Source organism: Bacillus timonensis (assembly GCF_004799755.1).
GTDB classification, from domain to species: domain Bacteria; phylum Bacillota; class Bacilli; order Bacillales; family Bacillaceae_L; genus Ferdinandcohnia; species Ferdinandcohnia timonensis_A.
In genome coordinates this window covers 57,672-112,140 of the sequence record NZ_SLUB01000010.1, presented here as the reverse complement: position 1 = coordinate 112,140, position 54,469 = coordinate 57,672, and the positions used below count along the sequence as shown (strand labels likewise).

Below are 54,469 nucleotides of genomic sequence, written 5' to 3'. Positions count from 1 at the left end.
AGATGTGTATAAGAGACAGATATATAATAAATAAGATTTTACTTTTACATCATGTTAGGGGAGGAAAGAAAATGAAAAAGTTTTTAGCACTACTAATGGCAATCGGAATGGTTTTTGTTATTGCAGCATGTGGCTCCGATGATAAAGACAAGACGAGCGATGACAATGCAAAAGGTAAAGACGAAGGAAAGACTGAAGAAGTGACTGAATTAACAATGGGATTCATTCCTTCTCAAGAAGCTGACACAATTGCAGACAATGTTAAACCACTAGAAGAGTACTTAACTGAACAGCTTGGAGTACCTGTTAAGGCAGAAGTTATGATTGACTTCGTTGGTCTTGTTGAAGGTATGAGAACAGGTAAAGTTGACATTGGTTTCACAAATCCATTTGGTTATGTACAAGCGAAGGAACGTGCGAATGTTGACGTGTTAGTAAAGGCAATTCGTCATGGATCAGATACATACAAAGCACAATATGTGGCTGCAACAGATTCTAAGTTAAACTCTGTTGATGATATTGTTGCTACAGAAGGCTTAACTTGGGCATATGGTGACCCACTTTCAACTTCTGGATTCCTTTTCCCAGCTTCTCAATTAATGGAAATGGGTGTTGAAAACCTTGATACATTCTTTAACCAAACAGCAGTACAGAGTCATGATAATGCTGCACTTGCTGTATTAGATGGATCAGCTGATTTCGCGACAACTTTTACAGATGTTCGTGACAACTTAGAAAAAGATATTCCAGATGTAAAAGAAAAACTAAAAGTAATTGGTTACACAGATGCTATTCCTAATGACGGTGTTTCTGTTCGTAGCGATCTTCCAGAAGACATGAAAGCAAAAATTAAAGAAGCATTTATGGCAATCAATGATAAGCCTGAAGTGTTAAAGGTTATGAATGAAGTTTACACTTGGGACGGAATTGCGGAAGCTTCTGACGAAGAATTTGATGTTGTTCGTGAAGTTTACGAGAAATTTAAAGACCAATTAGGAGAGTAATACAAACATTTATTCTAATGACCTAATAAAAAGTATAAAGAGAGAGGAGACATCTTCTCTCTTTTTTTAAGAAGATTTTTCTTGAAGTTTTGTTGAACAAGTTAATTGAACATCATACAAGTGTGCAAGTAGACTTTTAATGAACGTAAAGGAGCAAGACAATGATTGAATTTAAAAATGTTTCTTTAACTTATCCAAATGGGCATCAGGGGTTAAAAAATATTAATGTAACCATTAATCCTGGTGAATTTGTGGTTGTAGTTGGTTTATCTGGCGCCGGAAAATCCACTTTTATCAGAAGTATTAACCAATTGGTTAAGCCTACTGAGGGAGAGTTAATTATAGATGGTAAGAACACCTTGAAATTTAAGGAAAGAGAACTTAAAAAACTACGTACAAATATCGGGATGATCTTCCAAAACTATAATCTTGTAAATCGTATGTCTGTTCTTCGGAATGTATTGACAGGCAGACTTGGTCATATTGGAACTTTTAAAAGTCTATTAGGTCTTTTCTCTCAAGATGATAAAGAGTTGGCATTAACTAACTTGAAACGTGTAGGTATTGAAGAAAAAGCATACACACGTGCTGATCAACTGAGTGGGGGACAACAACAACGTGTAAGTATTGCACGAGCTCTGACGCAGAAACCAAAAGTTATCCTAGCTGACGAGCCCGTAGCAAGTCTTGACCCTCCCACATCACATGTCGTGATGAGAGACTTAAAAAGAATCAATCAAGAACTAGGGATTACAACTATTGTTAACCTTCACTTTATTGATATGGCAATGGAATATGCTGATCGCATTATCGGGATGAGGGCTGGTGAAATTGTGTTTGATGGTCCTGCATCTACCGTGAATGAAAGAACATTTGAGCAAATATATGGGCGTCCAATTAAGGATGGAGATATGCGCGGGAGTGTTGAAGATGAGTAAACAAGTAGACTCCTTGAATAAAAAAATTCCTGTTGTGACAACGCGCGCAAAAGCAACAATTGGAAGCATTTTAACGGTAATCATCGCTGTATATATTGTTTCAGCTATCTTTACAGAGGCCTATCCAAATGAAATTATTAAAGGGATGCCAATCGTTATTGATTTTATTGTAAAGGATTTATTTCCGCCTAATCTAGGTTACGCAGATACTGTGCTTACAAGTTTAATTGAAACATGGAATATGGCCTTTTTAAGTACAACTTTATCAGCCTTTGTAGCATTGCCAATTAGCTTTTTCGCTGCAGCAAACATTAACAAAAATAAAGTTTTTTATAAAGCTTTTCGTTTCTTTTTAAATATCTTACGAACGATTCCTGAGTTGATTTTGGCAGTTATTTTAGTAGCAGTAGTGGGTATTGGAGCATTAGCGGGTGTCTTAGCTCTGTTTATCTTTTCAGTTGGTATTCTTGCGAAATTGATCAGTGAAACCATTGAAGCGATTGATCCGAATCCCTTAGAGGCGATTCGGGCAACGGGTGGTAATATTGTTCAAGTCATCTGGTACGGTGTATTACCGCAAATTATGCCACATTTTACATCATATTCATTATATGTATTAGAAATTAATGTTCGTGCCTCTGTGGTTCTAGGATTTGTAGGTGCTGGTGGTATTGGTTTAATCCTTAAAAAACAATTAGCGATGTTTAATTTTGACAATGTATCTACAATTGTCATCATGACTTTTATAGCGGTTACGATTATTGACTTTATTAGTAACCGAGTAAGGGAGCGTTTGATGTAATGCAAAAAGGAGCACAATTTTTAAAACCACCAGCAAAAAAAGGACGATGGAAGATTGTCGTTATTTCACTAGTCTTACTCTATTTATATTATATTGCATTTACCATGACAGATTTATCTTATCGTGGGTCCGTTTTAAGCCCGATGACCATATTTAAGAGACTATTCTGGGATCCATTCTTTATGCCAGAAATTCATGCGAAAATTCCTGAATATGCCTATTACATGTTGGAATCTATTCTAATTGCATATGCAGGTACACTTATTGCAGCTGTATTAGCTATTCCATTCGGATTTTTAGCTGCGAGAAATATTTCAAAGGTCTCAACCATTGGAAAATGGATTTTAAATGGAATTCGTGCATTCCCAGAAATTATGCTTGCGATTATTTTCGTTGCAGCTGTTGGCATTGGCCCTTATGCAGGTGTTTTAGCAGTTGGAATCCATTCCATTGGGATGCTTGGGAAGCTGTATTCGGAAGTAGTCGAATCCATTGATATGAAAGTACTTGAAGCATTGAAAGCAAATGGTGCAAACCGAATTCAGGTGATTTGGTTTGGAGTTATTCCGCAAATCATTCCACAGTTTTCTAACTATGCAATGTATCGTTTTGAAGTCGATGTACGTGCCTCAACGATCCTAGGTATAGTAGGTGCAGGAGGAATTGGTGCCCCATTACTAATTGCATCCATGCAACGTAACTGGGAGCAGGTTGGGATGATGTTAATCATCATTATTATTGTAGTAACAATCATTGACGCAATCAGTGGAAAAATTCGTAGTAAAATCGTCTAAATGTGAAGCAACAGCACTTCTTGTATTGAGAAGTGCTGTTTTATATAAAAGTGTATGTTTTTCGTTCACGCTTAATTGGTAAATTTGTGTATACTAAAGATGGATCCTATACAAACGAGGTAACAAAGATGAAATCTATAACAATTACAATTCTTGAAACGAGTGATGTTCACGGCAATATTTTTCCGATTAATTATGGAAGTAATGAAGCTGCTGGGCTGGGGCTTGCGAAAATCGCTACTGTTATTAAACAAGAGCGAAGTCGAAATAAGAACACAATCGTTATCGATAATGGAGATTTAATTCAAGGAACCCCTTTAACCTATCATTATGTACGATCAAATAGTCATAAAGAAAATCCAATGATTACATTATTAAATGATTTAAAGTATGATGCAGCGGTCATTGGAAATCATGAATTCAATTATGGAATGAAGGTATTAAAGCAGGCGATAAAGGAATCTGCTTTTCCATGGCTTTCTGCAAATATCTTAAATGAAAAAGGGGAGCCTTTTATTGGCAAACCCTATATCATGGTTGAACTTGAGGATGGAGTAAAGGCTGCGCTTCTAGGTGTGACTACTCACTATATCCCAAATTGGGAAAACCCTGAACATATCAAAGGATTAACATTTGAAGATGCGTTTGATTCTACGAAAAAATGGGTGGAGTACATTCGTAATGAAGAAAATCCAGACCTCATGATTGTTTCCTATCATGGGGGATTTGAAGCGGATCTTGATTCAGGTGAACCAACTGAAAAGCAGACAGGCGAAAACCAAGGGTATCGAATTTGTCAAGAAATTGAGGGGATTGACCTTTTATTAACGGGTCACCAACACCGTTCACTTGCCGGTAAAGTAAATGGTGTTCCAGTCCTGCAGCCTAGCTTTAATGGTCAAGCAATTGGGAAAGTCACTCTATCATTTACAAAAAATGATGACAGGTGGACGATTTCCGATTCAAAGCCTGAACTCATTTTAGTAGAAGAAATCGAAGCGGACGAAAGGTCTCTTCAGATCGTAAAAGAATATGAAGCTGAAACACAGGAATGGTTGGATCAACCAATTGGCCAGGTAATTGGCAATATGACAATTGATGATCCATTAAAAGCACGCCTAAAAGACAATGCTCTCGTTGAATTTATTAATCACGTACAGATGGATGTCGCCAAGGTGTCAATTTCAAATACCGCTCTTTTTAATAATGTGACAAAAGGATTTCCATCCAATATAACAATGAGAGACGTTGTTTCCAATTATATCTATCCAAACACGTTAACGGTCGTCCGAATCAGCGGTAAGGACATTAAGGAAGCATTGGAAAGAAGTGCGAGCTATTTTATGCTTGAAAACGGTGAAATCGCCGTAAATCCTTCATTCACAACACCAAAACCACAGCATTACAATTATGATATGTGGGAAGGGATTAGCTATATTTTTGATATTTCCAAGCCGATTGGAGAGCGTGTCGTCAAGTTAACCTTTAAAGATGAACCCATTGAGCTAGATGGAGAGTATGATGTTGTTATGAACAACTACCGTGCAGGTGGTGGAGGGGATTATGCAATGTTCAAGGATAAGCCAATTATTAAGGACATCCCACTCGATATGTCAGAGTTGATTGCTAATTACATTCTTGAAAGAGGTAAAATTGAAGCCACTGTAGATGACAATTGGAAAGTCATTTGGTAATAAAATGCCCACGGGATCAAACATTTCCGTGGGCATTCCTATTTCCGCCTTTTGGCGCGACTATTTTGGTTGTTCGACGTTTGGCTGAATCAGTACTTCAACGCGTCGATTCAGTTTTCGTCCTTCTGCTGTTTCGTTGGTTGCAACAGGCTCGTATTCACCGAGACCACGAGCACTAAAAAGTCGCGGGTCAAGCTTATTATTTTCTAATAAGAGACTCATAAAATTAACCGCACGCATCACACTTAAATGCCAGTTGCTTTTAAATTCATGATTATTCATTGGAACCGTATCAGTATGCCCACTCACAATGATATTGCGCGGTGGGTTCATTACCAACAGTTCCGAAATTTCACGAGCCAGCTTAACATCATCAAGTCTCACGTCGGCGCTTCCAGGGTCGAAGAATGCACCATCCTGAATCGTAACGAGTAAACCTTCATCAGCTAAACGGGTTTTGAGACTTAAATCTAACCCATTCTCCGTAATGTAGGTATTGATCTTTTTTTGTAATTCTTTTAGTTCTTCTTGTTCCTGTTTTTCTTTTTCTTTTTCATTATCAATCGCTGCATGATCAATTTCCACAGGTACGGGACTCTCATATTCTAAAAAAGAGGTACCTCCCCTAAATACATTGTTAAAGGAGCTTGCAAGTTTTTGGAATTTCTGAACATCTACATTACTTGCAGCAAATAGAACAATGAACAGCGCGAGCAATAATGTCAAAATGTCCGCATAAGGCACCAACCATGATTCATCCATATGCTCATCGTGTTTTGATTTTCGCCTTCTTCTAGCCATCTATCATTTCACCTTCAGTCAAAACATTCCCTCGGTCTTTATTTGAAAGATACATTGAAAGCTTTTGTTCGATTGCACGTGGTGATTGGCCTTCAAGAACGGATAAGACGCCTTCAATCATGACTTCTTTAATTTTAATTTCTTGTTTTGATTTTTGTTTTAATTTATTTGCGAACGGGTGCCATAGCACATAACCTGTGAAAATCCCCAGCATTGTCGCTACGAACGCGGCTGCAATCGCTTCTCCAAGTGCATCTGTATCGTCCATATGTCCCAATGCAGCAATTAGACCTATAACAGCTCCCAATACCCCAAGTGTTGGTGCATATGTTCCAGCTTGTGAGAAAATCGATGCGCCTGAAGCATGTCGTTCTTCGATTGCTTCTATTTCCTCTGTCATGACATCGCGGATAAATTCAGCACTTTGTCCATCAACTGCCATACTTAATCCGTTTTTCAAAAAGGGATCTTCTACTTCTGCGACTTTCACCTCAAGCGCTAAAAGTCCTTCCTTACGAGCAACAGTAGCCCAATTAGAGAACATTGGAATCAGTTCTTCAACACTTAACATCTTTTTTTCTTTGAAAAGGACTCCGAATAACTGTGGTACCCTTTTTAATTCACTGGTTGGGAATGCGATAGTTACGGCGGCAATGGTTCCTAAAATAATGATCAAAAAGGCAGCAGGATTAATTAATGCTGAGAGTGGCACGCCTTTTAATACCATACCTACAAATATTGCGATTAAACCAAGAATGACTCCTATTAATGACGATTTATCCAAATTGTATCACCTATGCTTTCATCCGTTATTACAAGAGTAGTATTCAAGTATACATCGAATCTAAAATTCTACTATTCTTTATATCGACAATCAACGTAAAAATTTTAGCGAAACTTATCAATTTCTCCCGAAGGTTTTGTAGTGGAAAAATTATGTAAGAGTGGTTTACAATGAAAGAGTATACATATTTTCTAATCTCTTATTGAAAAGGGGAACGTTCTATGAATTTTACTGATTTTAAGTATGTCCGTCCTAAAATGGACGAAGTGGAACAATCATTTAATGTCGCGCTCGAAAAATTTAAAAATGCGGCAACACCTGCTGCACAAGATGAAGCAATGAAGGAAATCATTTCAATCCAACGAACTGTAGATACAGCTTTTAACCTTTGCTATATCAGACATACAGTTGATACGAATGATGAATTTTATAAAGAAGAACAAGATTATCTTGATGAGATTCAACCACTGGTACAAGGCTTAACCACTAAGTACTACGATGCTCTTGTTAATTCTAAATTTCGTTCTGATTTAGAAAACAAATGGGGCAAGCAGCTTTTTGATTTTGCAGAAACACAATTAAAGACGTTCTCACCAGAAGTGGTTGAAGATCTCCAATTGGAAAATAAGCTTTCTTCTGAATATACAAAGCTTGTTGCTTCAGCCAAAATTATGTTCGAAGGCGAAGAGCGCACACTAGCACAATTACAACCGTTTACGGAATCAATAGATCGCGATATGCGTAAAAAAGCAAATGAGGTGCGTTTCGCATTTTTCAAGGAACACCAAGAGAAATTTGATGATATTTATGATCAGCTCGTAAAAGTTCGTACTCGTATTGCTCATAAGCTTGGATATCAAAACTTCGTTGAACTTGCCTATGTAAGACTATCAAGAACTGATTATAATGCAGAAATGGTTGCAAACTTCAGAAACCAAGTGAAGGAACATATCGTTCCATTAGCGGTGAAACTTCGTGAACGCCAAGCAGAACGTATTGGTGTAGACAGCTTAAAATACTATGATGAATCATTCAGCTTTAAATCTGGTAATGCTGTGCCAAAAGGTGACCCAGAATGGATCATCGAAAATGGGAAGAAAATGTACGAAGAACTATCTGAAGAAACAAAAGAATTCTTCAATTACATGATCGACACGAATTTAATGGATCTAGTTGCGAAAAAAGGGAAAGCTGGCGGCGGCTATTGCACATACATCAGCGATTACCAAGCACCATTTATCTTCTCTAACTTTAATGGAACTTCTGGGGATATCGATGTGCTAACCCATGAAGCAGGGCATGCATTCCAGGTTTACTCAAGCAGACATTACGAAGTGCCTGAATACAATTGGCCAACCTACGAGGCTGCTGAAATTCATTCGATGAGCATGGAATTCTTCACATGGCCATGGATGGAATTATTCTTTAAAGAAGATACAGATAAATATAAGTTTTCTCATTTAAGTGAAGCCTTATTATTCTTACCATATGGTGTTGCAGTAGATGAATTCCAGCATTTTGTTTATGAGAATCCAGAGGCAACTCCTGCTGAGCGAAACAAAGCATGGAGAGAGATTGAGAAAAAATATCTGCCGTTCCGTGATTATGATGGTAATGAGTATTTAGAAGCAGGTGGATTCTGGCAGCGTCAAAGCCATATTTACACGACTGCATTCTACTATATTGACTATACATTGGCGCAAATTTGTGCATTCCAATTCTGGAAAAAATCAAGAGAAAACCATGAGAAAGCATGGGCGGACTATATTCATCTTTGCAAACAAGGTGGAAGCAAGCCTTTCACAGAACTTGTGAAGGTTGCAAATCTTCTTTCTCCTTTTGAAGAGGGAGCCGTACAATCTGTCGTAGGTGAAATTGAAGCATGGCTAAATAGTGTCGACGACAAGCAACTGTAAAACATGAGGACTGTGGGGCGTTGTTCCACAGTCCTTTTTGTGGAAATTTTGCAAATAAACGATAGTTTATGCAAAAATGTTTGATAAAGGATATAATAAAAACATCAAACTGAAATTGAGGGTGTTTTCATGATTCATTTAAAGACAAAACGAGAAATTGAATTAATGCGCGAAGCGGGACAAATTTTAGCTGCTTGCCATAAGGAAATTCGCAAACTGATTCAACCTGGAATTACAAGTCTTGAGATTGACAGTTTTGCTGAGGATTTTATTAAAAAAAATGGTGCTACGCCTGAACAAAAGGGCTATAAGGGCTATAAATATGCAACATGTGCGTCTATTAACGATGAAATTTGTCATGGCTTTCCAAGAAAAACTCCTTTGAAAAGTGGAGATATCGTGACTATCGATATGGTGGTGAACCTCGGTGGCGCACTTGCTGACTCTGCTTGGTCATATGGTGTTGGAGAAATTTCACCAAAAGCCCAAAAGCTACTCGATGTTACAAAAACAGCTATGTATAAGGGGATTGAACAAGCGGTAATAGGAAATCGCCTCGGAGACATCGGTCACGCGATCCAATCTTATACAGAAGGCGAAGGATTCTCAGTTGTTCGTGATTTTATCGGACATGGAATTGGACCAACCATGCATGAGGAACCACAGGTATTACACTATGGCCTTCCGAACAAAGGATTACGTTTAAAAGAAGGAATGGTTTTCACAATTGAACCAATGGTGAATGTCGGTAGATACCAGACCACTATGGACAAAAACGGCTGGACAGCGCGAACTATTGATGGAAGTCTTTCCGCACAATATGAACACACATTGGCGATCACTCAGGATGGCCCATACATCTTAACGGATCAAGATGCATAACAAATAAAAAAGTGTCACATCTGCTGTGGCACTTTTTTATTTAGAGGAATGTTTCAATTAGAATGGGGAAAATGGAATCCGAAACCCAATGAAAATAAAGTGGAAAAAGAGTGACAAGCCAGTTTCCATATAAGCAGTACCTACAATAAAACCTCTTCGTTGTACCAGGCTCCTCCGCAATCGATGCAAAGACAACTCCTACTAAACTCGAGAAAATGAAAACGCCATACCCAAATAAAGAGTCAAACCTCAAATCGAACAAGATAAACCCCAATGACGAACCATTAAAAAATAAAATCAAAAAAGACATCAATAAAAAAAATCTTGGTACTATGGACATGTTTTCCACCTCAATAATGTATATGAAGCGGAAGTAGGGTAGATGACAGGAGAATTTTTGTGCTTAGCATAAAAACTTCCAAAATTTACTTGTAGGCATTCTTAAAATATGATTAAATAAATCGACTAAATGACTTCTATAAGAAGAGGGGATGAACACATGATTACAATAAAAAGACTATCTGAATGTACACTTGAAGATGCTGTGGTGGCTTGGAATAAAGGATTTGAAGGTTACTATTTTAATATGACAACAACAGTTGATCTTTTTACAAGACGGATGATTTTGGAAGGGCTTTCTCCAGCGCTCTCTGTCGTTGCCTATGAAGGGGAGCGACCAGTAGGTCTCATTCTTAACGGAATTCGCTCTATTAACGGTAAAAAAGTTTCTTGGAATGGTGGAACAGGTGTTGATCCTGAATACCGTGGGAAGGGTGTTGGCAAGAAGCTGATGGAAGCTACACTAGCAATCTATGAAACTGAGGGCGTAGAAGTGGCTACACTTGAAGCGGTTAAGGCAAATGAAAAGGCCATCGCCTTATATGAAAAGGTCGGCTATCACATTGTCGATGAATTACTTCATTTACAGCATACAGGTGAATTATCAAGCGATGCATTTCTAGCCGAAAACACCCAATTTACCTTTACAAAAGGAATTCCAATTGATGCTTCACAAGTCCCATTTTATAAGGCGATGGTTCCGTGGCAAACGCAATGGAATAATGCACGTGATGGAGAATCACTGCTAGCAATGGACGAGAATGAAACAGTTGTTGGATATGCCATTTATAAAAGGCTATTTAATGAGGTGGGGGAGCTTCAATCGATTATTCTCATGCAATGTGAGGCTGAACCATTACATGATAAAAAGGAAGACATTGTAAGGGAGCTTTTACGAATGGTATTTGGTCAAACGGACCTTAAAATTGCACGGACTGCAGCGAATTTGTCAGTATCGAATAAAATTTTGCGTGATTTATTAGAAAAAGAAGGATTTACTGTAAAAGCAGAGCAAGTCTTTATGATAAAATAAATTATTAGAATATTCCTGCCAATCGTGGTCCAACTAACTGTAAAATGGGGGGAGGTACATGAAAAAAATCATTTTACGCGATGTCACGATGGATAATTTAATCGATGTCATTCGGTTGAAATCTGAAGATAAAGAGTTTGCTTTATTTGAAAAATGGGTTGCTTCGAATGTTTTTTCATTAGCTCAAGCAAAAGTCCAGCCAGATTGGGTAACGAAAGCAATATATGATGGAACTCAGTTAATTGGATTTACCATGTTTGGTCTTGAAAATGAACGAAATCGCTTTGAACTTTGCAGGATTATGATTGATTATAAATATCAAGGAAAAGGGTATGGAACCGCCGCGGTGAAGGAAATAATTTCTGAAATGATTCAAACATTGCCCTATTGCGATGAGATTTACTTATCTGTTATTCCTTCAAACTTAGCAGCTATCCATGTGTATACGAAAGCAGGATTTACAAAAACGGGAGAAATCATCAAAGGCTTTGTGGATGAAGATGTTTATTGTTTTAAAGTCTAGAGGGGAGTAAGGATTTTGAAAGCTATTCTAATTGGAATCATCTCATCGCTATTTTTTGCGGTAACGTTTATTCTAAACCGATCAATGGAGCTTTCAGGGGGAAGCTGGATGTGGAGTTCTTCGTTACGATATTTTTTTATGCTTCCCTTTTTAATTGGAATCGTTCTTCTTAGAGGAAACCTCAAGCAACTTCTGTATGAGTTAAAAATGAATCCGCTAAAATGGATTCTTTGGAGTACTGTCGGATTTGGGCTGTTTTATGCACCGCTTACTTTCGCGGCTGCTTCTGGTCCAGGTTGGTTGGTTGCAGGAACATGGCAATTTGTTATTATCGCGGGCCTCCTTGTTGTTCCTTTTTTCTATAAAACAGTTGAAACGGAATATGGTGTGCAAAAAGTGCGTGAACAAATCCCGGTTAAAGGTTTTCTTTTTTCTAGTTTTATTTTTATTGGGATTGTTTTGATTCAACTTCAGGAAGCAAATGGGGGCATTGGAATGAAGATGTTCCTAATTGGAATTCTTCCTGTAGTTGTGGCTGCTTTTGCCTATCCATTAGGTAATCGAAAAATGATGGAGCACTGCAAAAATGATTTTGATACTTTTCAACGTGTCCTTGGCATGACCCTTGCCTCGACTCCGTTTTGGTTCATTATTGCTGGTTTCGGTGCTGCGACTGCTGGGCTGCCAAGTAAAGATCAGGTGTTTCAATCGTTCATCGTCGGGATTTCCTCTGGGGTTATCGCCACCGTGCTCTTCTTTTTTGCAACAGAGCTTGTTAAGCATGACCAAAGTATGCTTGCTGCGGTTGAAGCCACCCAGTCAACCCAGATTATTTTTGTGATCTTTGGTGAAGTTCTTTTATTAAGTGCACCTCTGCCATCTATGTATTCTTTTGTGGGGCTATTGATGATTGCAAGTGGAATGGTGCTGCACAGCCTGTTCTCAAATCGTAAGACATCAATAAAAGTGAATGAATTGGAGACAAAATCATTATAAAAAAATGCAGAGCTTAATGTGGCTCTGCATTTTTAATGGGTATTATTATTTGACTACAATTTTATTTTCTTCGACCGTTACATTCAAGCTTGTTTGGTTTTCATTTTCTAAAAGAACATCCGTGATTTGGTCCTCAAGCTGTTCTTGGATGACACGGCGTAATGGACGTGCACCAAATGCTGGGTGGTAGCCTAGCTCAGCTAATTTTTGTTTTGCGGCATCATCAACAGTGATGGTTACATCTTGTTCTTTAAGCGTTGCTTCAAGCTCATGTAACATAAGGTCAACAATTTGGACCAAGTGTTCTTTTTCAAGCTGTTTGAATTCAATGATGGCATCAAATCTGTTCAAGAATTCTGGCTTGAAGAAGGAACCAAGTGAATCCAGAATAGATGTTTCTTTATATACATCGGTATCAGCTTTTTCAAAGCCAACCGTGATTTTCTTAGGTCCGCCACTACCTGCGTTACTTGTCATGATAATCACAGTATCTTTGAAGCTTACTGTACGTCCTTGACTGTCTGTTAAACGGCCATCCTCTAAAATTTGAAGGAACATATGCTGAACATCAGGGTGCGCCTTTTCGATTTCGTCTAAAAGGATGATGCTATAAGGGTTGCGACGAACTTTTTCAGTAAGCTGTCCTGCTTCCTCATGACCAACATATCCAGGAGGTGAACCGATGATTTTAGAGACAGAGTGTTTCTCCATGTACTCACTCATGTCAAGTCTAATCATGGCATCCTTCGAACCGAATAGTTCTTCAGCGAGTGTCTTCGTTAATTCTGTTTTACCGACACCAGTAGGTCCGACAAAGAGGAATGAACCAATTGGTCGATTTTTAGCTTTCAAGCCAGCGCGACTTCGACGAACGGCTTTTGCAACCTTTGTAACGGCTTCTTCTTGACCAATTACTTTTTTCGCAAGGCTTTCAGCAAGATGTTTCATTTTTTGTTGCTCATTTTCTTGAAGCTTACCAACAGGGATACCGGTTTTCTTCTCAATAATTTGTTGGATATTCGTTACATCAATCAGATGCTCTTCTTTGTTTTCCGGATTATTTAATTGTTTTTCTAGCAGAATTTCTTGATGTCTTAATTTAGCTGCTAATTCGTAGTTTTCTTCCCCAGCCGCTTTTTCTTTTTCAGCGGCGATTTTTGCTAGCTCTGCTTCAATATCCTTTGGATTTGTACCTCCAGATGTTAAATTCATTTTTGAGCCTGCTTCATCGAGTAAGTCGATTGCCTTATCTGGTAAGAAGCGGTCTTGAATGTAACGATGTGATAATGTTACACAGGCACGAATCGCCTCGTCTGTATATTTTACACCATGGAAATCTTCGTATTTTCCTTTAATACCTTCAAGAATCTGAATCGATTCGTCAACAGTAGGTTCATCCACTGTTACAGGTTGAAAACGACGCTCAAGTGCAGCGTCTTTTTCAATTTGTCGGTATTCTTTTAATGTTGTGGCACCGACAACTTGAAGCTCGCCACGTGCAAGAGCAGGTTTTAAAATATTCCCTGCATCCATTGAACCTTCGGCAGACCCTGCGCCCACTAAAAGGTGAATTTCATCTATAAATAAAATAATATTTTTACGTTTTTGAAGCTCAGCAATGAGTTGCTTCATTCTTTCTTCGAATTGACCACGAATACCAGTGTTGGCAACAAGTGATGCGACATCTAGTAAATAAACCTGTTTATTTGAAAGCTTTCTTGGCGCTTTTCCTTCAGAAATTTGTAGGGCTAAACCTTCTGCAATGGCAGTTTTACCTACCCCCGGTTCCCCAATTAGAACTGGGTTGTTTTTATTACGGCGGTTTAAGATTTCGATAACACGTTGAATTTCCTCGTCACGGCCAATTACTGGATCAATAAGTCCAGCTTTCGCCATTTGAGTTAGGTTTCGACCGAAATGATCGAGAAGACCTCCGCCATTTCCTCCGTGTTTTGGTTGTGTTTGTTGTTGATTCATTCCCATTTGTTGACCGAAGGCATTACCTTTAAATAGATCATCAAATGTAAAATTAGGGAAACCGTACATTCCTGAAGGTATTTTCATGTTGTTCTTCTCCTTCGCATAACACTCACTGCAAAGTTGAATTTGTCGCTTGTCATTGTTTACTTGTACGTGTAACTGAATAGTAGCTTCATTTTTATTGCATGCTTGACAAATCATAAACAACTACCTCCTTGAATTTTGACTATCCTTGACCAATTGAAGTTCAAAGACTGACCCACATGGCGTGGGCATAAATAAAATAGGTCGTTTGTGATGTTTGACCATCTTTGACCTTATGTCTACATTATACTTTGACTATCTTTGACTTTCAAGTAAAAAGTACTAGAAATTTTTACCGCATTCTTCGAAATAATAGCTCGTCTTAATTTAAGAACTTGTACATATACATCAAGTAACACAGACAATTAATGAGGTGGCTATTTGTGCGAGGAAATTGGGGAGCAGCATTTCAGATCGGTGCTGTTTATGTTGGAACAATCGTAGGAGCAGGCTTTGCAACAGGTCGAGAAATTGTTGAATTTTTTACCCAATATGGTGTATACGGTTTAATTGGAATTGGAATCAGTGGTTTCTTATTCATATGGTTAGGGACTCGAATCATGATTATTGCAAACCGAATTCAAGCTGATTCGTATAAGGAATTTAATGAATATTTGTTTGGAAGAAAAGCAGGTTTTTTTGTGAATGGATTGATGCTTCTTGTATTGATAGGGGTAACCTCGGTCATGCTTTCGGGAGCGGGTGCTGTCTTTTACGAACAATTAGGTCTGTCGTACCAGCTTGGAATTCTTGTGACGGGTGTACTTTCCCTGTTTGTTTTGATATATGGGGTCAAAGGGTTGTTTGGTGTAAACATGTTTGTGGTACCAATTATGATTTTCTTCAGTGTTGTGTTAGCAGTAGAAGTCATTTCTACGGATGCAACAAGTTTAATAAGTAAACCTGAATTAGAATCATCAAGCTTTAAATGGATGATTTCGCCATTTTTATATGCAGCATTTAATTTAACCATGGCAATGCCAGTTTTGGTACCACTTGCTAAAGAAATAGAACATGAACAAACATTAAGATGGGGTGGATTGATAGGAGGGGGCGCATTATGTCTGATTTTATTAACAAGCCATATCTCCTTGTCGTCACTCCCAAATATACATACCTTTGAGATTCCGATGGCTGAGGTTATGAAAAACTTTATGGCAGCTTTCTCCTGGTTGTACATCCTTGTGATTTATGGAGAAATCTTTACTTCAGTAATTGGGAATTTATTTGGGCTTGAGCGTCAATTGATAAGTGTCATTAAACTCCCGTCAATCTTAATTGTTTTCGGTATTTTGGCCATCGCCTATTGTCTAAGCCAGTTAGGATACGGGGCATTGATCTCTTTTTTGTATCCATTGTTTGGGTATATGAGTTTGATCTTATTAATTCTGTTGGCAAGGCCAATGAAACATCTCCCGAAGAAATAAAGAGGTCCGTCAGCGAACCTCTTTATTTTAATGAACCTCATCAGAGTATGCGAATGATTCTTTTAAGTGACAGGCTAACTGGATTTTAAGAAAGTCTTTTGGATCATTAAAACGTAAATGAAGAATCTCCTCGATTTTTTTAAGGCGCTGATATAGCGTATTAATATGAATGTGAAGATGTTGAGCTGTTTCGTTTATGGACTTATTTAATTTTATATAGGTTAACAATGTTAGTTCAAGGTCATTTTTCCTGGACCGTGCTGTATTTAAGGGTTGAAAAAAACCATTTATGAATTCTTCTATTTCATTCGTGTCCTGATTAATAAATAAACGATTAACCCCTATACTTTCATAGGTAATGATGCCTGTTTCTTTTTTATTAATTAGATAGGCAACGGATTTCTTTGCCTCTTCATAACTTTTCCCTATGTGATAAGCTCCCGTTTTAGTTGAACCTACACCTACACATACGAATGAGTCGTTATTATTCGTCCAGTTGTGAATAATGGTTGTCAGGCTTTTTATCAATTCATCAACTAAGGTACTATCCGTTAATGAAACGAGCACTATGATTTTATTATGAAATCCATAAATGAGCCTCACCTGAAGAATAGTCTTTTTAATCAATGAAATGATACTATGAATATCTGCACCAAGCTTATATAAATCCTTATAATTCACAAGTTCGATTACTGTAACAAAAAAGGAGTGGGAAGGAATTAAATTGAATTCCTTTCTTTTGGCAATGAGAGCTTCTGGGTTTCTACTTTTTATAACCTCATTAAAAAATTCATGGGTCTTCTTATAATAAATTTCTTCTAATGTATGTTTTTTTACAAGTTCAAGGGCTAAAATGGCTCCACCTTGCTCAATTACAATCCGATCAATAATCGAGAGAGTAGTAGAATAGGGCAAAATAAAACAACCGAGAAAAATGGTACCATTGATAATGGGATATAAATAGTACTTTTCTTCTTTAGGCTTACGAATTTCTACGAAAACAGGTTGTCTTCTCTTTTTAAATATTCTAGAAATCTCATCAACACTAAAATCATTCTTTTGATTGACTTGATTATGATACCAATCATTTTCTAAATAATCATAAAAGGAAACTTTCCCATTTACCATTTTGCCTATTTCCTTTACGATGGTCTTTAAACCTTTATTTTGGAGAGAGAATTTAATAAGGGCATTGTGAACTTCATTTCTTTTTGAAAGCTCTTGTAATTTTTCGTTCACTTCTGTATAAAGGCGTGCATTTTGAATTGCAATGGCGACCTGTGAGGCAAAACCTTGTAGAAGTCGTACATCACCTTCAGTAAATCTCCCTTTTTTATCAAATTGGTGCATGGTCATCACCCCGATCCGCTGGTCCCCAATCGAAATCGGTACGCTTACAATAGCTTGAATCACTCTTCCTTTTGATGATGAATTGATAATCTGTAAGTTTTCAGGAGAAATGGAATGATCACTCATACTTTTATAAATCTGTTCTGTAGAATGGTAGATTAATGGTTTCCCTTCCTTAAAAACCATCCCAGTTATAGATTCTCCAACGTTCATTCTAAGATTCCCAATGATGGGTTCAAATCCAACACTTGTTTTCGTAATAATGACTTCTTCACTAGGATCATAAAGTTGGAGATATCCTCCATTTGCCACAGGTATAACTGACAATGCATTTTTAACAATATTCTCTAACAGTTCATCAAGAACAAGTGAAGAAGAGACTGAGCGTATACCCTCAATCAAAACATCTAGTTCCGCATCTTTTGCTTGAATTTGGTTTTTAGCATCTAATAGCTCAAAGCAAATATACAAGTAATCCAAATCTTTTTTATCAAAGGGAGAAGTTATACAGTTGGAGCGAATAAGCACTTGAAGCCCATTCATGTATGAAAAAGAGAAATACATATCCTCTTCGTACGTGAAAATAGTGTAGTTGTCATCTTTATTCAATTTTAAAAGGTTAACATTTTCATTTTTTAACATTCCTTTTTTGTGTAAGAGTTGGAAGGTAGTATCATGAGGTTTCTGAACATGAATTTCATACGAACATTTCTTAAATCCTTTTTCTAAAAAAGAGAGAAGTTGTGTTGTTATCATTCTAACCTCCGCGACATTTTTATATAGAAAGTTCCGTTTTTTCTGAATTATATATGTAATATAATACATTGTAATAGTTGATTCAATAAATTACTATAAAAATTAGAATATATAGAATTTTCAACCTTAATTATTTTGAATGCGCTTACTTCGGAAGGGGGAATTCAAAAAGTGATGTAGGCGATTTAATTTACACTTGGAGAATATGTGAAAAGGAGGATGTTTAATTTGGAAAAAGTATTACAAACGGCAAATAGCTTACCACTTTGGATCTTTGCTTTACTGGTAGTTGGGATCGTCATCTTTCAAGGAATCATTTTTATTCGACTGGCTTCAAAAACAAGTCAATCCGTTGGTATGACATCAGCAGAGGTAAAGTCTGCGATCAGAGCCGGCGCGATTAGTTCACTTGGTCCTTCTTTAGCTATCATTGTTGTTGCTATATCTATGATTTCCTTAATTGGAAGCCCTACTACTTTAATGCGAATATCGATTATTGGAAATGCTGCTATCGAAACAGTAGGGGCAAGTATTGGGTCAAAAGCTGCTGGTGTTGATTTAGGATCCCCTGATTATAATTTACAAGCCTTTACGAATGCTGTTTGGGTAATGTGTCTCGGGGGAATGGGATGGTTGTTATTTGTTGCTCTATTTACCAAGTCTTTAGGGAAGATACAGAAAAAAGCAGAAGCCAATCCCAAAAATGTAACGTTGTTAAGCACCGTTTCGGTTGCTGCCATGATAGGGGCCTTTAGTTACCTTGGTGGTGGAGAAATGGTGAAAGGTCTAAGTCATTTCATTGTATTTATTGTGGCCTTTATTACGATGCCCCTCATTATTTGGATCGGAGATAAATCCCAATTAAGGTGGTTAAAAGAATGGTCATTAGGATTGGTTATTATAGTCGGGATGATAGCAGGTTATGTTATTTCTTAAAAAGAAAGGGAGGAGAACAACATGCAAGTGAATAGAGGGGAAAATCTATCTATAAACCAAACTGTGTCAAGCACGCAAGCTGAAATGGATTTTGATACCTTCCAATTAAAGTCTCATTTTTGGGGACGTCTTACGATTTGGTCAGTCATAGCATTAACATTACTTGTTCCTTCATATCTCTCATTTGTTCTAGGTTATCATCCTGGTTGGTCCACGATTATCTCTGGATTTACAGCCTATGCAGCCATTATTATGTTTGTTTGGGTGCTAGAACCGATCAGCTATTATCCTGTCTTGGGTGTTTCTGGTACATATATTGCCTTTCTTACAGGGAACATTGGAAATATGTGTCTACCATGTGCATCGGTTGCTCAACGGGTTGTTGATGCGGAACCTGGAACGAAAAAGGGTGAAATTACGGCCGCATTGGCTATTTCCACAGCATCAATTATGAACGCGATTATTCTTATTTTAGCTATTTTAAGTGGCTCATTCATTCTCACGATATTGCCGGAATCCATTATCAATAGTTTGAATTTTGTTCTGCCTGCTATTTTCGGAGGGGTGATTGCACAATTTGCAATCAAGAAACCATTATTTGGGGTCATCGGAATTGCATTTGGTTTATTTGTTAATCTAGGTCCTGTTCCTCGTGCTTTCCAAACGTTTGTCTGCATACTCGGGACAGTTGTAGTTTGTCTCCTTTTAGAGAAGATCAAAAAACAAGAGAAAAGTAATTAAGCTGTTGGCATCGACTTAATAGATTTGGAAGGAGTGAGAATCCATTAGTAAATGGATATAACGCATGAGTAAACAAAATATAGTGCAATGGATAAGAAATAATCAGTCCGAATTTACGGAAATGGCTGAAAAGATATGGGAGCATCCGCAAGTTGCTTATGAAGAAAGCTATGCTTGTAACTTGCAAGTCTCCAAATTAAAAGAAGCAGGATTTCACATTCAAGCTTCGATTGGTGGAATGTCTACAGCTTTTGTAGCAGAATATGGTTCAGGAAAACCAATCATTGGGATATTAGGAGAATATGATGCATTACCCGGGCTTTCCCAAGCCGTCAAAACCGTTCAGGAACAAGTAGAAATGGACGGACCAGGTCACGGCTGTGGGCATAATTTACTTGGAACCGCAGGTGTAGAAGCTGTAGTGGCGTTAAAAAACGCAATGGAAGAATTTAAACTAGCAGGTACGATTCGGTATTATGGTTGTCCTGCAGAAGAAGTATTGTCTGGTAAAACGTATATGGCAAAGGAAGGCGTCTTTGATGATTTGGATTGCGCTTTAACTTGGCACCCCTGGACATCCAACTCGGTAGTAAATAGGAGCATGCAAGCTATGGTGTCCATTAAGTTTCATTTTAAAGGAATTCCAGCACATGCCGCTTCATCGCCACATGCAGGGAGAAGTGCGCTTGATGCAGTTGAATTGATGAATGTCGGAGCAAATTATTTACGAGAGCATGTTGTAGACGGAACAAGAATTCATTATGTCATTACAAATGGGGGACTTGCACCAAATATTGTCCCAGAGCATGCATGTGTTTGGTATTATTTACGGGCTGCCACAAAGGAACAAGTGGAAAACATCCTTAGAAGAGTTCAAAAAATTGCTAAAGGGGCAGCTCTCATGACGGAAACAGAAGTGTATTGGGAGATTGATGCATTTCCTTATAACACTCTGCCAAATGAAGCTTTAAATGACCTTATGTATGAAAATATGAAAGTAGCAGATCCTTTAGTGTTTACAGCAGAAGAAGAGGAATTTGCTGAGGAATTAGTAAAGACAATAGATCCTGCTGTCGTAAAAATGGCACAACAGGCAAACAATGAAATTCTACCGGTCACCTATCAAAATGATAAACAAACAAAGGAAAAATCTTTACCTGGTTCTACTGATGTGGGGGATGTTAGTTGGATTACTCCTGTTGGGCAAATCATGACAACTTGTGCTCCAGTTGGAGTACAAGTACATACATGGCAGGCAACCGCTTCTTTTGGTTCGTCAATCGGTTTTAAGGGAATGCACTTGGCTGCTCAAACAATGGCATTATCTGCGTATGATTTATTGCAGAATAAGGATCATGTACTTGAACGAGCAAAACAGGAGTTTTCTTTATCCACAAAAAATAATCCGTATGTAGCGGGGATACCTGACAACGTGAAACCACCCAAAAATGCAGAAAAAGTTTTGTTGGGTTAAATGAAGAAATACATGGATTAGGAAATCGGAGGATAGATTCTTATCATTCTTCGATTTCTTTTTTGGCTTTTAAAAGATGGGGAAAAGCACGAGAAAAAATAAGTTGAACACAAGGTGGGAAAGGATTGTTAAAAGGATATTCCGATTCCACATATATAAGGTTCCCCAAACTACTCCACCAGCAAATGTCGCTAACATAAAGAGTGGATTAAAGGTATAAAGATTTGCCGACATATATAAAAGTGAGGAAATGACGATCACCAGTAGCTTATTTTCGAACGAATCCTCGATCATTTTTTGAATACAGCCTCTCCAAAATAATTCTTCACCTGAAATGATGATGAGAAACAGTGCAACATAATGCCATGTTAGCTGTGGCTGAACCTTCCTATATAAAGCAGCAACTTCTGACATTTGAATAGGAAAAAGGAGTTCAGCGCAAATTTTTCCTGTAAAAAAGAGTCCGTACATGAGAAGACCGGATAGTATAGCGATTGCTGTGTTTGAAATTGTTAAGTTTTTGGTATCAAAATGGCCGAATCGGACGGCTGCAATGGATAAAAGGAAAAAGGATATTGTAAACATGACCCAAAATGGAAGGTCCGATAGAAAACTAATGGCGAGTAAAAGATGTACAAATATTAATAGTAGAAAAAAGTTTTTTTGCATATGTGTTTGCCTCTTTTGGTAAGATGTGTCGCTGTTTATTTTATCATGGGTGTGAATTTTTTAGAATAAATATCTGGTGGCGACTTATCCTAAAGGTGATGATTTGAAAGAAGGAGATGTTCGATATGACACAATCTAAACGCCAACAAGAACGCCAATGGACAGTTCGCAAACAATCGCAAAATCCCCATGGCAAGGTAAAATCATTTGAACAGCTGGCTGAAGAAGCTGGGAAGGATACAAAAGAATAGAGTGAAGATGGCGCACACCTCTGTTATGGGGTGTGCGTTTTTGCGGGAGGGTGGGTTTTCCTAAAAGGAGTAACATAAAGGGGTTTATGCGAAGGGTATTTCCGGGTATTTACAAAAGTGATGTGAAAAGAGAGGTTATAAGAATGGGGTATTACCAAGTATATCCAAAAGTGATGTGAAAAGAGAGGTTTATGTGATGGGTGTTACCAGTTATAACCATAAGTGATGGTATAAAAGAGGTTTATGTGAGGGGTATTTCCAGGTATACCCATAAGTTAAGGCGGTCAAGTGTCTGGAGTACCCTCACTCTCCTAAAAAGTGGAAAGAAGTGTACGTCCAGAGAGCCTGGAGTACCCTCACTCTCCTAAAAAGTGGAAGAAAGTGAACGTCCAGAGAACTTGGAGTGCCCCGAATCCCCTAAAAAATGGAAAGAAGTGAACGTCCAGAGAGCCTGGAGTGCCCTCACTCTCCTAAAAAGTGGAAAGAAGTACGTCCAGAGAGCCTGGAGTGCCCTCGCTCTCCTAAGAAATGGAAGTAAATGCACGTCCAGAGAGCCTGGAGCACCCTCACTCTCCTAAAAAATGGAAGGAAGTGTACGTCCAGAGAGCCTGGAGTGCCCTCACTCTCCTAAAAAGTGGAAGTAAGTGTACGTCCAGAGAGCCTGGAGTGCCCCCACTCTCCTAAAAAGTGGAAGGAAGTGTACGTCCAGAGAACCTGGAGCACCCTCTCTCTCCCAAAAAACTGGAAAAAGTGTATGTCCAGAGAACCTGGAGCATCCTCACTCTCCTAAAAACTGGAAGTAAGTGTACGTCCAGAAAGCACAGAGTACCCCCAACCTCCCAAAATATGGAGCGCAACGCACTTCCAGAGATCGCGGATGACACCCCCATCCGACAATCTCAAATTTCCAATTCATTTTCGTTGAGAAATATCGGGAACCGAAATATAATTAACCAATGGTATAACTTGAATTGGAAAGAAGGTTCATTATGGAACAAGATGATATGAGGGAATATAAATTAGGTATCCTATACACTACGATTGCCTATATTGCATGGGGGATACTGCCTCTTTATTGGAAGTTAATCGACTATGTACCGGCATTCGAAATACTTGCACATCGAATTATTTGGTCCCTTGTTTTTGTGCTTTTAGTAATTCTTGTTTCGAGGAAAGGGAAACAGTTTATAAAAAGCCTTAAAGAGATTGTAAAAAACAAATTGAAACTAATTGGGATTGTGGGTTCATCCATCCTTATTACAATCAACTGGGCAACTTATATTTGGGCGGTAAATACGGATCATATTATTGATGCTAGCCTAGGGTATTACATCAACCCATTGGTTAGTGTACTATTAGGAATCATTGTGCTTAAAGAAAGAATCCTGTTTTGGCAGGGGATTTCCTTTGTGTTAGCCGGTATTGGCGTTCTTATTTTGACCATTCAGTATGGAAGTTTCCCTTGGGTGGCGATTACGCTTGCATTAAGCTTTGGGTTTTATGGGTTAACCAAGAAACTTGCAAAGCTTGATTCATTGATAGGTTTAGCGATGGAAACAATGGTGGTTGCACCAATTGCACTTATTTATTTGGCAACCCTTTATAAGGGGGGAGCCGATTCCTTTTTAGGAGCCACTATTGACGTGCAGTTATTGTTAATGGGGGCAGGGGTTGTAACCGCATTGCCGTTACTATGGTTTGCCGCTGGAGCAAACAGAATTCCACTTTCTGTGGTGGGGATTCTTCAATATATTGCCCCGACAATAAGTCTTCTATTGGGAGTCTTTCTGTATCATGAACATTTTACAAAGGTTCATTTAGTCACTTTTGTTTTTATCTGGACAGCACTAATAATTTACTCATTCTCAAAATCTAGATTTCTAACTTCGCTCCAACCAAAATTTGTGAAGAACAAATCATTAGGGGTATAAATACAAAAAGGGAGCCGATTATTGAATCAGCTCCCTTTTCCATTAGATTGTTGTGACAATCTTATAGTTTTTGTGATTAACAACTGTACGACTCTCTAATTCAAGATCTCTATAATTGTCCATATATGTTAAATCCACGATAACCGAGTTTTCGTTAACCTTTTCGACGATGCCTTTTAGGCCCTCTTTGAACTCAATGATATCCCCAATTTCTGCAATTTTCATCATGTCGCCCTCCATCACATTCTATGCATCTTCAATAAAGTTCATAAAGTGCTTTTATTTACAAAAAAACCATTTTTTTATATTTTGCCTTACTTTTGTAATTATGTAAAGCGTTTTCATAGATATTTTATTATAAAAATTTGTAAAAAATGTGACAAGCCTTCATAATTTTTTTATAGTTAACTAGTAAGCCTTGTTAGAAGGGGAGAATAATAGTGAAAGACGTAGGATTGGTTTTAGAAGGTGGAGGAATGCGCGGCATGTACACAGCAGGCATCCTTGAATATTTTATGGAACAGGATTTATATTTCCCATATGTTGTTGGCGTATCGGCAGGTGCGTGTATGGCGGCGTCTTATCTTTCTAGGCAAATGGGAAGAAATCGTACGGTTAATATTGATTATGTCAATCATCCAAACTATCTATCATTCCGCAATTTTGTAAAACATAAGCAATTATTTGGAATGGATTTTATTTTTGATGAGATTCCAAATAAACATGTCCCATATGACTATGATACTTTTTATCAATCAAAAGAAGAATTCGTGGTGGGCACAACCGATTGTGAAACAGGGGAACCTATGTATTTTAAAAAAGAAGATTATGGAAATGACATGCTTAAGGTCATTCGTGCATCGAGTTCATTGCCATTTGTTGCGCCGATCATTGAATTCAAAGGAAAAAAATTATTGGATGGCGGGATTACAGATCCGATACCATTGATAAAAGCACAGCAGGATGGTAATTCAAAAAATGTGGTCATTTTAACTCGAAATCGTGGTTATTTGAAAAAGAAATCTAATATAACTTGGGTTGTCAGACGTGCTTTTAAGCAACACCCTCACCTAGTAAAAGCGATGGAAACACGCTATAAGCGTTATAACGATACACTAGCGTATTTGGATCAAGAAGAAAAAGCGGGAAGGGTATTTGTGTTTAGTCCAACTGAACCACTGGAAGTAGGGCGAGTTGAAAAAAATCCTGCGAAATTAACCAATTTATATGAACTTGGACTGAAGGACGCTGCCGAGCAGTTTGATCAGTTTCAGAAATGGTTAATGGCTTAATTAAAAAGGTGTCCCTTAAAAGAGACACCTTCATTCCTAATTTACCTACACATCCTGCAAGGTCTAGTAATTGAAATTGCTATTGTCCACACGTACAACCAGGTCCATGTGGCCCATGTGGTTCTCTCATGTTTGGCGTCATTCCATAACCTTGAGGAACCATCATGCCAGGCATAGCAGGTCCTTGAGGTCCGAATCCACCCATCATAGGTCCAGCCCCAGGAGTTTGAGGTCCGAATCCGCCCATCATTGGCCCAGCCCCAGGGGTTTGAGGTCCGAATCCGCCCATCATAGACCCAGCCCCCGTTCCCTGAGGTTGAAATCCACCCATCATAGGTCCAACATCAGGATCCTGAGGATCAAGATTGCCCATCATTCCAGGCCCACCCATAGGTGCAAGTTGCTGTTGTCCGCAGGTACAACCAGGTCCATGTGGTCCATGAGGAACCATTATACCTTGTTGCGCGCCAGTTTGTGCTCCGTACATATTCGGATTCATAAACATTTCGTTTGGGTAATTTTTCATAGAATCCACCTCTCTCAGTATTATCAGGATAAAAAAGTCAGCTACTTTGGTCAGTTAACTTTTACCTACTTCATCATAAAGGCCTACTAGACACTTTCCCCACATCATATGCCTAATGGCGTAATATGTGTAAAATCACAGGATAAATGGGTATTAGCCTTGTTTCTCTTTCTATGAACTACTATAATTTACAAAGAGGTGTTTACGATGAATGAACAATTTGTAAATGAAATTTTAAATAAGCTGCGAGATGGAGAATTGAGTGAATATTTGGTGAAGAATGATCAATTTTTAGAGTTTCGACAGACTTTGGTCAAAAGGGAGGATTTCAAGCATTTTCGTGGGATTGCCCAACATGGTGGGGATGTGCTATATCGATATATGGAAGTGGCGAGAAGCTAATGTGACAAAAGTCACAGACTAAAGGTTGACAAGATACATCATAATTTAGTAAAATTATCTTGAATTCAAGATAATGAAAAGGGTGGAAAGTATGGAAGCGAATGAAGCAATCAATGTTCCTAACCTCTCCTTAAAATTTTTTGTCATTCTATCTCGAGCATTCCGATCAGTGAATGAGCGGGTTGAAGAGGATGTAAAAGGATACGGATTAAACTTAACAGAATTTGCCGTGTTAGAACTTCTTTATCATAAAGGGGACCAGCCAATCCAGCATATTGGTAAAAAGGTCTTATTATCGAGTGGAAGTATAACCTATGTTGTAGATAAATTAGAAAAAAAGAACTTCCTTCTTCGAAAACCATGTCCAAAGGATCGTCGTGTTACATGGGCGTCCATTACGGAGGAAGGGAAACAATTCATGGATACGGTTTTTCCAAAACACGAAGAGGCAATTGAAGAAATTGTCGGAGGTTTGACTGATTCTGAAAAAGAAGAAATGATGGTTCTCTTAAAAAAGTTAGGTTTTCATGCTGAAAAATTATAAAAGATAACTGAAGTGTATATTACTTGACCTCCCTTTTATAAAAATACTATACTTTCAAGACAAAGAAGAGAGAACTTAATTAGTTGCAGATGTAGAAAGGGAGAATGAGTATGGTTTCAAAAGAGATAAAGAGCCTTCTTTTAAATAAAATGAAAATGATTCAAAAACCAGGTGAACAGGATATCTGTTTAGTGGGACCTGTCACATTACCTGTTCAGTTAGATGATCAAGTTGTCACTTTTAAATGGTATACATGGTTAAAAGTTGAGGATGAAATGGGCACTGAGGAAGTGTTGGATTCCCTTTCTAAAACGAACCTCGCCGCTATGCAACAATCATCTGTACTTGTATACGGTGATTTTGATACTGAAACTGAGGCACTTATTCGCATGCACAGCATCTGTCATACGGGTGATATTTTCGGAAGTAAACGCTGTGATTGTGGGTTCCAATTGCGTGAATCGATGAGAATGATCGTTTCAAATGGTTGTGGTGCACTCTTTTATTTAGCCAATCATGAAGGAAGAGGGATTGGGCTATTTTCAAAATCACTGGCATACATCCTTCAGCAAGAAGGGCTTGATACCGTGGAAGCCAATCTTGCATTAGGCTTTAAGGATGATAGCCGTAATTATGAGGATGCGATTCGCGTACTCACGGATTTACGTGCGAAACCAGTGACGTTAATTACAAACAATCCGAAAAAATTAGCTGCATTACAAGAATATGGACTTTTATCTGACACACATATCCCACTTTGGGGGGATATCTCCGAATACAATAAAAAGTATTTAGAAACAAAAGTTGAGAAATCTGGCCATATTCCAGTAAAGGAAAAAATAACAGTCATTTAATCAAAAGGTAAGCCTAAAACTCTGGGCTTACCTTTTTTTATATGATAGTCGTATTATCTTTGTTTTTTGTAAAAAAATAGAGGAGAATCGCATAGTCATGTACTATTTATAATGTAGAGTCTCGATGAATGGGGGAAACAGTAGTGGAAAGCTATGAGGCGCTTATTAAAAAGCAGCGTGAATTCTTTTCGACAGGTAGAACAAAGGAAGTTGCTTTTCGGATGGATACTCTTAAAATGCTTCGAAATCTAATTAAGTCACATGAAAAAGAAATCATGGCTGCCTTACATACAGATTTAAATAAATCGGAATTTGAGTCCTACACGACGGAGATTGGATTTGTCTTGGAGGAACTGCGGTATACGTTAAAACATATTGAAAACTGGGCAAAGCCAAGAAAAGTAAAAACAAGCTTAACTGGCTTTGGGAGTAAAAATTATATTTATCCTGAACCATATGGGGTCGTCCTGATCATTTCACCTTGGAATTATCCGTTCCAATTGGCATTCGCTCCCTTAATCGGAGCAATCGCTGCTGGGAACTGTGCGATTTTAAAGCCCTCAGAGTTAACACCAACGACGTCGGAATTTCTAACAAAGCTGATTCGTGAAAATTTCCAAGAGGATTACATCGCAATTGTAGAAGGTGGAGTTGAAACAAGCTCAGCCCTTTTGAATGAAAAAACGGATTATATCTTTTTTACAGGAAGTGTTGCTGTTGGAAAGGTGATTATGGAGGCAGCATCCAAACACTTAACACCCGTAACCCTTGAACTTGGCGGAAAAAGTCCATGTATCGTTCACAAGGATGCGAATCTTCAGTATGCGGCCAAGCGGATTGCATGGGGAAAGTTTACAAATGCGGGGCAAACCTGTGTGGCACCAGATTATTTGTATGTCCATCATGAGGTGAAGGATGAATTTTTGAAGCTATTAAAAGAGGCCATCCAGGATTTGTATGGGAATGCTCTAGGGGAGGAGAGCCAGTTTACTAAAATCGTTAGTGACCGGCATTTTCAGCGCCTAAAAACCTTTATATACAATAGTGGAACCATTTATCATGGAGGAGAATCAGATGCGGAGAAGCTCCTGATTGCTCCAACGGTCCTGACTAACATTACCTGGGAGGACCCGATCATGGAAGATGAAATTTTTGGGCCGATTTTACCTGTGATGGAGTATGAGGACATTTTAAAAATCATCGATGAAATGAATCAGCACCCAAAACCACTTGCCTTGTATATTTTTTCAGAGGTTGAACGAGTTCAAAACAAGGTCCTTGAGTCAATTTCCTTTGGTGGTGGCTGTGTGAATGACACGGTTTATCATTTTACTTCACCACATCTGCCATTTGGCGGTGTTGGTGAAAGTGGAATTGGGGCTTATCATGGCAAGGGGAGCTTTAATGTATTTTCTCATGAAAAAGGGATCATGAAACAAACAACACGATTTGATTTACCGTTCCGTTATCCAAACACAAAGCATGGGTTAAAGTGGATAAAAATGATTATGAAATAGCTGTTAAATCAGAGAGATGTTTGTAACATTCACTCCGTATTTTTCCGGCACGTCCAATATTTAGGTGGAATTTTATCTAAGGATTATTTTTCCATGTATTTTTTCAGACGATGTGATTCAAAGGCTCTCGCATTCTACCAGTTTTTGGACAATGAATCGAAATATTACAGCTGTTACCCTTCTAGTAGAGACAAAAACGACGACTACTAGGAGGAATACAATATGAAAAACCTTAAAAAGATTGGATTTGCAGCAGCCCTAACATTTTCGTTATTAGCAACAAGTGTGAGTGCATCGGCCGCAACTCATACTGTTAAATCAGGTGATACATTTTGGAACCTTGGCATGAAGTATGGTGTGTCTGTATTAGAGCTAAAGAAAATGAACAACCGAACAAGTGATATGATTTATCCAGGCGAAGAGATTGAAATTCCAGCATCATTAACGAATGAAGAGAAAGAATTGCTTGCACGACTTGTACATGCGGAAGCAAAGGGTGAACCCTATGCAGGTAAGGTTGCCGTGGCAACTGTTGTGTTAAACCGAGTGGATTCATCAGAATTCCCAAATTCGATTAAAGAAGTGATTTATGAAAAAGCTTCAGGTGGTTCATATGCATTTAGCCCAGTAGCAGATGGTTCAATCAATCAACCAGCTGATGAAGAATCAAAACGTGCTGTAGATGAAGCTCTTACGTTCCGCGGACAAGGGAAAGGATCTTTATTTTTCTTCAATCCAGACAAGTCTTCTCATCCATTCATGATGTCAAGAGAAGTCACAACCATTATTGGTAATCACCAATTTGCAAAATAATAAAATGGTAAAGCACCTATTTCGACAACAAAGAAATAGGTGTTTTTTTTCGTATGCCCTTCATATAGTGAATAGTATATAAAATTTTGAAGGGAGCAAACTCGATGGCAGCTAAGGTGTTATTTTTCGGGGATCCAGGAATTGATGATTCACTTGCAATTATGTACGGATTGCTCCATCCAAATATTGAGATTGTCGGCATTGTCCCCGGCTATGGAAATGTTGAGCAAGAACAGGCTGTTCAGAATGTGGCGTATTTGTTATCCCTTGCAGGTCAAAGAGATATCCCAATCATTGCAGGGGCGAAGGGGCCATTATCCGGAGAATTCACTCCTTATTATCCTGAAATTCACGGGGAAAAAGGGCTTGGTCCCATACGTCCACCGGATACATTACAAACGGGTGAGTTATTAAATTTCGATGAGATCTTTAAAATTATACAAAAATATGAAAACGAACTCTATATCGTCGATGTGGGACGTTCAACTTCGCTTGCAATTGCTTTTCTCCTAGGCGGTGAGGTGATGAATAAAGTAAAAGGCATTTATATAATGGGAGGGGCTTTTTTTGTTCCCGGAAATGTAACTGCCGAAGCTGAGGCGAATTTTTATGGAGATCCAATTGCCTCAAACCTTGTTTGTGAACGTGCACAAAACCTTGCGATTCATCCGCTCAATATTACAATACAAGCCCTCATGACTTCCGATATTGTAGATACGATTGTCCGCCTTGGAACTCGTAATCCATATCGAGATTTAATCCGCCCCATTTTCGATTATTATTATGAATTTTATAAGAAAAGCGTACCGGGAATTAAAGGGACGCCGTTACATGATGTTGTTGCTTTAAGTGCAATTGTGAATCCATCAATTGTACAATATGCCCATCGTCGGGTAAGGGTAGAAATGTTTGGGGTTTTAAAGGGAGTGAGTGTCGCGGATTTTCGGGCCAATCCAGATAAGGAACCACCTGAAACATTAGACCGAATTGCCTTGCGCTTTGATTATAAAAAATTCATCACTGAATTTATTCAAATAATGACGATGGGGGATGTAGCTAGGTAGGAATATGCAGTCCTTTCGGAGTCCGAAGTAATTTTACAAGAGGAATTAGTGCATTGGTCGTATAAATATATTTTAAATTTTCGGAAAATATACCCAAGCTTTCTTATCAACATTTGGCATATAATGTGAATAAGGAAGCTTCCATATTTGCCTAAGGTCAAGCATTACTAAATCTGGACTTTAGGGGGTGATGACATGTTGTTACATCTCTTGCTAGCAATCTTTATTGGTGGCTCTATGGGGTTGTTGGGACATGCTAAAAAACAGGGGAAAATCGAAAAACCTCGTGTTACAAAACGCTTCATCTACCTCGGCTTCTTAGAAGAAATGATTATCGGAACCGTTGCGGCAGTTTTAGTCGTAGCATCGAGTGACACAGAATCGATTTTTCGAGTAGTGTTCCTCTCTATTTTGGCAGGTTACGGGGGAGAAAGAATCATGCAAAGAGTTGAATTTGTGAGACGTGTTGAGAGACAAACAGAATTGCCAGTGGAAACAAATCAAGAACAGGAGAGCAATAAGAAGAATGATGCCATTTGATTTTAAACAAGGAAAAAAAGAAAAACGTGATGTATTCTAATCGACTCTTTTTGCAGGAAATCTGTGAAAAGGGTCATTTTTATGTTATCCTAAGCCCTTAAACTGCTAGAACTAGAGTTGTGTCTAGTAAAATGGTATAATCAGAAGCAGTGATATGAAATGGAGGATTTAAACTATATGATTACAGTTACAAATGTCGGTTTGCGTTACGGTGATCGCAAGCTTTTTGAAGATGTTAATATAAAGTTTACACCGGGAAATTGTTATGGTCTGATTGGGGCAAATGGTGCCGGAAAATCAACCTTCTTGAAAATTCTTTCTGGTGAAATTGAGCCACAAACTGGTGATGTTCATATGACACCAGGTGAACGTCTTGCGATATTAAAACAAAACCACTTTGAATATGAAGAACAAGAGGTCCTTAAAGTTGTGATTATGGGACATGCTCGTCTTTATGAAGTGATGCAGGAGAAGGATGCCATTTATATGAAGGCTGATTTTTCTGATGAAGACGGCATGAGAGCAGCTGAACTTGAAGGAGAATTTGCTGAATTAAATGGGTGGGAAGCCGAATCGGAAGCTGCAATACTGTTAAAAGGATTAGGGATTCCAGAGGAGCTTCACACGAAAAAGATGGCAGAATTAACTGGTTCTGAGAAAGTAAAAGTTTTATTAGCGCAAGCCTTATTTGGCAAACCAGATGTCCTTTTACTGGACGAGCCTACGAATAACTTGGATTTAAAAGCGATACAGTGGCTAGAAGAATTTTTAATTAACTTTGAAAATACCGTAATTGTCGTATCCCATGACCGTCATTTCTTAAATAAAGTATGTACGCATATGGCAGATCTCGATTATGGAAAAATTCAAATCTATGTTGGAAACTATGACTTCTGGTATGAATCAAGTCAGCTTGCCTCAAGAATGGCGCAAGATGCAAACCGAAAGAAAGAAGAGAAAATTAAAGAACTTCAGGCTTTCATTGCGCGCTTTAGTGCAAATGCATCTAAATCAAAACAAGCAACATCCCGTAAAAAGCTTTTAGAAAAAATTTCATTGGATGATATTAGACCATCTTCCCGTCGATATCCGTTTGTCGGGTTTACACCAGAGCGTGAAATCGGAAATGATTTATTACGTGTGGAAGGCTTAACCAAATCAATCGATGGTGTGAAGGTTCTTGATAATGTGAGCTTTATTATGAATAAAGGCGACAAGCTTGCGTTTGTAGGAAAGAGTGAAATTGCGATTACAACTTTATTTAAGATTTTGATGGGTGAGATGGAAGCGGATAGTGGAACATTCAAATGGGGTGTTACAACGTCACAAGCCTATTTCCCTAAGGATAACTCGAAATATTTCGAGGGTAATGAGCCAACATTAGTGGACTGGCTTCGTCAGTTTTCACCAAATGATCAAAGTGAAAGCTTCCTGCGTGGATTCTTAGGAAGAATGCTTTTCTCTGGAGAAGAGGTCTTGAAAAAACCTAGTGTTCTTTCAGGAGGAGAAAAAGTACGCTGTATGCTTTCAAAAATGATGCTAAGTGGGTCAAACGTGTTATTGCTTGATGACCCGACAAACCACTTAGACCTTGAGTCTATTACGGCTTTAAACAATGGCTTAATCGCGTTTAAAGGTTCCATTTTATTTACATCACATGACCATCAGTTTGTTCAAACAATCGCAAACCGCATTATTGAAATCACACCAAATGGTCTTGTTGATAAGCAAATGACATATGATGAATATCTTGAAAATGCTGAGCTTCAAAAACAAATAGAAGCGATGTATGTGTAATATGTAAAAAAAGCCGTCTTCCTAAGGGGAGACGGTATTTTATTCTAATTCAGAAATGGATGAATCTCTGCCATCAGAATCATACGTATTGGATGTACTTCTACCACTATTGATTGTAATATTAACACCTGTATTTAATGAGCCGGCACCTGCATATGTTTTTCCTGTTGATGTGGGAGAAACATTAAATGAGTTTCCGGCAATAATGGTTCCCTCATTCCGATTAATCTCGATCGGTCCTAAAAAGATCGAAGCCATATACCATGTACCACCTTCCATACCTTTGGTAGTACTAGCATATGGCTACTTTACTATTATGAAAGGTACAAACCCCTAAAATTAATGAGATAAGCCATAAAAAGGCTCATCATTTCCCCAATAAAGCTAAAATACCCTTAAATATAAGGACAAATGAAAAGACAATGATTGTAAGGACACCTACTAAAATAAATACTGAATGTAAACTTCCTAAAACGGTATCATAGGCAGTTACTTTAATAAGAGCAAAACCTGCTAAAATACACGCAACAAATAAGAATACAAATTTATCCAAGTGATTTCCCTCCTTTACTACACTATATGTCCCACCTGAGGGGAAGGTGTGAAAGAAGAGGATATTTTAATCATTTTTTAATATTGGGGAATAAAAACGAAAGTCGTGAATAGAATGGTTTTGTTGGAAAGAAGCGAAAAAAGATAGGCTTTAAAAATGGATAGGGTGGGAAAGATGGCATTAGTAAAAAATTGTATCATTGTGTTGTTGTTTGCACTTTTGGTTGTGGGCATGATTTTATTTGGAGTAAGAACAATTGAGGCAAAAGAGAATCCAACTGTGATGATGACGCCTAAGAACATATATGTTGAAAAAACCGTTCACTTCTAAGGAAAGTGGCGGTTTTTTTAGTTTCGTTAACAAATAGAGGCCCTCAAAGAAGGGCCCCTAAAAAAAAGTTATTGTTGTGAACCATTTTTAAGCTGTTGCTGTGCCATGGCTACGAGGCGTTTCGTCATTTCGCCCCCAACAGAGCCGTTAGCACGTGCGGTCGTATCTGCACCAAGCTGAACTCCAAACTCATTGGCGATTTCTTCTTTCATTTGATCTAGAGCATTTTCAGCACCTGGAACCAATAGTTTGTTTCTTGCCATGATACATCACTCCCGACTACGTTTTTTTGAGTAACCAAACGATTACTCATTTTTAAGGTGTCACGTAATGTGAAAATGATGCTTGGGAATTACGACCACTTCCGCTAAAAGTGATTATTCTGCCTTCATACTTTCTTCCTCAAGCTTCTCCATTTCCGCTTTCATCCATTGGGGATCCAATTTTTCACCAATAAATACTAACGTTGGCTTGTAGTTCATTAGTTCTTTTAAATAAATGGGTGTCCCATAGGAGTATTGGAACAAATAAGTATGATTCGAATGGGTAAACTTTAAATAACCCTTAATTCGGTAAATGGTATCAGGCATTTTTCTTAGCCAATCCTCGAACAAATCAAGATCAAGTGAATTTGAAAATGTATGAACATATGTTTTTAGTTTCAAATCAAGATGGACATGGGCACGTTCATGTGGTTTTCGTTCGGTCTTTTTCACTGTACGAAGATCATCAAGCTTCACGGAAGCGTACTTCGTCAACAAGCATCTTGCATCACTGTTAATGGATTGAATTTCAAAAAGCATTTGTCCTTGTTCCATCTCTGACAACTGGTCGACTTTATTTAGTAACAATACATCGGCGTGGGAAACTTGTTCACGTAAGAGCATTTGCAACTGAGCACTTAATGAATGCCTTTCCTTCCAACGGTTCACATCAATTAGAGTCACTATCGATTGGACAATTAATTGATCGGCAAATAGGGGGGACATACAGGCATCCAGTACTTCAATTGGATGGGCAACCCCTGTTGTTTCAATATAAATCGCATCAAGATCATAGTCCTGTAAAAGTCCTTGGAGATGAACTTCAAGCTGGCCTTGAATCGTACAGCAAACACAGCCATTTAATAATTCCTTAAGAGGTGTATTTTCTGAAACGGCATTTGAATCGATTGAAACCTGGCCTAACTCATTCATTACAACTGCTACTTTCCGACCTAGTTTTTTTTCCTCGTTCAGAATATTTTGTAATAAAGTGGTTTTTCCACTTCCTAAAAATCCAGATAAAATAAAAACTTCAACTTTTTCCATAAAAACGCCTCATTCTTTTATATGATTACTCCTATTATAACGAATTATCGGGGACATGGAAGAAAAGTCGAATTTGACAGATTTTTTCAAAGAACATATACTGGAATTAACAAAATTCGAAAGGAATGGGTAAGGGGCAATGGACAACTAATCTTATTTTCGTACCGATTATTCTTATATCGAGTATCTAGAGAATAGGATTCCTATGCCCATTTCCATGTCCATTTGTATAAACTTATACAATTGAACGTTTATTTGTGATGGGGAAAAATGTGTCCTCTCTAGGTACTTACTAGGGAGGTTTTTTTATGACGATTTTAAAAATAAGTGGCGTCCACAAAAGCTACGGAGATAAGGTTATCTTAAATCATATTGAGTTTGACATCCAAAGGGGAGATCGAATCGGGATTGTCGGGAATAATGGAGCCGGGAAGACGACATTGGCAAACATCTTATCGGGAAAAATAGAGATGGATAAAGGAAATATCGAAATGCCGTCTGGTCCAATTTTAATTGGCTATGTAAAACAGGCCGCAGATGTTGCGCTTCATGATATTGAGGAAGTAACGGTGTCAAGAGATATGTTGAAGCAAACGAGCCAGCTTGGGTTAAGGAAAGTCCAAACTTGGGACCATAATCGCGGTGATCACTTAAGTGGGGGCGAAAAAACAAAGCTATCACTAGCAAAGGTTTGGGCATCTCAACCGGATCTTTTATTGTTAGATGAACCTACTAACCACCTTGATTTTAAAGGAATAGCGTGGCTGATTGAGGAAATGAAAGCTTTTCCGGGTGCTATCATTGTTATTTCGCATGACCGCTATTTCCTTGATCAAACAGTCAATCAAATCATTGAGGTTGATGATGGAAATTCGGTTATTTACGAAGGGAATTATACCGATTTTTCTAAAGAAAAAGAAAGGCAATACCAAAGTCAGCTCCATCGCTATGACAGTCAACAAAAACAAAAAGAGAAAATTGAAAACCAGCTAAGCAATTTGCAAAACTGGTCAGACAAAGCGCATCGCCAATCGACGAAGCAGGAAGGTTTTAAGGAATTTTATCGAGTGAAGGCAAAGAAAATGGATAAACAGATCAAGTCAAAAAGGAAGCGCCTTGAAAAAGAACTCGAAAAAAACAAAGTTGATAAGCCAAAGGAAATAGAGGAACTCCAATTTCATTTTACACAGAGTAAAAAGCGGGGCAAACGAATTGTTGAAGTGAAGAATGGAGGAATGAGGTTTGGCGAGAGGCTATTGTTTCAAGAAAGCCACTTTTATGTGAAGTTTGGAGAACGGATTGGCATTCTTGGCGAAAATGGCTGTGGTAAGACGACTTTACTTCGTGTCATCATGGGAGAATCAACACTGTCAATGGGGGAGCTCTGGAAAAGTCATTCCTTAAAAATCGGCTATTTGTCTCAGGATGTAACGGACTTGGATGAATCGAAGACAATCCTTGAGTATGTTGGAATCACTGCAAAAGAAAAAATGAGTGAGGCACGAACTATTTTTGCAAATATTGGGTTTCATGCAGACAAAATCAATCAGCCCATTTCGTCCTTAAGCTTGGGAGAACGAACAAGGGTGAAGCTTGTGAAATTGTTATTGGATGAGGTAGATTTGTTCATTTTAGACGAACCTACCAACCACCTTGATCTTGCGAGTCGCGAGTCTCTAGAAAATATCTTGCAGTCCTTTGAAGGTTCGATTCTTATCGTTTCCCATGATCATTATTTTCTTGAAAAAATGTGTGACAAACTTCTCGTATTTGACAATGGTGTTATTAAAAGAGTTGAAATGGGGCTGGGGGAGTATCAGAGCAGAGACAAGATCGGACCAGTTACTACACAAAGTAAGGATGAAGAAAAACTGTTAATCGAAAACGAGATTAATGCGATAATCGGTGAATTGTCATTTTTAAAAAAGGATGATCCCAAATACGAAGAACTAGATAAAAAACTACTGGTATTAATGAAACAGAAAAGAGAACTATGACTCAAAAAAAGTTCAGTGCATCATAACACTGAACTTTTTCTATTTGTTCATGCCCCTTTTTGGATAGGGGTATAGGGGATCTGGCGCTTTTTCTGTACTATAATAACGAATATGAATAGGATTATACCCAAGCAGCTGAATAGAATATGTGGGTAGATAAGCAATAGTCCACTTATGATTAATAGCGTTCGGTCGAGTACGCTGGTTTCCGTTTGGAATCTGCCGATGATTCCGGCACTTAATGAAACTACGCCGACTACGGCAGTAAAGAAAGCAAGAATGATTTCAACTAGTGGACCTTCCAACAATAATGCAGGTTCTAACACGAACATAAATGGTACGATGAAACCGACTATACCAAGTCGAACGGCTTCTAGCCCCACTTGATTGGGATTACTATCTGCAATTCCTGCTGCTGCATAGGCTGCAACGGCTACAGGTGGTGTAATCGCCGAAAATATGGAGAAATAAACGATAAATAAATGCGCTGACATTAAGGATACACCTAACTCCATTAATGCAGGTGCAGCTAACATCGCTGTTAAAATATAAGCCGCCGCTACTGGCATTCCCATTCCTAAAATAACACAAATAAGCATAGTAAGTAGTAAAGTTGGAATAAGCATACCTTCTGTTAAGCCAAGTACCACACTCGTTAACTTTCCACCGAGACCAGTTGACATGATGCCTGAAATGACTAACCCTGCTGCTGCACATGCGGCTGTAACAGGAGTAGAGGATTTGGCACCATCGACCATCGCTTCAAAAATTTGCTTAATACCCATTCGCGTTTTTTTACGAAACCAGCTCACAATCACAATGGCTAATACTCCATAAAAACCCGTTCTGGATGCGCTATATCCATTTAAAAGAAAAACGAGCAAGACAACGAGTGGAATAAAGTAGTACCAACCTTTTTTTAATACGTCCGAAACTTTAGGAATATCCTCTTTTTTTGCCTGTGGTAAATCTAATCGGACTGCTTCAAAATGAACCATGGCAAGTAAGGAGAGATAATATAAAATGCCCGGAATAATCGCCGCAATCACGATTGAAATATAAGGGATCTGTGTGATTGCTGCCATTAAGAAGGCAGACGATCCCATAATTGGTGGAAGGATACTGCCCCCTGTAGATGCAGCCGCCTCAACTGCAGCTGCAAATGAAGGTTTGTAACCAGAGCGTTTACTAACAGGAATGGTAAATGAGCCTGTTGTCACGACATTTGCTGTTGGACTTCCAGAGATCATTCCAAAAAACGCACTAGCTAGTACGGCAACCTTTGCAGCACCACCACGTGTTCTTCCAGCCAAAGCCGTTGATAACTGAAAGAAAAATTCACCCGCACCAGCTTTCTGTAAAAACGCTCCAAACAATAAGAACATATACACAAATGATGCTGCAACAGCAATTGGTGAACCCCATAGTCCATTAAAACTAAAAGCTAAATCTTCGACTACCTCTGAGAATGAAAACTCCCGATGCCAAATCAGTCCCCCTAAATGATGCCCCCATAGAGCATAGCCGATTCCAATGAATACAATGATGACAATCGGCATCCCAATCGTCCGGCGTGCTGCTTCAATACTTAACACGACAAATACGAAGCCAACTAGTATATCCAATGAAGATAAGGGATCGACAATCGGGATCCGTTCCGAGATTCGTTCAGCATGGATGTTAAAATAGATTCCCGCACCTAATGCTAAAAATGAACAGATATAGTCAATACCTGTAGGAGAAGCACTCGACCCACTCTTTTTTGAAAAACTAAAATATATAAAAGTTAAAAACAGAATAAGAGATAAATGCGTAGCCAACAATTGAACCGGATCTAATTTCCCCCAAATAACGGACCAAACTTGGAACAACGATAGAATCGCTGCGAAACCTAAAAATACCTTTACATGTGGTCCAGATAAGTGGCGCTTTTCACCTTCCGTGAAGGCCTTTGGTAATTTGTTTTTAAAGCCCATCATGTTGGGAGCTCCCTTCTAGAATTCAGGAATAAGTCCTTTTTCTTTTAAAAATTTTTCCGCACCAGGATGAAGCGGGACTTTCCCAACCTTACTAAAATTTTTTTCTGAAAGATTTTTAAATTCTTTATGAACAGTACTTAAGTATTCAAAGTTTTCATAGATCGCTTTTGTGACGCGATACACTTCTTCTTCAGGTACATCTTTATGAACAATTAAAATCGCTGGCGTATAGACGGTACTCACATCTTGAACTAAGAAATCATAGCTTCCACTCGTAATCGTACCTTGTTCCATTCCCAATTTTTTTGCCACTGCCTGAAGGATATTTTGATTCATTGATATAAATTTTAAATCATTCGTTGTGGAGGCTTCTAAAATATCACTAGAAGGAACAGATACCGCATCACCGGTCAAATCGATACGATTATCTGCCATCAATTCAAAGGTGGTTGATCCACTTAAATGATCAACAGAACCACCCCAAGAATCAATGTCTTGATAACTGACCCCGTATTCTCGTAAAATCGCTCGAGTCATAATTTCACCTGCAGACCCTCTTTGATCAACAGCGAGTCGTATCGGGGCTTTCTTTTTAATTGCCTCATCCAATGAATCAAATTCCACATCTCCCCGCGCTATCAGTTGATAATAGTTAGCAGGAATGACAACACTGATTGCCCGAATATCTGGATACGCTTCTTTATAGGGTTCTGTTCCACTGAATGCCGCGTACGCCGTCATAGCGTATGAGATTCCGTATGGGACAGTGTTAGTTCCGACGCTTGCAGGATTCTCTACAATTCCGCCCGGTTCTACCGTAATCAGCGATCCTTTATGTTCTCGACGAACCGATTCAGCAATCCCTTCTGTAAAAACAGACCATGCACCGCCTGTTCGTCCACCGATGATGGTCGTTCGAATAGTGTCTGAAGTATCGACAGAAACCGCGCCAACCTTATTCATGCAACCTGCCAGTAGTAGACTACTTATTATTAAAATGAAAGATAAAGTCCAATTTCTTTGAGACATGATGTTTACCCCCAATGGGTGATCAGATTAATTAAATGAATCTGCACTCAACTTTTTAAATCAGTAGGATTTCTTGTTTCCTTCTTTTACCTGTAAGCTAATATCTAGGGCTTTCGCTGAATGAGTTAAAAATCCTAATGATATATACTGGACACCTGTTCCAGAGTAGGTTGCTAAGTTATCTAAGGTAATTCCCCCAGAGGCTTCAGTTATAATTCCTTTTGGAACGAATTGTGTGAATTCCTTCACCTCTTCTGGGCTACGATTATCAAACATGATGACATCGGCGCCAGCATTTACGGCTTCTAAAACTTCTTCTGCGTTTTCCGTTTCAACCTCAATTTTTACCATGTGACCGATTCTTTCTCGTACGGCTTGAACCGCTTTTGTAATGGACCCACAGTAGGCAATATGGTTATCTTTAATCATGACACCATCATAGAGGCCAAATCGATGGTTCCTACCGCCGCCGGATACGACTGCATATTTATCAAGCATCCGGAGTCCTGGAATGGTTTTTCTGGTGTCACAAATATGAATGGAGGGATCGTTTAAAGCCTCCACACATTTATGGGTAACCGTAGCAATGCCACTCATCCTTTGTACGAGATTTAAAATGACTCTCTCACCAGTAAGCAGGTGAGCAGTTGGTCCGCTAACAGTAGCAATGGTATCACCCACTGAAACTAAGTCACCGTCTGAAAATCGTTGTTCGACTTTGATTGAAGGATCCAACAATTGATACGCTTCTTTAATAATGGTTAATCCAGAAATAATTCCACTATCTTTCGCAATGAACACACCTTGACTTGTTTGCTCAAGCGGAAAAATCGATTGACTAGTGACATCTTGTTCACCAATATCTTCAAGTAAAAACTCCTGTAGCATTTTTCTTAATTTTAATAGATTCATAGTTTGCCTCCTCAACTAAATAAGTTTGATAACAATTTCACAAACTTATGCATGTTCCGTTGTAAAATTTCTTTTTACATACAGGTGGAATTACATCTGTCTTGTCATCTATATTTACATAATACCAACAGAATTTCAATAGTATCCATGATAAAATTTTTGGTTGTTATTGCATGTGGATAGGGAGGAGAATTGAAAAAGCACCATCGGGAGCAAATCCCTGATGGTGCCTTACTTGTTAAAAAGCCCAGTTTCCATTGCGGAAGAGAGGTTCAATTTTGCCATCGGCAGTGATGCCGTCAATATCCATCTCACCTGAACCAACCATGAAATCGACATGCGTGATACTAGAGTTTGCGCCTTTTTTCAGAAGCTCATCGCGTGACATCGTTTTACCGCCTTCAATACAGAAGGCATATGCATTTCCAATTGCAAAGTGATTAGACGCATTTTCATCAAAAAGCGTGTTGTAGAAAAGAATTTTTGATTGTGAAATAGGTGAGCTATGTGGAACAAGTGCAACTTCACCTAAATAGTGGCTACCTTCATCTGTTTCGATAAGACGTTTTAAAGTATCTTCACCTGCTACCGCCTTCACATCAATGATTCGTCCATTTTCAAAGGTTAATGTAAATTGATCAATCAGGCTTCCGCCGTAATTAAGTGGCTTAGTGCTGCTGACAAATCCATTTACACCATCCTTTTTAGGAACGGTAAATACCTCTTCAGTCGGCATATTCGCAACGAACTCGATGTTTTGTTCGTTTTCACCACCGCCGCCAATCCATACATGGCCTTCAGGTAATTCAACGACTAAGTCAGTACCTGGTGCTTTATAATGTAATTTTTTATATTTTTTATTGTTTAAGTATTCCACCTTCGCATGTAAGGTTGCGTTATGTTCCTTCCATGCTTGAACAGGGTCGTCAAGATTAACACGAGTTGCTTGGAAAATGGCCTCCCATAATTTTTCGACTTGCTCCTCGGCAGATAAGTTAGGGAAAACTTTTTCAGCCCAACTTTCAGAAGAAACAGCGATGACAGACCAGCTGATTTTATCAGCCTGCGAATAATTTCGATATTTTTCAAGCGCCTTACCTGCCGTTTTATTGGCATTGGCAATGCGCTCCGGATTAACGCCTTTTAATAAGTCCGGATTTGAAGAAATGATCGATAAAAAGGCTGCTCCGTTTTCTGCAAGCTCTTCCATTCCTTTTGCCTTCCACATTGGATAGTCAAGAAAGGCCTCATCTGGTGCTAGGTCAAAACGCGTGCGTGTAATCTCGTCATCATTCCACTCGATATATACATTTTTTGCTCCAGCCTCATAGGCTTTTTTGACAACTTTCCTTACATATTCTACGGCTGAAATAGGTGCATTTATAAGAAGGTTCTGTCCTTTTTGAACATTAACACCAACGCGAACAGCTAAATCAGCATATTTTTCAAGCATTTGTTCGAATTTAGACATATGTATTCTCCTTTTGTGATGCTATACATAGCACGAATGTAAGTGTTACCTTTCTAGTGTAACAGAACTGCTTCGGTGTGCGAAATACAAATTTAACTTTATTCAATAGGAGTCTCTACTTTTCTTGGAGTGGATGAATGCGAGAAGAGCAACTATCAAATCTAGGACTGAATAAAGTTAAATGCCTCCGGCGGATGCCACAGATTTTCAAAGGAAGTTTTTCAGCATTAACTGGCACTAAGCCCTCATGGGGGGCAATTGCTAGTAAAAGCCTGATTGGTTCAACTATCAATCTGTGGGATATACATCAAAACAGATTGAAGTTTCACTGTATCTCGCAGTAAGATCAAAGACTAAAAACGCCACTTCCTGTGGCAACGTCTTTATGACCCACCTCGTGTGGGCCTAAAAAATCTGGGCGCAAATACGCTTTGACGTATTTGATTAAATAAATAGGCGAACGCATATTGACATGATGATTGATGTGATTTAATGTATTAAGTGTACTATATGACGTAATACACATAAAACACAATTGACATAGAACAACTGAAAGGGGTGTTTTGCTTGTATTTTCAGTTAGATGAACGCAGTAATACACCGATTTGGGAACAAATTGTAAACCAAGTCAAGGAGCTCATTTTAAAAGGAGTCCTACAGCCTGACGAAAAATTAGTAAGTGTTCGCGAGCTTTCTTCAATCCTGCTTGTTAACCCAAATACCGTCAGCAAAGCCTATCAAGAGCTTGAACGACAAGGAATTATCGAAACACGAAGGGGAAAGGGGACATTTGTTTCCGAACAGCTTCCAAAGAAGGTGGATGATGAAAAAGTGGAGGAAATCAAACAATCATTAAAGCATTTACTCGTAGAAGCTTCTTATCTCGGGATAAATAAAGAAACTTTTGTGGAGTGGATCGAAAAGTATGTAGAGGAGTTAGGGGGGAAGGATTCCAATGCTTAATGTACAAAATCTTTCAAAAAGCATTGAAGGAGAAAAAGTCTTACAAAATATTTCTTTTTCAATGGATGGAGGATCGATTGTCGGCTTGGTGGGACGAAATGGGGTCGGAAAAACAACATTGTTAAGAAGCCTCGTTGGCATTTTAGATGCGGATCAAGGGGAGGTTTTGTTTCAAGGAAAAAACATCGTGACCAACCCTGAAGTGAAAGGGGAAATGGTGTTTGTTCCTGATTCAAATACCACATTTAATGGGTACAGTATGAAAGAGCTTGTGACTTTATATGAAGCGATTTATGCCAATTTCGATAAACCCTATTTTTATCAGCTATTACAACGCTTCAACCTTCCAGAAAAGAGAAAAATACGGACCTTTTCACGTGGGATGAAGGCTTTGTTATTTATCATTTTGGCTATTTCAACGAGAGCAAAACTGATTATATTAGATGAACCAACAAATGGGCTAGATGCGATAGTAAAAAGGAATATACTCCAGTTTTTATTAGAGGAAGTGTCAGAATCAAGGATCTCGCTTCTGATTTCTAGTCATCATTTAGATGAACTTGAGAAAATCGCGGATACCATTATCATGTTAAAAGGTGGAGAGATTGAATCAGTCGTCACAATGGAGGATGCGAGACTCCATTATAAAAAGATTCAAGTGGTCTTTAAAGAAAATGGAATTCCTGAAGAAATCAAGCAGCTTTCAAATATTGAAGTCTTATCCCAAATTGGACGGGTACACACGCTTTTAATAAAAGGAAATACAGAAGAAGTGGTATCACGATTAAAAGAGGAGAAACCTTTGCTTTTAGAGGAATTGCCTATGTCACTTGAAGACATGTTTGTGTCTGCATTAGGAGGGGATGACATTGTTTAACAAGGCACTTTGGCTAAAGAATTATAAGCAATCAAAGTTTGTGGTATGGGGGCTATGGTTGGTTTGTCTTTACTTTCCATATAAACTGAATAACTTTTTAAGTATCGAAGAGAATTCACTTTTACACTGGGATGAGTGGGGAAATTCAGAGCCCTACACCTTTTATTTTGGGAATTTCTTGGAGGTAGGATTGTTTCAGGTTCTTGCATCCATACTGTTGGCCACAGCTTTAATTGGATTAGAACGAACAAACCAAAGCTTTGATTTTACCCTAGCATTACCTTACAAGAGAAGTGAAATCTTTTTCTCTAAGTGGATATTTGGCGTCTTTCATTTGACGCTAGCAGTGGCAGTAAGTGTATTTATCTCAATGTTTGTACTCTTCAATTCTGTGATGAATGAATATCTTCCATTAGCTGCACTCGGGTATTATTTTGTGATTGCTCTTGTCACTCTTATCGGAGTCTTTACGTTTAGTCTGTTCATTGGCTTAATCGGTGCAAGCTTTGTTTCGCAATTTGCCTTTAGTTTGATCTTTTTATTCTTGCCATACGGACTATACAACTTAGTGATGTCAGGAATTTCTACTCACTATAGAGCCATTACAGGTGACTTTTTCATAAGAGAATACTATGGAATCCAAAAGTTTGGTAGCTATATTGAGAATCTTTCATTTCCATTACAATTATTGGACTTTGAAGATGGAATAAATGAAATCTTTATTTGGAAACAGGCTACATTTTTAGGTGAGCTATCCGTCATCATCATACCGATTATTGTAACCTTGATCTCGTTATACTTGATCAAACGATTATCAACTCCAATAAAAAGTGAGAATAACGGTAAAATCTTGGCATATGAGAATTTGCTACCATATCTAAAAGTAGGAGTGTTTATCTGTTTCTACCTATTTGGTGGAAATGTATTTGGCTCGTCCAATAGATACAATGAACCTCCAAGCCTCTTATCCTACCACCTTGGAGGACTTGGATTCAGTATCATCGCCTACCTCATCCTCACCAAAATAGCAGGCATGAGAATGCAATTCGGAAAAAAATAACGAACAGAAGTTGCTAGGAAACCAAGGGGAGCCAGGGGTGCCAAGGGTGCCAGAGGGACGGTTCTCTTGGTTCCTCACCGGTAATTAATAAAATGTGGGACCGCAGGAACCGTCCCCGTGGTTACCTTGGTTTCAAGTTTAAAAAGGGGGATGAGAAGGTGAAATTGTTAAGGATTATACCGTTCGTTCTCTTCATGATGTTGCTTGCTGGGTGTAATAAGGGAGAGTTGCAATGGTATGAAATGGTTGTGTTTAAACCAGTTGAGACGCCAGAAACGATTGACACATGGTCTGCTCAATTACAGTACGTTAATTATAGTGAAATGCAAGAGACGCCTCCAGACATTCTTAAACTTACATACAATGGGGTGGGTTCTCCTGTTCCAAATACGGTTACCTTTCACATCCAGGGGACTTCGATTTCAGGTGAAATTGAATTAGCAGCTGATGGCACTGGTGAGGCGATTATCGATCGCGAACAGCTATTAGACTTTCTGGATACGATTATTTTAGAAGACGGCACAATTACAGGTTCAATCCCACTAGTTCTAAACTGGGGTGATCTAAGTGAAGAATTGACCTTACCTTATTTAACGGCTATTAAAGATTTTGAGAAAACGACATTGGACAAGTTCCTAAAACTATTTTCATAAGATGAAACCATTACCACTTCTTACTCGTATAAACAGGTATGAGGAAGGAGTGCTTTATTATGTCTGAAAGACCAGAATTAAAGCTGCCGAAAACATTATTTGAAAAAATAATAGAGTTGCTCTCAATAGTATTTTTACTTGGCATGTACGGGTTTATCATCTTAAATTGGAGTGAGATTCCAGACCGAATCCCGACTCATATTACTATCATGGGGGAGCCTGATAGGTGGGGAGGAAAGGCGAGTATTCTCATTCTACCGATTATCGCAACCTTAATATTTAAAATGATGTTTATATTAAGTAAGTTTCCACATATTCATAATTACCCTGTAAAGGTAACACCAGAAAATGCAGAAAAACTGTATAGAATCTCACGAAAAATGCTCATTACGATGAATTTTTTGATTACTCTCTTTTTTGCGATTGGCGTGTGGGAAATGGTCAATCTCGCTCAAGGAAACGAAGGGTTAGGTATGTGGTATATGATTGGGCTACTCCTGTCTATTTTTGGACCAATGGGTTATTATATTTACAAGATGATCAAATAGTTACCAGAGGGACGGTTCTTGTGGTTCCCTGTTAGGGACCACAAGAACCGTCCCCATGGTCCAATGAAGGAAGGTAGGTAAACAACGATGTTAATAGAAATTATTGTCCAGCATGCAGAGGATGCAAAGGTAGCTGAAGAGCATGGCGCGAACCGCTTGGAGTTAGTGACCGCGATGACGGAAGGGGGTTTGACACCTTCTTATGGCATCATCAAGGATGTTGTGCAGGCTGTCTCAATTCCTGTTCATGTCATGGTCCGTCCTCACGGCTATTCATTTACATATTCAGAAGACGACAAGCGGATTATTTTAGAGGATATAAAAGTGTGTAAGGAACTTGGCGCGACCGGAATTGTGTTTGGTTCTTTAACTGAAAATGGAGAAATAGATGAAGCATTTCTTCAAAAAGTGATTAATGCTGCGGATGGAATGAAGATTACCTTCCACCGTGCGATTGATGAGGCGAAGGATATTATTGAGGCTTATAAAACCCTTCAAAAATACAGTGATTCGATACAAACAGTGTTAACATCAGGAGGTGCCCCGAAGGCATTAGAGGGTGTGGAAAATCTCAAAGCGATGTTGGCGCTCTCTCATGAAAAGCCGTCACCAGTCATTATGCCTGGATCTGGCCTGTCTCATAATAACATTGTAGAGATTCACCAAGAACTTGAGGCAACCGAATACCATTTTGGATCGGCTGTTCGTGTAAATGGGAAGTTTAGCGAACCAATAAATGGGAATACTATTAAGACGATAAGAGAACTACTAGGATAAAACAACAAGGATGTCTGGATGTATATTTGGACGTCCTTTTATTTTGGAAAAATGGCTAAAATCGATAGAATGGCTGCTAACGTAGATAGAACAAAAATAACGCCGATACGAAACAAAAAAGACATAACAATACACCCAAATTCACCTTATAGGAGAGTGAAACAAGTGGACGTTCTCATTAAACACCTCGAAACCATATGTAAACAGCATTTCTTAAACGAAAAAATCTTACTCGTGGATTCATATATGATTGGCGAGCAAATTTTACGACAGTTTACTCAACAAAACAATCATGCCCTTAATCTAAAAATCAAAACGATCAAGGACCTTGCCCTTGACTCCACCTCGACCCAACAAAATCAACTTTTGAGCGACGCACTCGGGGCACATTTTGTGTTCACCCTATTAACAGAACTGAAGCATAACCTCAATTATTTTCATGAGCTCGAGATCACACCAACCTTAAGCAAAAGCATGTATCAAACAATAAACCAACTTCGTATTGCGGGATACAAAAGCAGCACACTTTCAAGCGAACCGTTCGTCTCACCGAAAAAAGGCGACGATCTGAAACTTATTTTAGAGGCTTACGAGCAGCTTCTTCATAAACATAAACTGGTGGATGAAGCAGACCTTTATCGACATGCACTAGGAAAATATGATTCTCAAAATCAGATCTTCATTCTTCAAAGCAACCTAAAGTTAGCTTATGAACAGGTGAAATTTTTAGAAACGGCCCTTCCACCAACCTATTTTTATTTACCAATGGAAACAGTTCGCGGTATTGCTATACCTGAAAGTACACCATTCTCAAAAGTCGTGTTTGGGGACGAAACGCTTTTAAGCTATTTATTTGATGTGGAGAACTCACCAACAACCGCGCCAACTCTGTCACTTTTTTCAGCAACAACGGAGGAAATGGAGCTAAAAGAGGTCATCTACCGAATCAAAGAAAGAGGTATCCGCTTTGATGAGGCAGCTATTTTTTACACGTCAAGCGCCCAATATGTAACCGCTATGTACCACATCGCCGAGCGGTTGCAAGTGCCGGTCACCTTTGGGGAAGGGGTACCGATTGGGTTTACGAGACCAGGTAAAATGGTTGCTGGAATCTTAGCTTGGATGAAGGATTATTATAGTGTGCCGGCTCTTTTAAAGCTTCTTCAGGAAAACGTACTCGACTTAGGGGATGATGCCCCTTCGAAAAGAACATGGGCAACGCTACTTCGTGGTTCGGACATCGGCTGGGGGAAAGAACGCTATCTTACACAAATCAAAGCTAAACTGATAGACTCGTCCCTGACAGAGAACCGAATCCGTGATTATGAATGGATTTTAAAATGGTTTACGATTACCTTCAAACATATGCAAACTGTCGATAACAACGAAAGTATCATTTATCGGGACTTGTTAAAAACGATCACCTATTTTCTGCAGAAACATTACAAGGTGTCTTCAGCATTTGACCAAGTGGCGAAAGATGCATTGCTTGAGCGAATTGAGGATTTGCTGCCATATGCTAATGAATCGGTAGCAAATGCCTACCAAAAATTCGAGGAGGATTTCCTCTCCATTCGGATTGGTCATTCGCGTCCTAAGCCTGGATTTCTACACTTCTCTTCGTATAAAAACGGGTTTTATTTGAATCGTGAGCATTTGTTTGTTGTTGGTATGGACAACAAGCGGTTTCCAGGGAAGGCAGGGGAGGACCCACTTTTACTTGACACTGAAAGAGAAAAACTAGGACGATTTTTGCCGTTGGAAAAAGAAAGACTCAAAAACGACCTTTTTTCCATGTTGCAGCTTTTTGCTTCAACAGCGAAAAATGACATAACCATTAGTTTCTGTAGGTTTGATATAAATGAAAATCGAACTATATCTCCATCGTATTTATTTTTACAATGCTATCGAATTCAAACTGGAGATTTTTCAGCAGATTTTAAGACTCTTCAAGAGAATGTACAGGTTGTAGACCGAAACCATCCACTTGAAAATGTTGACTGGTGGTATGAGAAAATCACAAACTCTCAAACCATCCAGCTTGATGAACGACTTTTAGCGGATTTTTCGAATATTACGAGAGGGCTTCATGCTGAAAAAATGAGGCAGGAACCAACCTTTACTGTGTACGAAGGTAAAATTGAAAGTGATACCACAGGGTTCGATCCGCGCAAAAATCCAGAAATCACTATTTCGGCTGGGAAACTCGAGAAAATAGCAAAATGCCCTTATGCCTATTTTTTAGAAAATGTGTTGCGGGTAAAAGTAATTGAAGACATTACATATGACCCGACAAAATGGTTAGATGCTAAAACGCGGGGGACCTTGCTCCATGAAATATTCGAGAAATTTTATCAAGAAATGAAAGGACGTCACGAAAAGCCTTCCTACTCAAAGCATGTTGACCTTTTAACAAAGATAGCGAGCGAAAGGCTAAATGAAGTTAAAAAAATGGTTCCGCCACCAAATCGACGAACGGAGAGACTAGAGTCAGAAGAAATCATCGAATCATGTGAGACCTTTTTAAAAATTGAAGAGGAAAATAGTGAGCATGGTGAACCTTTGTATTTTGAATATTCATTTGGAGAAGACGCACCAGCTGTAATTGAGCTTCCTTCTGGAACGGTTCATGTCAGGGGAATCATTGACCGAGTCGACAAGCTTCCTGATGGCTCCTACCATATTATTGATTATAAAACGGGAAGCAGTTGGGGCTATCACACGAAGGAATTTTTCAAAGGGGGGAGACAGCTGCAGCATCTCCTCTACACTCTCGCAATCGAGGCCCATATGGGGCTGGAGGATGGTTCAGTGAAAATGAGTTCCTATCTTTTTCCAACTCGAAAAGGGGCGGGAAAACGCTTTGTGAGGGAACAAGAGGACTCAACACGAACCAATGGTAAAGATATTTTAGACAAGCTCCTTTCGATTGTGGAGCATGGACATTTTACCATGACGGATGATGAGAATGAATGTACATTTTGTGAGTTCAAAAAGATTTGCAGACGGTCCACCTATGACAAGGATGGATTAAAACAGAAGCAACAGGATGAAACGGCAGAGGGACTAAAAAGCTTTAAGGGGGTGCGTGCGTATGACTAAGGTGATTGTTGATCAAGAAGCAAGGGATAAAATTGTTTCTGTCCTACATCAAAATTTCCTTGTAGAAGCTGGTGCCGGTTCAGGAAAAACAACGAGCCTAGTTGACCGAATGGTGGACCTGATTTATACAGGGACAGCAAAAATGGATGAGATTGTCGCCATTACATTTACAAAAAAAGCAGCGGATGAACTGAAAACGCGATTTTTAACGGTTCTTGAGAAAAAATGTAAAGAGGAAACAAATCTTGATGTGAAAATTTTACTCGAGGAAGCCCTACAAAACATTGAACAATCGTTTATCGGTACGGTCCATTCTTTTTGTGCGCGATTACTGCGCGAGCGACCAGTGGAAGAAGGGATTGATGTTCATTTTTCTGAACTTGAGGATACAGAGGATGACAAAATTGCGGAGGCGGCATGGCTAGTCTACACGCATAAGCTCGAACAGGGTCATCCCCAGAAATCCAGAATTATGAAGGATTTAGGGCTTCGTGAAAAAGATTTAATGGAGCGCTTTTGTCAAATGAAGAACTATCCTGATGTTGAGTGGGAAAGTGAAGTCATCGAAAAGCCAAATCTGGATGAGGTGTTTCACCGTTTTATCACGTTATTAAAAGAAGCAAGTCGCTACATCCCGAAGGATATCCCAAAAGGTCCTGACAGTCTCCAAGAAGCGATTGATGATGCGCTGCGTCATGTTAAATACGATGACAAAACAGATGCTGTAAAAATCAAAATTTTTCAGCTGTTTGATAAAAAATTGAAGGTTACGCAATACAAATGGACTTCAAAAGAGGATGCAAAGGAATACCTCGAGAGAATTACTGGTTTTTTCGAGACTCACATCCAGCCTTTACTTGAAAGCTGGCGTGAATATTGCCATTCATTTGTGATTGAATTATTTCAAGAGGCATTGGCGGAGTATGAAAAAATCAAGCATGAACGCTCATTAATGAATTTTCAGGATTTGTTAATGAAAACTGCAGCTCTTTTAAAGGACAATGCAGAAGTACGGTCGTATTTTCAAGGAAAGTACAAAAGACTGCTAGTCGATGAGTTTCAGGATACCGACCCAATTCAAGCAGAAATCATGTTTTATTTAACGGGTGAGGATGTCAAAGAAAAGAATTGGACTAAGTGCAAGCCGCGTCCGGGCTCGCTTTTTGTTGTGGGGGACCCAAAGCAAGCGATTTATCGGTTCCGACGAGCAGATATTGATATTTACAATTTAGTGAAGGAATTGATTGCAACTCATGGCGGAGAAGTGCTTCAACTGATTATGAATTTCAGAACGGTAGACAATGTTACGAGCTTACTGAATGAAGTATTTCAGAAGCAACTGCCGGAAGAAGAGACAGTTCATCAGGCTGCTTATCGTCCGCTCATTTCACATAAAGAAGCAGGTACATCTGATTTTTCAGGGATTAAAAGGCTAGTTTTAGCTGATGAATTTGCGAAGAATAAAGCAATCACGGTTGAAGAAGATGCAACGTGCATCACCGCGTACGTTCAAAAATTAATTAATGAAGGTCACGAGCCACGTGAATGTATGATTTTAACAAGGCAAAAAGATGGAATCGATGTATATGCGACAAAACTTGAAGAAGCGGGAATTCCTGTTAGCGTTAGTGGTGAAATGGAAATTGGCACCATTCTTGAATTTCAGGATCTTATTCGTCTTCTTGAAGCACTTGTGGATCCTACCGATCAAGTTGCTTTCGTTGCAGCATTACGAAGTATTTGGTTTGGTATTAGTGATGAAGAGCTTTTCCAATGGGGACAGGCAGGTGGAGTGTTTTCCCTCTTTGCGACATCGCCCGATCATTTAAATTCTGATACAAAACAGCATTTTGAAGGAGCACTTTCAAAGCTCAAACAATATGTAACGTGGAAAATGACTTTTTCACCAGTAGTGGCCATTGAAAAAATAATTGAGGATATTGGGTTGTACCCATTATTCCTTGTGAAAGGCTATGGAAAAAGGGAGGCGACCAATCTCCTGCAAATTCTTGAAGTCCTTCGAGTGAAAGAGGAAGATGAAGCAACAACCTTCAATCAAGCTGTCGATTATGTGAAGCAGCAAATTGAAGAAAAAACAAAGGTCATCAATCTGGAGGAAGATGAAAACGCCGTAAGAATTATGAATGTCCATAAAGCAAAAGGCTTGGAAGCACCGATCGTGTTCTTGGCCCATCCTGGGAAAAAGCCAGAAGTCCGCAATAAAATATGGTCCCATATCAGACGTGAAGAGCAATCATCGGAGGGATATTTTATGTTCGAAAGAAAGCAGGGCTTCGCGAGAAAAACTGTTGCGCAACCCTTGCACTGGGAGTCTTATCTCGTTGCCGAGGAAGCCTATTTACTTGCGGAGGAAATACGGATTCTGTATGTAGCGGCAACAAGAGCCGAGAAAGCCATGATCGTCAGTTCATTCGAAACAAAAAATGATAAAAATCCGTGGAATCTTCTTCTTGATGGTCTACCTGGACTTGAGAATCTTGAAAGGCTAGAGCTAAATCATAAAGAAAAAGAGCTTCAAGGGCGCACCATTACACGTGAGGAATTCATAGAAAACACACAAGGATTGCTTGATTGGATTGAAGATCGAAAGCAACCCTCTTTTTCAACATATAGTCCAACTGATGACAAACAGGATATCTTCACGCTTGAGATTGAACGTGAGGAAGGTGGGGGACAGTCGTGGGGAACTGCAATCCACGAGGTGTTTGAGAAAATTGCGAAAGGAGAAGAAAATGAAGAAGCAATTGTCTCCAGTTTACAAAAGCATGAAATTTCGCTAGGAAGAAGAGATGAAGTTGCTGAAGCAGTTGCTCATTTTAAACAATCGATGATTTGGGCAGAGCTTCAAATTGCAGACCATGTGTTAACAGAAGTTCCATTTATGGTGAAAATCAATGCTCAAGATCCGTTGTACGAGTTTGTTGAAAATGGGGATAATGTCGAGACGGTTTTTGTCAGTGGCATTATTGACCTTGCGTATAAGCTGAATGGTACATGGAAAATCGTCGATTATAAAACTGACCGCCCAAAGGACCTAGCGAAGCTACCAGACCTTGCGAAATACTATCAAAATCAAATTGACCTGTACCAGCAAATTTGGGAACGAATTACGGGTGAAAAAGTGGCGGACAAGCAGCTTTACTTTGTTACACCGAACATTATTGTAGGTGTGTAGGAGTGGCTGTGTTGGGATTCTGGATATTTGTTCCAAATGAAGGCTGAAAGTATAGGGGATTGTCACGGGAATGGTCTTCATAAGGTGGATGAAAACCCGAATTAAGGGACGTAGCAAATAGAATGATCATCATAAGGTGGATGAAAACCCAAACGAGGGGATGCCGCATTCAAAAAGGTATTCATAATCCCGATGAAGAACCGAATGAAAAAGTTTTCCTTTTTTGACCATTTGATATAATGATAGAATAACCCTAAA

Annotated in this window: 50 protein-coding genes; 35 read left to right on the top strand and 15 right to left on the bottom strand. The window is 38.8% G+C overall.

Annotation, left to right across the window (positions count from 1 at the left end):
* Positions 1-71: 71 nt before the first annotated feature.
* The 5 genes from phnD to E1I69_RS08310 all read left to right on the top strand — a co-directional run bounded on the left by phnD (position 72) and on the right by E1I69_RS08310 (position 5,232).
* On the top strand, positions 72-1,004 hold the full coding sequence (gene phnD / locus E1I69_RS08330) for a phosphate/phosphite/phosphonate ABC transporter substrate-binding protein (RefSeq protein WP_136379151.1): 933 nt from the start codon (positions 72-74) through the stop codon (positions 1,002-1,004).
* Between the two features lie 161 nt (positions 1,005-1,165).
* Positions 1,166-1,942 carry a phosphonate ABC transporter ATP-binding protein gene (gene phnC / locus E1I69_RS08325; protein ID WP_136379150.1) on the top strand — a complete coding sequence of 259 codons (777 nt, stop codon included), beginning with the start codon at positions 1,166-1,168 and terminating at the stop codon, positions 1,940-1,942.
* Entirely contained in the window at positions 1,935-2,744 is an 810-nt protein-coding gene (gene phnE, locus E1I69_RS08320) for a phosphonate ABC transporter, permease protein PhnE (RefSeq protein ID WP_136379149.1), read from the top strand. The genes phnC and phnE (E1I69_RS08320) overlap by 8 nt, the downstream gene beginning before the upstream one ends.
* Positions 2,744-3,538, top strand: coding sequence for a phosphonate ABC transporter, permease protein PhnE (gene phnE / locus E1I69_RS08315; protein ID WP_136379148.1), 795 nt, complete (start codon positions 2,744-2,746; stop codon positions 3,536-3,538). The genes phnE (E1I69_RS08320) and phnE (E1I69_RS08315) overlap by 1 nt, the downstream gene beginning before the upstream one ends.
* 128 nt (positions 3,539-3,666) lie before the next feature.
* On the top strand, positions 3,667-5,232 hold the full coding sequence (locus E1I69_RS08310; protein ID WP_136379147.1) for a bifunctional metallophosphatase/5'-nucleotidase: 1,566 nt from the start codon (positions 3,667-3,669) through the stop codon (positions 5,230-5,232).
* Between the two features lie 60 nt (positions 5,233-5,292).
* On the opposite strand, the gene motB is transcribed toward E1I69_RS08310, so the two are convergent.
* Positions 5,293-6,033, bottom strand: coding sequence for a flagellar motor protein MotB (gene motB / locus E1I69_RS08305; protein ID WP_136379146.1), 741 nt, complete (start codon positions 6,031-6,033; stop codon positions 5,293-5,295).
* Positions 6,026-6,817: a flagellar motor stator protein MotA gene (motA, locus tag E1I69_RS08300; RefSeq protein ID WP_136379145.1), complete on the bottom strand. Its 792-nt coding sequence runs from the start codon at positions 6,815-6,817 to the stop codon at positions 6,026-6,028. The genes motB and motA overlap by 8 nt, the downstream gene beginning before the upstream one ends.
* Positions 6,818-7,038: 221 nt before the next feature.
* On the opposite strand from motA, the gene E1I69_RS08295 reads away from it, so the two are divergent.
* The 5 genes from E1I69_RS08295 (at position 7,039) to E1I69_RS08275 (ending at position 12,506) form a co-directional block, all read left to right on the top strand.
* A complete protein-coding gene (locus tag E1I69_RS08295; protein WP_136379144.1) occupies positions 7,039-8,733 on the top strand; it encodes a M3 family oligoendopeptidase in 1,695 nt (564 codons plus the stop codon).
* 129 nt (positions 8,734-8,862) lie between these two features.
* Complete coding sequence (map, locus tag E1I69_RS08290; RefSeq protein ID WP_136379143.1) at positions 8,863-9,615, top strand: type I methionyl aminopeptidase; 753 nt, start codon at positions 8,863-8,865, stop codon at positions 9,613-9,615.
* A 499-nt stretch (positions 9,616-10,114) separates the two neighbouring features.
* Positions 10,115-10,987, top strand: a complete 873-nt coding sequence (locus tag E1I69_RS08285; protein WP_161974863.1) for a GNAT family N-acetyltransferase — start codon at positions 10,115-10,117, stop codon at positions 10,985-10,987.
* 58 nt (positions 10,988-11,045) lie between these two features.
* The gene (locus tag E1I69_RS08280; protein WP_136379141.1) at positions 11,046-11,510 is read left to right on the top strand and encodes a GNAT family N-acetyltransferase; all 465 of its coding nucleotides are present in this window, start codon (positions 11,046-11,048) and stop codon (positions 11,508-11,510) included.
* A 15-nt stretch (positions 11,511-11,525) separates the two neighbouring features.
* Positions 11,526-12,506: a DMT family transporter gene (locus E1I69_RS08275; protein ID WP_136379140.1), complete on the top strand. Its 981-nt coding sequence runs from the start codon at positions 11,526-11,528 to the stop codon at positions 12,504-12,506.
* Between the two features lie 45 nt (positions 12,507-12,551).
* On the opposite strand, the gene E1I69_RS08270 is transcribed toward E1I69_RS08275, so the two are convergent.
* Positions 12,552-14,687 carry an ATP-dependent Clp protease ATP-binding subunit gene (locus E1I69_RS08270; protein WP_136379139.1) on the bottom strand — a complete coding sequence of 712 codons (2,136 nt, stop codon included), beginning with the start codon at positions 14,685-14,687 and terminating at the stop codon, positions 12,552-12,554.
* A 266-nt stretch (positions 14,688-14,953) separates the two neighbouring features.
* Here E1I69_RS08270 and E1I69_RS08265 point away from each other — a divergent pair, with 266 nt between their 5' ends.
* A complete protein-coding gene (locus tag E1I69_RS08265; protein WP_136379138.1) occupies positions 14,954-15,997 on the top strand; it encodes a YkvI family membrane protein in 1,044 nt (347 codons plus the stop codon).
* Between the two features lie 27 nt (positions 15,998-16,024).
* On the opposite strand, the gene E1I69_RS08260 is transcribed toward E1I69_RS08265, so the two are convergent.
* Positions 16,025-18,103 (bottom strand): helix-turn-helix domain-containing protein, encoded by a 2,079-nt coding sequence (locus E1I69_RS08260; protein WP_161974862.1) that lies wholly within the window; start codon positions 18,101-18,103, stop codon positions 16,025-16,027.
* Positions 18,104-18,322: 219 nt separating this feature from the next.
* Between E1I69_RS08260 and E1I69_RS08255 the strand changes: the two genes are divergently transcribed.
* The 3 genes from E1I69_RS08255 to E1I69_RS08245 all read left to right on the top strand — a co-directional run bounded on the left by E1I69_RS08255 (position 18,323) and on the right by E1I69_RS08245 (position 21,254).
* Positions 18,323-19,039, top strand: a complete 717-nt coding sequence (locus tag E1I69_RS08255; protein WP_136379136.1) for a DUF5058 family protein — start codon at positions 18,323-18,325, stop codon at positions 19,037-19,039.
* 21 nt (positions 19,040-19,060) lie between these two features.
* Positions 19,061-19,780, top strand: a complete 720-nt coding sequence (locus tag E1I69_RS08250; RefSeq protein WP_136379135.1) for a small-conductance mechanosensitive channel — start codon at positions 19,061-19,063, stop codon at positions 19,778-19,780.
* Between the two features lie 64 nt (positions 19,781-19,844).
* Positions 19,845-21,254 (top strand): amidohydrolase, encoded by a 1,410-nt coding sequence (locus tag E1I69_RS08245; RefSeq protein WP_136379134.1) that lies wholly within the window; start codon positions 19,845-19,847, stop codon positions 21,252-21,254.
* A gap of 69 nt (positions 21,255-21,323) precedes the next feature.
* Here the strand turns inward: E1I69_RS08245 and E1I69_RS08240 are convergent, their stop codons facing one another.
* A complete protein-coding gene (locus tag E1I69_RS08240) occupies positions 21,324-21,923 on the bottom strand; it encodes a CPBP family intramembrane glutamic endopeptidase (RefSeq protein WP_136379133.1) in 600 nt (199 codons plus the stop codon).
* Between the two features lie 125 nt (positions 21,924-22,048).
* Here E1I69_RS08240 and E1I69_RS24920 point away from each other — a divergent pair, with 125 nt between their 5' ends.
* A complete protein-coding gene (locus E1I69_RS24920; RefSeq protein WP_010283238.1) occupies positions 22,049-22,174 on the top strand; it encodes a DUF6254 family protein in 126 nt (41 codons plus the stop codon).
* A 989-nt stretch (positions 22,175-23,163) separates the two neighbouring features.
* Positions 23,164-24,105, top strand: a complete 942-nt coding sequence (gene rarD, locus E1I69_RS08235; protein ID WP_136379132.1) for an EamA family transporter RarD — start codon at positions 23,164-23,166, stop codon at positions 24,103-24,105.
* A gap of 42 nt (positions 24,106-24,147) precedes the next feature.
* Here the strand turns inward: rarD and E1I69_RS08230 are convergent, their stop codons facing one another.
* A complete protein-coding gene (locus E1I69_RS08230; protein WP_116351004.1) occupies positions 24,148-24,330 on the bottom strand; it encodes a YkvS family protein in 183 nt (60 codons plus the stop codon).
* Between the two features lie 212 nt (positions 24,331-24,542).
* Between E1I69_RS08230 and E1I69_RS08225 the strand changes: the two genes are divergently transcribed.
* Complete coding sequence (locus E1I69_RS08225; RefSeq protein ID WP_136379131.1) at positions 24,543-25,397, top strand: patatin-like phospholipase family protein; 855 nt, start codon at positions 24,543-24,545, stop codon at positions 25,395-25,397.
* 79 nt (positions 25,398-25,476) lie between these two features.
* On the opposite strand, the gene E1I69_RS08220 is transcribed toward E1I69_RS08225, so the two are convergent.
* On the bottom strand, positions 25,477-25,923 hold the full coding sequence (locus E1I69_RS08220; RefSeq protein WP_136379130.1) for a hypothetical protein: 447 nt from the start codon (positions 25,921-25,923) through the stop codon (positions 25,477-25,479).
* 207 nt (positions 25,924-26,130) lie between these two features.
* Here E1I69_RS08220 and E1I69_RS08215 point away from each other — a divergent pair, with 207 nt between their 5' ends.
* The 8 genes from E1I69_RS08215 (at position 26,131) to E1I69_RS08180 (ending at position 33,454) form a co-directional block, all read left to right on the top strand.
* Positions 26,131-26,325 carry a hypothetical protein gene (locus E1I69_RS08215; RefSeq protein WP_136379129.1) on the top strand — a complete coding sequence of 65 codons (195 nt, stop codon included), beginning with the start codon at positions 26,131-26,133 and terminating at the stop codon, positions 26,323-26,325.
* Between the two features lie 91 nt (positions 26,326-26,416).
* Positions 26,417-26,869 (top strand): MarR family winged helix-turn-helix transcriptional regulator, encoded by a 453-nt coding sequence (locus tag E1I69_RS08210; protein WP_136379128.1) that lies wholly within the window; start codon positions 26,417-26,419, stop codon positions 26,867-26,869.
* Positions 26,870-26,979: 110 nt separating this feature from the next.
* Positions 26,980-27,723 (top strand): GTP cyclohydrolase II, encoded by a 744-nt coding sequence (locus tag E1I69_RS08205; RefSeq protein ID WP_136379127.1) that lies wholly within the window; start codon positions 26,980-26,982, stop codon positions 27,721-27,723.
* A gap of 143 nt (positions 27,724-27,866) precedes the next feature.
* Positions 27,867-29,240 carry an aldehyde dehydrogenase gene (locus E1I69_RS08200; protein ID WP_136379126.1) on the top strand — a complete coding sequence of 458 codons (1,374 nt, stop codon included), beginning with the start codon at positions 27,867-27,869 and terminating at the stop codon, positions 29,238-29,240.
* A gap of 222 nt (positions 29,241-29,462) precedes the next feature.
* Positions 29,463-30,053 (top strand): cell wall hydrolase, encoded by a 591-nt coding sequence (locus E1I69_RS08195; protein ID WP_136379125.1) that lies wholly within the window; start codon positions 29,463-29,465, stop codon positions 30,051-30,053.
* A 104-nt stretch (positions 30,054-30,157) separates the two neighbouring features.
* A complete protein-coding gene (locus E1I69_RS08190; protein WP_136379124.1) occupies positions 30,158-31,117 on the top strand; it encodes a nucleoside hydrolase in 960 nt (319 codons plus the stop codon).
* A 195-nt stretch (positions 31,118-31,312) separates the two neighbouring features.
* Complete coding sequence (locus tag E1I69_RS08185; protein WP_136379123.1) at positions 31,313-31,657, top strand: DUF4257 domain-containing protein; 345 nt, start codon at positions 31,313-31,315, stop codon at positions 31,655-31,657.
* Positions 31,658-31,834: 177 nt separating this feature from the next.
* Entirely contained in the window at positions 31,835-33,454 is a 1,620-nt protein-coding gene (locus E1I69_RS08180) for an ABC-F family ATP-binding cassette domain-containing protein (protein ID WP_136379122.1), read from the top strand.
* A gap of 39 nt (positions 33,455-33,493) precedes the next feature.
* Here E1I69_RS08180 and E1I69_RS08175 read toward each other — a convergent pair whose 3' ends face one another.
* On the bottom strand, positions 33,494-33,712 hold the full coding sequence (locus E1I69_RS08175; protein ID WP_136379121.1) for a spore germination protein: 219 nt from the start codon (positions 33,710-33,712) through the stop codon (positions 33,494-33,496).
* Between the two features lie 109 nt (positions 33,713-33,821).
* Positions 33,822-34,007 (bottom strand): hypothetical protein, encoded by a 186-nt coding sequence (locus E1I69_RS08170; protein ID WP_136379120.1) that lies wholly within the window; start codon positions 34,005-34,007, stop codon positions 33,822-33,824.
* Between the two features lie 174 nt (positions 34,008-34,181).
* Here E1I69_RS08170 and E1I69_RS24385 point away from each other — a divergent pair, with 174 nt between their 5' ends.
* A complete protein-coding gene (locus tag E1I69_RS24385) occupies positions 34,182-34,337 on the top strand; it encodes a hypothetical protein (RefSeq protein WP_154670403.1) in 156 nt (51 codons plus the stop codon).
* Positions 34,338-34,405: 68 nt separating this feature from the next.
* Here the strand turns inward: E1I69_RS24385 and E1I69_RS08165 are convergent, their stop codons facing one another.
* Positions 34,406-34,600, bottom strand: a complete 195-nt coding sequence (locus E1I69_RS08165) for an alpha/beta-type small acid-soluble spore protein (RefSeq protein WP_057996587.1) — start codon at positions 34,598-34,600, stop codon at positions 34,406-34,408.
* 114 nt (positions 34,601-34,714) lie between these two features.
* Positions 34,715-35,647, bottom strand: coding sequence for a CobW family GTP-binding protein (locus E1I69_RS08160; RefSeq protein WP_136379119.1), 933 nt, complete (start codon positions 35,645-35,647; stop codon positions 34,715-34,717).
* A 308-nt stretch (positions 35,648-35,955) separates the two neighbouring features.
* Here E1I69_RS08160 and abc-f point away from each other — a divergent pair, with 308 nt between their 5' ends.
* A complete protein-coding gene (gene abc-f / locus E1I69_RS08155; RefSeq protein ID WP_136379118.1) occupies positions 35,956-37,644 on the top strand; it encodes a ribosomal protection-like ABC-F family protein in 1,689 nt (562 codons plus the stop codon).
* A gap of 47 nt (positions 37,645-37,691) precedes the next feature.
* Here the strand turns inward: abc-f and E1I69_RS08150 are convergent, their stop codons facing one another.
* The 4 genes from E1I69_RS08150 to E1I69_RS08135 form a co-directional block, all read right to left on the bottom strand.
* Positions 37,692-39,623, bottom strand: a complete 1,932-nt coding sequence (locus E1I69_RS08150) for a TRAP transporter permease (protein ID WP_136379117.1) — start codon at positions 39,621-39,623, stop codon at positions 37,692-37,694.
* Between the two features lie 15 nt (positions 39,624-39,638).
* On the bottom strand, positions 39,639-40,652 hold the full coding sequence (locus E1I69_RS08145; protein ID WP_136379116.1) for a TAXI family TRAP transporter solute-binding subunit: 1,014 nt from the start codon (positions 40,650-40,652) through the stop codon (positions 39,639-39,641).
* A 60-nt stretch (positions 40,653-40,712) separates the two neighbouring features.
* A complete protein-coding gene (gene nadC / locus E1I69_RS08140; RefSeq protein ID WP_136379115.1) occupies positions 40,713-41,564 on the bottom strand; it encodes a carboxylating nicotinate-nucleotide diphosphorylase in 852 nt (283 codons plus the stop codon).
* A gap of 238 nt (positions 41,565-41,802) precedes the next feature.
* Positions 41,803-43,035: an aminopeptidase gene (locus E1I69_RS08135; RefSeq protein ID WP_136379114.1), complete on the bottom strand. Its 1,233-nt coding sequence runs from the start codon at positions 43,033-43,035 to the stop codon at positions 41,803-41,805.
* A gap of 567 nt (positions 43,036-43,602) precedes the next feature.
* Here E1I69_RS08135 and E1I69_RS08130 point away from each other — a divergent pair.
* From E1I69_RS08130 to E1I69_RS08095, 8 genes are all read left to right on the top strand, one after another.
* Positions 43,603-43,998, top strand: coding sequence for a GntR family transcriptional regulator (locus E1I69_RS08130; RefSeq protein ID WP_136379113.1), 396 nt, complete (start codon positions 43,603-43,605; stop codon positions 43,996-43,998).
* Positions 43,991-44,875 (top strand): ABC transporter ATP-binding protein, encoded by an 885-nt coding sequence (locus E1I69_RS08125; protein WP_136379112.1) that lies wholly within the window; start codon positions 43,991-43,993, stop codon positions 44,873-44,875. The genes E1I69_RS08130 and E1I69_RS08125 overlap by 8 nt, the downstream gene beginning before the upstream one ends.
* Positions 44,868-45,935 carry an ABC transporter permease subunit gene (locus E1I69_RS08120; RefSeq protein ID WP_161974861.1) on the top strand — a complete coding sequence of 356 codons (1,068 nt, stop codon included), beginning with the start codon at positions 44,868-44,870 and terminating at the stop codon, positions 45,933-45,935. The genes E1I69_RS08125 and E1I69_RS08120 overlap by 8 nt, the downstream gene beginning before the upstream one ends.
* A gap of 158 nt (positions 45,936-46,093) precedes the next feature.
* On the top strand, positions 46,094-46,588 hold the full coding sequence (locus E1I69_RS08115; RefSeq protein ID WP_136379110.1) for a hypothetical protein: 495 nt from the start codon (positions 46,094-46,096) through the stop codon (positions 46,586-46,588).
* 59 nt (positions 46,589-46,647) lie between these two features.
* Complete coding sequence (locus tag E1I69_RS08110) at positions 46,648-47,136, top strand: DUF1648 domain-containing protein (protein ID WP_161974860.1); 489 nt, start codon at positions 46,648-46,650, stop codon at positions 47,134-47,136.
* Positions 47,137-47,223: 87 nt separating this feature from the next.
* Positions 47,224-47,913, top strand: coding sequence for a copper homeostasis protein CutC (locus E1I69_RS08105; protein WP_136379108.1), 690 nt, complete (start codon positions 47,224-47,226; stop codon positions 47,911-47,913).
* 165 nt (positions 47,914-48,078) lie between these two features.
* Positions 48,079-51,015 carry a PD-(D/E)XK nuclease family protein gene (locus E1I69_RS08100; protein WP_161974859.1) on the top strand — a complete coding sequence of 979 codons (2,937 nt, stop codon included), beginning with the start codon at positions 48,079-48,081 and terminating at the stop codon, positions 51,013-51,015.
* The gene (locus E1I69_RS08095) at positions 51,008-54,211 is read left to right on the top strand and encodes a UvrD-helicase domain-containing protein (protein ID WP_136379106.1); all 3,204 of its coding nucleotides are present in this window, start codon (positions 51,008-51,010) and stop codon (positions 54,209-54,211) included. Before E1I69_RS08100 ends, E1I69_RS08095 begins: the two co-directional genes overlap by 8 nt.
* Positions 54,212-54,469 lie beyond the last annotated feature (258 nt).

What these genes read in the sequence shown, in the direction of transcription:
- E1I69_RS08240 (WP_136379133.1), bottom strand. Translation starts at nt 21,923, where the DNA reads ATGCAAAAAAACTTTTTTCTACTATTAATATTTGTACATCTTTTACTC.
- phnD (WP_136379151.1), top strand. Translation starts at nt 72, where the DNA reads ATGAAAAAGTTTTTAGCACTACTAATGGCAATCGGAATGGTTTTTGTT.
- E1I69_RS08255 (WP_136379136.1), top strand. Translation starts at nt 18,323, where the DNA reads ATGTTTAATTTGGAAAAAGTATTACAAACGGCAAATAGCTTACCACTT.
- abc-f (WP_136379118.1), top strand. Translation starts at nt 35,956, where the DNA reads ATGACGATTTTAAAAATAAGTGGCGTCCACAAAAGCTACGGAGATAAG.
- E1I69_RS08270 (WP_136379139.1), bottom strand. Translation starts at nt 14,687, where the DNA reads ATGATTTGTCAAGCATGCAATAAAAATGAAGCTACTATTCAGTTACAC.
- E1I69_RS08215 (WP_136379129.1), top strand. Translation starts at nt 26,131, where the DNA reads ATGAATGAACAATTTGTAAATGAAATTTTAAATAAGCTGCGAGATGGA.
- E1I69_RS08150 (WP_136379117.1), bottom strand. Translation starts at nt 39,623, where the DNA reads ATGATGGGCTTTAAAAACAAATTACCAAAGGCCTTCACGGAAGGTGAA.
- E1I69_RS24385 (WP_154670403.1), top strand. Translation starts at nt 34,182, where the DNA reads ATGGCATTAGTAAAAAATTGTATCATTGTGTTGTTGTTTGCACTTTTG.
- E1I69_RS08145 (WP_136379116.1), bottom strand. Translation starts at nt 40,652, where the DNA reads ATGTCTCAAAGAAATTGGACTTTATCTTTCATTTTAATAATAAGTAGT.
- E1I69_RS08310 (WP_136379147.1), top strand. Translation starts at nt 3,667, where the DNA reads ATGAAATCTATAACAATTACAATTCTTGAAACGAGTGATGTTCACGGC.
- E1I69_RS08160 (WP_136379119.1), bottom strand. Translation starts at nt 35,647, where the DNA reads ATGGAAAAAGTTGAAGTTTTTATTTTATCTGGATTTTTAGGAAGTGGA.
- map (WP_136379143.1), top strand. Translation starts at nt 8,863, where the DNA reads ATGATTCATTTAAAGACAAAACGAGAAATTGAATTAATGCGCGAAGCG.
- E1I69_RS08180 (WP_136379122.1), top strand. Translation starts at nt 31,835, where the DNA reads ATGATTACAGTTACAAATGTCGGTTTGCGTTACGGTGATCGCAAGCTT.
- E1I69_RS08210 (WP_136379128.1), top strand. Translation starts at nt 26,417, where the DNA reads ATGGAAGCGAATGAAGCAATCAATGTTCCTAACCTCTCCTTAAAATTT.
- E1I69_RS08250 (WP_136379135.1), top strand. Translation starts at nt 19,061, where the DNA reads ATGCAAGTGAATAGAGGGGAAAATCTATCTATAAACCAAACTGTGTCA.
- E1I69_RS08175 (WP_136379121.1), bottom strand. Translation starts at nt 33,712, where the DNA reads ATGGCTTCGATCTTTTTAGGACCGATCGAGATTAATCGGAATGAGGGA.
- E1I69_RS08260 (WP_161974862.1), bottom strand. Translation starts at nt 18,103, where the DNA reads ATGATAACAACACAACTTCTCTCTTTTTTAGAAAAAGGATTTAAGAAA.
- E1I69_RS08165 (WP_057996587.1), bottom strand. Translation starts at nt 34,600, where the DNA reads ATGGCAAGAAACAAACTATTGGTTCCAGGTGCTGAAAATGCTCTAGAT.
- rarD (WP_136379132.1), top strand. Translation starts at nt 23,164, where the DNA reads ATGGAACAAGATGATATGAGGGAATATAAATTAGGTATCCTATACACT.
- E1I69_RS08110 (WP_161974860.1), top strand. Translation starts at nt 46,648, where the DNA reads ATGTCTGAAAGACCAGAATTAAAGCTGCCGAAAACATTATTTGAAAAA.
- E1I69_RS08220 (WP_136379130.1), bottom strand. Translation starts at nt 25,923, where the DNA reads ATGAAAAATTACCCAAACGAAATGTTTATGAATCCGAATATGTACGGA.
- E1I69_RS08105 (WP_136379108.1), top strand. Translation starts at nt 47,224, where the DNA reads ATGTTAATAGAAATTATTGTCCAGCATGCAGAGGATGCAAAGGTAGCT.
- E1I69_RS08125 (WP_136379112.1), top strand. Translation starts at nt 43,991, where the DNA reads ATGCTTAATGTACAAAATCTTTCAAAAAGCATTGAAGGAGAAAAAGTC.
- phnE (WP_136379148.1), top strand. Translation starts at nt 2,744, where the DNA reads ATGCAAAAAGGAGCACAATTTTTAAAACCACCAGCAAAAAAAGGACGA.
- E1I69_RS08095 (WP_136379106.1), top strand. Translation starts at nt 51,008, where the DNA reads ATGACTAAGGTGATTGTTGATCAAGAAGCAAGGGATAAAATTGTTTCT.
- E1I69_RS08285 (WP_161974863.1), top strand. Translation starts at nt 10,115, where the DNA reads ATGATTACAATAAAAAGACTATCTGAATGTACACTTGAAGATGCTGTG.
- E1I69_RS08185 (WP_136379123.1), top strand. Translation starts at nt 31,313, where the DNA reads ATGTTGTTACATCTCTTGCTAGCAATCTTTATTGGTGGCTCTATGGGG.
- E1I69_RS08195 (WP_136379125.1), top strand. Translation starts at nt 29,463, where the DNA reads ATGAAAAACCTTAAAAAGATTGGATTTGCAGCAGCCCTAACATTTTCG.
- E1I69_RS08295 (WP_136379144.1), top strand. Translation starts at nt 7,039, where the DNA reads ATGAATTTTACTGATTTTAAGTATGTCCGTCCTAAAATGGACGAAGTG.
- phnE (WP_136379149.1), top strand. Translation starts at nt 1,935, where the DNA reads ATGAGTAAACAAGTAGACTCCTTGAATAAAAAAATTCCTGTTGTGACA.
- E1I69_RS08135 (WP_136379114.1), bottom strand. Translation starts at nt 43,035, where the DNA reads ATGTCTAAATTCGAACAAATGCTTGAAAAATATGCTGATTTAGCTGTT.
- E1I69_RS08190 (WP_136379124.1), top strand. Translation starts at nt 30,158, where the DNA reads ATGGCAGCTAAGGTGTTATTTTTCGGGGATCCAGGAATTGATGATTCA.
- E1I69_RS08245 (WP_136379134.1), top strand. Translation starts at nt 19,845, where the DNA reads ATGAGTAAACAAAATATAGTGCAATGGATAAGAAATAATCAGTCCGAA.
- E1I69_RS08205 (WP_136379127.1), top strand. Translation starts at nt 26,980, where the DNA reads ATGGTTTCAAAAGAGATAAAGAGCCTTCTTTTAAATAAAATGAAAATG.
- nadC (WP_136379115.1), bottom strand. Translation starts at nt 41,564, where the DNA reads ATGAATCTATTAAAATTAAGAAAAATGCTACAGGAGTTTTTACTTGAA.
- E1I69_RS08280 (WP_136379141.1), top strand. Translation starts at nt 11,046, where the DNA reads ATGAAAAAAATCATTTTACGCGATGTCACGATGGATAATTTAATCGAT.
- phnC (WP_136379150.1), top strand. Translation starts at nt 1,166, where the DNA reads ATGATTGAATTTAAAAATGTTTCTTTAACTTATCCAAATGGGCATCAG.
- motB (WP_136379146.1), bottom strand. Translation starts at nt 6,033, where the DNA reads ATGGCTAGAAGAAGGCGAAAATCAAAACACGATGAGCATATGGATGAA.
- E1I69_RS08230 (WP_116351004.1), bottom strand. Translation starts at nt 24,330, where the DNA reads ATGAAAATTGCAGAAATTGGGGATATCATTGAGTTCAAAGAGGGCCTA.
- E1I69_RS24920 (WP_010283238.1), top strand. Translation starts at nt 22,049, where the DNA reads ATGACACAATCTAAACGCCAACAAGAACGCCAATGGACAGTTCGCAAA.